This window comes from Janibacter sp. HTCC2649 (assembly GCF_000152705.1).
In the GTDB taxonomy this organism is placed as follows: domain Bacteria; phylum Actinomycetota; class Actinomycetes; order Actinomycetales; family Dermatophilaceae; genus Knoellia.
On sequence record NZ_CH672413.1, the window covers coordinates 3,370,959 to 3,423,418 of the forward strand.

The 52,460-nt window shown below is 68.8% G+C and carries 54 protein-coding genes and 1 riboswitch (1 of these 55 only partly in view); of the genes, 30 read left to right on the forward strand and 24 right to left on the reverse strand.

Annotated elements, in window-relative coordinates:
* Window positions 1-576: the final stretch of a nitrate/nitrite transporter gene (locus JNB_RS16160; RefSeq protein ID WP_009777588.1), read on the forward strand. Its footprint begins 768 nt before the window's first position; 576 of the gene's 1,344 nt are visible here — the last part of the coding sequence; its start codon lies off the left edge, out of view; its stop codon occupies window positions 574-576.
* A gap of 42 nt (window positions 577-618) precedes the next feature.
* On the opposite strand, the gene JNB_RS16165 is transcribed toward JNB_RS16160, so the two are convergent.
* From JNB_RS16165 to JNB_RS16180, 4 genes are all read right to left on the reverse strand, one after another.
* Complete coding sequence (locus tag JNB_RS16165; protein WP_148232478.1) at window positions 619-1,176, reverse strand: hypothetical protein; 558 nt, start codon at window positions 1,174-1,176, stop codon at window positions 619-621.
* A 284-nt stretch (window positions 1,177-1,460) separates the two neighbouring features.
* On the reverse strand, window positions 1,461-2,621 hold the full coding sequence (locus JNB_RS16170; RefSeq protein ID WP_009777590.1) for an acyl-CoA dehydrogenase family protein: 1,161 nt from the start codon (window positions 2,619-2,621) through the stop codon (window positions 1,461-1,463).
* Window positions 2,622-2,667: 46 nt separating this feature from the next.
* Entirely contained in the window at window positions 2,668-3,498 is an 831-nt protein-coding gene (locus tag JNB_RS16175; protein WP_009777591.1) for an SGNH/GDSL hydrolase family protein, read from the reverse strand.
* Window positions 3,495-4,172: a uracil-DNA glycosylase gene (locus JNB_RS16180; protein ID WP_009777592.1), complete on the reverse strand. Its 678-nt coding sequence runs from the start codon at window positions 4,170-4,172 to the stop codon at window positions 3,495-3,497. Before JNB_RS16180 ends, JNB_RS16175 begins: the two co-directional genes overlap by 4 nt.
* 141 nt (window positions 4,173-4,313) lie before the next feature.
* On the opposite strand from JNB_RS16180, the gene JNB_RS16185 reads away from it, so the two are divergent.
* Window positions 4,314-4,643, forward strand: coding sequence for a helix-turn-helix transcriptional regulator (locus JNB_RS16185; protein ID WP_040885075.1), 330 nt, complete (start codon window positions 4,314-4,316; stop codon window positions 4,641-4,643).
* A 7-nt stretch (window positions 4,644-4,650) separates the two neighbouring features.
* Window positions 4,651-5,172 (forward strand): SRPBCC domain-containing protein, encoded by a 522-nt coding sequence (locus JNB_RS16190; protein WP_009777594.1) that lies wholly within the window; start codon window positions 4,651-4,653, stop codon window positions 5,170-5,172.
* 18 nt (window positions 5,173-5,190) lie between these two features.
* On the opposite strand, the gene JNB_RS16195 is transcribed toward JNB_RS16190, so the two are convergent.
* Entirely contained in the window at window positions 5,191-5,592 is a 402-nt protein-coding gene (locus tag JNB_RS16195) for a metalloregulator ArsR/SmtB family transcription factor (RefSeq protein WP_009777595.1), read from the reverse strand.
* An 83-nt stretch (window positions 5,593-5,675) separates the two neighbouring features.
* Between JNB_RS16195 and JNB_RS16200 the strand changes: the two genes are divergently transcribed.
* The 7 genes from JNB_RS16200 (at window position 5,676) to JNB_RS16230 (ending at window position 10,144) form a co-directional block, all read left to right on the forward strand.
* A complete protein-coding gene (locus tag JNB_RS16200) occupies window positions 5,676-6,173 on the forward strand; it encodes an ArsI/CadI family heavy metal resistance metalloenzyme (RefSeq protein ID WP_009777596.1) in 498 nt (165 codons plus the stop codon).
* Window positions 6,170-7,240: an ACR3 family arsenite efflux transporter gene (gene arsB / locus JNB_RS16205; protein ID WP_009777597.1), complete on the forward strand. Its 1,071-nt coding sequence runs from the start codon at window positions 6,170-6,172 to the stop codon at window positions 7,238-7,240. The genes JNB_RS16200 and arsB overlap by 4 nt, the downstream gene beginning before the upstream one ends.
* Complete coding sequence (locus JNB_RS16210; protein WP_009777598.1) at window positions 7,233-7,649, forward strand: arsenate reductase ArsC; 417 nt, start codon at window positions 7,233-7,235, stop codon at window positions 7,647-7,649. Before arsB ends, JNB_RS16210 begins: the two co-directional genes overlap by 8 nt.
* Before the next feature lie 131 nt (window positions 7,650-7,780).
* Window positions 7,781-8,572 carry a DUF3152 domain-containing protein gene (locus JNB_RS16215; protein WP_009777599.1) on the forward strand — a complete coding sequence of 264 codons (792 nt, stop codon included), beginning with the start codon at window positions 7,781-7,783 and terminating at the stop codon, window positions 8,570-8,572.
* Between the two features lie 22 nt (window positions 8,573-8,594).
* A complete protein-coding gene (locus JNB_RS16220; RefSeq protein WP_009777600.1) occupies window positions 8,595-9,272 on the forward strand; it encodes an HAD family hydrolase in 678 nt (225 codons plus the stop codon).
* Between the two features lie 103 nt (window positions 9,273-9,375).
* A complete protein-coding gene (locus JNB_RS16225) occupies window positions 9,376-9,675 on the forward strand; it encodes a DUF3263 domain-containing protein (protein WP_009777601.1) in 300 nt (99 codons plus the stop codon).
* Between the two features lie 4 nt (window positions 9,676-9,679).
* Window positions 9,680-10,144 (forward strand): hypothetical protein, encoded by a 465-nt coding sequence (locus JNB_RS16230; RefSeq protein WP_009777602.1) that lies wholly within the window; start codon window positions 9,680-9,682, stop codon window positions 10,142-10,144.
* Window positions 10,145-10,162: 18 nt separating this feature from the next.
* Here the strand turns inward: JNB_RS16230 and JNB_RS22020 are convergent, their stop codons facing one another.
* The 3 genes from JNB_RS22020 to JNB_RS16250 are packed head-to-tail and all read right to left on the reverse strand — an operon-like array spanning window position 10,163 to window position 12,367.
* Complete coding sequence (locus JNB_RS22020) at window positions 10,163-10,810, reverse strand: DUF3349 domain-containing protein (RefSeq protein ID WP_009777603.1); 648 nt, start codon at window positions 10,808-10,810, stop codon at window positions 10,163-10,165.
* A 4-nt stretch (window positions 10,811-10,814) separates the two neighbouring features.
* Window positions 10,815-11,120: a hypothetical protein gene (locus JNB_RS16245; protein ID WP_009777604.1), complete on the reverse strand. Its 306-nt coding sequence runs from the start codon at window positions 11,118-11,120 to the stop codon at window positions 10,815-10,817.
* Window positions 11,121-11,149: 29 nt separating this feature from the next.
* Entirely contained in the window at window positions 11,150-12,367 is a 1,218-nt protein-coding gene (locus JNB_RS16250; protein WP_009777605.1) for an inorganic phosphate transporter, read from the reverse strand.
* A gap of 417 nt (window positions 12,368-12,784) precedes the next feature.
* Between JNB_RS16250 and groL the strand changes: the two genes are divergently transcribed.
* From groL to JNB_RS16265, 3 genes are all read left to right on the forward strand, one after another.
* Window positions 12,785-14,413, forward strand: coding sequence for a chaperonin GroEL (groL, locus tag JNB_RS16255; protein WP_009777606.1), 1,629 nt, complete (start codon window positions 12,785-12,787; stop codon window positions 14,411-14,413).
* A 143-nt stretch (window positions 14,414-14,556) separates the two neighbouring features.
* Window positions 14,557-15,345 carry an ABC transporter ATP-binding protein gene (locus tag JNB_RS16260; protein WP_050766640.1) on the forward strand — a complete coding sequence of 263 codons (789 nt, stop codon included), beginning with the start codon at window positions 14,557-14,559 and terminating at the stop codon, window positions 15,343-15,345.
* Between the two features lie 4 nt (window positions 15,346-15,349).
* On the forward strand, window positions 15,350-17,893 hold the full coding sequence (locus JNB_RS16265; RefSeq protein WP_009777608.1) for an ABC transporter permease: 2,544 nt from the start codon (window positions 15,350-15,352) through the stop codon (window positions 17,891-17,893).
* A gap of 133 nt (window positions 17,894-18,026) precedes the next feature.
* On the opposite strand, the gene JNB_RS16270 is transcribed toward JNB_RS16265, so the two are convergent.
* Window positions 18,027-18,317: a WXG100 family type VII secretion target gene (locus tag JNB_RS16270; protein ID WP_009777609.1), complete on the reverse strand. Its 291-nt coding sequence runs from the start codon at window positions 18,315-18,317 to the stop codon at window positions 18,027-18,029.
* Window positions 18,318-18,447: 130 nt separating this feature from the next.
* Here JNB_RS16270 and JNB_RS21040 point away from each other — a divergent pair, with 130 nt between their 5' ends.
* Both JNB_RS21040 and JNB_RS16280 read left to right on the forward strand, forming a co-directional pair.
* Window positions 18,448-19,194 (forward strand): DUF4031 domain-containing protein, encoded by a 747-nt coding sequence (locus JNB_RS21040; protein ID WP_009777610.1) that lies wholly within the window; start codon window positions 18,448-18,450, stop codon window positions 19,192-19,194.
* A gap of 137 nt (window positions 19,195-19,331) precedes the next feature.
* The gene (locus JNB_RS16280; protein WP_009777611.1) at window positions 19,332-19,952 is read left to right on the forward strand and encodes a DedA family protein; all 621 of its coding nucleotides are present in this window, start codon (window positions 19,332-19,334) and stop codon (window positions 19,950-19,952) included.
* Here JNB_RS16280 and JNB_RS16285 read toward each other — a convergent pair.
* The 9 genes from JNB_RS16285 to JNB_RS16330 form a co-directional block, all read right to left on the reverse strand.
* Entirely contained in the window at window positions 19,940-20,587 is a 648-nt protein-coding gene (locus tag JNB_RS16285) for a hypothetical protein (RefSeq protein ID WP_009777612.1), read from the reverse strand. The two genes, JNB_RS16280 and JNB_RS16285, sit on opposite strands and share 13 nt — an antisense overlap.
* 12 nt (window positions 20,588-20,599) lie before the next feature.
* Window positions 20,600-22,444, reverse strand: coding sequence for a DUF2339 domain-containing protein (locus JNB_RS16290; protein ID WP_050766642.1), 1,845 nt, complete (start codon window positions 22,442-22,444; stop codon window positions 20,600-20,602).
* A 125-nt stretch (window positions 22,445-22,569) separates the two neighbouring features.
* Window positions 22,570-23,976, reverse strand: coding sequence for a S1C family serine protease (locus JNB_RS16295; protein WP_009777614.1), 1,407 nt, complete (start codon window positions 23,974-23,976; stop codon window positions 22,570-22,572).
* Between the two features lie 49 nt (window positions 23,977-24,025).
* Window positions 24,026-25,486, reverse strand: a complete 1,461-nt coding sequence (locus tag JNB_RS16300; protein WP_009777615.1) for a cell wall metabolism sensor histidine kinase WalK — start codon at window positions 25,484-25,486, stop codon at window positions 24,026-24,028.
* Entirely contained in the window at window positions 25,486-26,199 is a 714-nt protein-coding gene (locus tag JNB_RS16305) for a response regulator transcription factor (protein ID WP_009777616.1), read from the reverse strand. The genes JNB_RS16300 and JNB_RS16305 overlap by 1 nt, the downstream gene beginning before the upstream one ends.
* 63 nt (window positions 26,200-26,262) lie before the next feature.
* Window positions 26,263-26,634: a DNA polymerase ligase N-terminal domain-containing protein gene (locus tag JNB_RS16310; protein ID WP_040883915.1), complete on the reverse strand. Its 372-nt coding sequence runs from the start codon at window positions 26,632-26,634 to the stop codon at window positions 26,263-26,265.
* A 24-nt stretch (window positions 26,635-26,658) separates the two neighbouring features.
* Complete coding sequence (locus JNB_RS16315) at window positions 26,659-27,285, reverse strand: hypothetical protein (protein WP_009777618.1); 627 nt, start codon at window positions 27,283-27,285, stop codon at window positions 26,659-26,661.
* 474 nt (window positions 27,286-27,759) lie between these two features.
* Complete coding sequence (locus tag JNB_RS16325; RefSeq protein ID WP_009777620.1) at window positions 27,760-29,397, reverse strand: DNA repair helicase XPB; 1,638 nt, start codon at window positions 29,395-29,397, stop codon at window positions 27,760-27,762.
* A gap of 6 nt (window positions 29,398-29,403) precedes the next feature.
* The gene (locus JNB_RS16330; RefSeq protein ID WP_009777621.1) at window positions 29,404-30,141 is read right to left on the reverse strand and encodes a hypothetical protein; all 738 of its coding nucleotides are present in this window, start codon (window positions 30,139-30,141) and stop codon (window positions 29,404-29,406) included.
* An 89-nt stretch (window positions 30,142-30,230) separates the two neighbouring features.
* Between JNB_RS16330 and JNB_RS16335 the strand changes: the two genes are divergently transcribed.
* Together JNB_RS16335 and JNB_RS16340 are read left to right on the forward strand one after the other, a co-directional pair.
* On the forward strand, window positions 30,231-31,166 hold the full coding sequence (locus tag JNB_RS16335; RefSeq protein ID WP_009777622.1) for a hydroxymethylglutaryl-CoA lyase: 936 nt from the start codon (window positions 30,231-30,233) through the stop codon (window positions 31,164-31,166).
* A gap of 77 nt (window positions 31,167-31,243) precedes the next feature.
* On the forward strand, window positions 31,244-32,419 hold the full coding sequence (locus tag JNB_RS16340; protein ID WP_085942696.1) for an IS30 family transposase: 1,176 nt from the start codon (window positions 31,244-31,246) through the stop codon (window positions 32,417-32,419).
* A gap of 74 nt (window positions 32,420-32,493) precedes the next feature.
* Here the strand turns inward: JNB_RS16340 and JNB_RS16345 are convergent, their stop codons facing one another.
* Window positions 32,494-34,779 (reverse strand): helicase-associated domain-containing protein, encoded by a 2,286-nt coding sequence (locus tag JNB_RS16345; RefSeq protein ID WP_009777623.1) that lies wholly within the window; start codon window positions 34,777-34,779, stop codon window positions 32,494-32,496.
* Between the two features lie 55 nt (window positions 34,780-34,834).
* Between JNB_RS16345 and JNB_RS16350 the strand changes: the two genes are divergently transcribed.
* Window positions 34,835-35,755, forward strand: a complete 921-nt coding sequence (locus JNB_RS16350; protein WP_009777624.1) for an aldose 1-epimerase family protein — start codon at window positions 34,835-34,837, stop codon at window positions 35,753-35,755.
* Here JNB_RS16350 and JNB_RS16355 read toward each other — a convergent pair.
* On the reverse strand, window positions 35,742-37,010 hold the full coding sequence (locus JNB_RS16355) for an MFS transporter (RefSeq protein ID WP_009777625.1): 1,269 nt from the start codon (window positions 37,008-37,010) through the stop codon (window positions 35,742-35,744). The genes JNB_RS16350 and JNB_RS16355 overlap by 14 nt on opposite strands.
* 184 nt (window positions 37,011-37,194) lie before the next feature.
* Here JNB_RS16355 and JNB_RS16360 point away from each other — a divergent pair, with 184 nt between their 5' ends.
* The 3 genes from JNB_RS16360 to JNB_RS16370 are packed head-to-tail and all read left to right on the forward strand — an operon-like array spanning window position 37,195 to window position 38,618.
* Complete coding sequence (locus JNB_RS16360; RefSeq protein WP_009777626.1) at window positions 37,195-37,599, forward strand: cold-shock protein; 405 nt, start codon at window positions 37,195-37,197, stop codon at window positions 37,597-37,599.
* The gene (locus tag JNB_RS16365; protein WP_009777627.1) at window positions 37,599-38,336 is read left to right on the forward strand and encodes a DUF3027 domain-containing protein; all 738 of its coding nucleotides are present in this window, start codon (window positions 37,599-37,601) and stop codon (window positions 38,334-38,336) included. The genes JNB_RS16360 and JNB_RS16365 overlap by 1 nt, the downstream gene beginning before the upstream one ends.
* A gap of 6 nt (window positions 38,337-38,342) precedes the next feature.
* A complete protein-coding gene (locus JNB_RS16370; RefSeq protein ID WP_009777628.1) occupies window positions 38,343-38,618 on the forward strand; it encodes a DUF2530 domain-containing protein in 276 nt (91 codons plus the stop codon).
* Window positions 38,619-38,708: 90 nt separating this feature from the next.
* On the opposite strand, the gene JNB_RS16375 is transcribed toward JNB_RS16370, so the two are convergent.
* Window positions 38,709-40,190, reverse strand: a complete 1,482-nt coding sequence (locus tag JNB_RS16375; protein WP_009777629.1) for an NCS2 family permease — start codon at window positions 40,188-40,190, stop codon at window positions 38,709-38,711.
* An 84-nt stretch (window positions 40,191-40,274) separates the two neighbouring features.
* Here JNB_RS16375 and JNB_RS16380 point away from each other — a divergent pair, with 84 nt between their 5' ends.
* Window positions 40,275-40,727: a MarR family winged helix-turn-helix transcriptional regulator gene (locus JNB_RS16380; protein ID WP_040883918.1), complete on the forward strand. Its 453-nt coding sequence runs from the start codon at window positions 40,275-40,277 to the stop codon at window positions 40,725-40,727.
* Complete coding sequence (locus JNB_RS16385) at window positions 40,724-42,022, forward strand: MFS transporter (RefSeq protein ID WP_009777631.1); 1,299 nt, start codon at window positions 40,724-40,726, stop codon at window positions 42,020-42,022. Before JNB_RS16380 ends, JNB_RS16385 begins: the two co-directional genes overlap by 4 nt.
* Window positions 42,023-42,248: 226 nt before the next feature.
* Here the strand turns inward: JNB_RS16385 and JNB_RS20650 are convergent, their stop codons facing one another.
* The 3 genes from JNB_RS20650 to JNB_RS16400 all read right to left on the reverse strand — a co-directional run bounded on the left by JNB_RS20650 (window position 42,249) and on the right by JNB_RS16400 (window position 46,202).
* Window positions 42,249-43,565 (reverse strand): KOW motif-containing protein, encoded by a 1,317-nt coding sequence (locus tag JNB_RS20650; protein ID WP_009777633.1) that lies wholly within the window; start codon window positions 43,563-43,565, stop codon window positions 42,249-42,251.
* Window positions 43,566-43,789: 224 nt separating this feature from the next.
* Window positions 43,790-44,914, reverse strand: a complete 1,125-nt coding sequence (serC, locus tag JNB_RS16395) for a phosphoserine transaminase (RefSeq protein WP_009777634.1) — start codon at window positions 44,912-44,914, stop codon at window positions 43,790-43,792.
* Window positions 44,915-45,053: 139 nt separating this feature from the next.
* Window positions 45,054-46,202 (reverse strand): citrate synthase 2, encoded by a 1,149-nt coding sequence (locus JNB_RS16400; RefSeq protein WP_009777635.1) that lies wholly within the window; start codon window positions 46,200-46,202, stop codon window positions 45,054-45,056.
* 134 nt (window positions 46,203-46,336) lie between these two features.
* Here JNB_RS16400 and JNB_RS16405 point away from each other — a divergent pair, with 134 nt between their 5' ends.
* The 7 genes from JNB_RS16405 to JNB_RS16435 all read left to right on the forward strand — a co-directional run.
* Complete coding sequence (locus JNB_RS16405) at window positions 46,337-47,572, forward strand: MFS transporter (protein WP_009777636.1); 1,236 nt, start codon at window positions 46,337-46,339, stop codon at window positions 47,570-47,572.
* Between the two features lie 15 nt (window positions 47,573-47,587).
* Complete coding sequence (locus JNB_RS16410) at window positions 47,588-48,295, forward strand: metal-dependent transcriptional regulator (RefSeq protein WP_009777637.1); 708 nt, start codon at window positions 47,588-47,590, stop codon at window positions 48,293-48,295.
* A gap of 119 nt (window positions 48,296-48,414) precedes the next feature.
* The gene (locus tag JNB_RS22025) at window positions 48,415-49,239 is read left to right on the forward strand and encodes a hypothetical protein (RefSeq protein WP_148232479.1); all 825 of its coding nucleotides are present in this window, start codon (window positions 48,415-48,417) and stop codon (window positions 49,237-49,239) included.
* A 226-nt stretch (window positions 49,240-49,465) separates the two neighbouring features.
* Window positions 49,466-49,629, forward strand: a riboswitch (cyclic di-AMP (ydaO/yuaA leader).
* 3 nt (window positions 49,630-49,632) lie between these two features.
* Window positions 49,633-50,430: a C40 family peptidase gene (locus tag JNB_RS16420; protein ID WP_009777639.1), complete on the forward strand. Its 798-nt coding sequence runs from the start codon at window positions 49,633-49,635 to the stop codon at window positions 50,428-50,430.
* A gap of 123 nt (window positions 50,431-50,553) precedes the next feature.
* A complete protein-coding gene (locus JNB_RS16425) occupies window positions 50,554-51,030 on the forward strand; it encodes a DUF6153 family protein (RefSeq protein WP_009777640.1) in 477 nt (158 codons plus the stop codon).
* A 76-nt stretch (window positions 51,031-51,106) separates the two neighbouring features.
* The gene (locus tag JNB_RS16430) at window positions 51,107-51,706 is read left to right on the forward strand and encodes a DUF305 domain-containing protein (RefSeq protein WP_009777641.1); all 600 of its coding nucleotides are present in this window, start codon (window positions 51,107-51,109) and stop codon (window positions 51,704-51,706) included.
* 42 nt (window positions 51,707-51,748) lie between these two features.
* Window positions 51,749-52,460: DsbA family protein (locus JNB_RS16435; RefSeq protein ID WP_158306149.1), on the forward strand; the 712-nt coding region annotated here is incomplete at its 3' end.

Sequence of the window (52,460 nt, forward strand, 5' to 3'; positions counted from 1 at the left end):
CTCAGCCCGGCCGTCGCCGGCGGGCTCCTCATCACGCTCACCCTCTCGTCGATGGTCGCGGGGCCGATCATCGGCCACCTCACCGGGCGCCTGCCCTACCGCCGCTCGCAGATCGTCCTGTGCATCGTGGCCGCCATCGTCACCGTGTGGGCCGTCGTCCTCCTCTGGCCCGGTCGCGCCCCGTTGCCGCTGCTCGTCCTGCTCGTGTGCGTCATGGCGTTCGGCGGGCCGGGCTCGATGGTCGGCTTCGACCTCGCCCGCAGCTTCCACCCCTCCGACCGGTTGGGTCGGGCGACGGGCGTCATCAACATCGGTGGCTTCTTTGCCTCGCTCGTGACGATGGCCCTCATCGGGCTGATCCTCGACCACCGCGCGCCGGGCGGTCCGGGAACCTACACGCTCGACGACTTCAAGGTCGCGATGTCGGTGCAGTTCCTGCTCTGGGGCCTGGGCTCAGTGCAGATCTGGCGCTACCGCCACAAGGGTTTGTCGTTCGTCGACGAACACCCGGGCGCCCTGGATGCGCTGCGAGCCGGCGACACGTTGCTGCCCGGCATCTCGCGCGATCCCGACTGATCCGCGCAATCCCCAGGTGCCGCGGTGGCGACCACTGGCGTGTCACGGGGCTCCGACCCACCACGTGACGGCCACGGCGAGGCAGAACAGCAGCAGCGACAGGCCCCAGGCACATTGTCCGCGGCGCAGGTCGCGCCTCGCCCCGACGACCCTGCGCAGGTAGCGGTGGGCATTCGCCTGGTCACCAAGCAGCTCCGTGAGCCAGGTCGGGCCGTTCGCGGCGTTGACGAGGAGGAAGAGGCCCACGAGGGCGCTGGCCAACGACGCCGCCAGCAGGAACATCAGCAGGCTGCGGGTGTCGCCGGTGTACTTCATGAAGCCCTCGCCCGGCTTGATCGCGAGGCTCGCGAGGATCAGGGTGAACGTCGCTCCGATCCCGTTGCGCCACCCATCGGCGCGCTTGCGGACCGCCTCGAGCATGGCCTTCGCCTCCTCCGAGGTGGGGCGGGTCTGCTGGGGCGTCAGCCCGCCTCCCGCGGGGGCTGCTCCAGCCACTGGCGCGTCGCGGTCGACACCGTCCCGCGCGAGCGCCGCGTTGATCTCGTCCTTCAGTTTGGCGACGGATTGATCAGCTCTGTCGCCCTTCGCGCTCCCTGTCACGGTCACCACTCCCCATGGAGTCAGTGGCGGCTCCCTCCGAGCCGCCGAAACATTTCAGGTTATCCACCGGCGCACGTCTCGCAGCGATTTCGACGTGCACTGGCCACGTGCTTGTTGCGTGTCGGTCACCGGCTGGGCCGGGTCAGCCACCTATGAAGAGGTGACCGGGCCGTGTATGAGACGGCCCGGTCTGACATTTCCGGGGGATTCGCGAGTCGAGATAGACCAACACGCTGCTCCCACGCGGCGCGAGACCGCTTGTTGGTCTATCTCGACTCGGTCGGTCAGCGCAGGATGTGGCGGCTGATGACGAGCCGCTGGATCTGGTTGGTGCCCTCGAAGATCTGGGTCACCTTTGCCTCGCGGAACATGCGCTCCACCGGGAAGTCCTGCGTGTATCCCGCGCCGCCGAGCACCTGCACCGCATCCGTCGTCACCTTCATCGCCGCGTCGGTGGCGAGCAGCTTGGCCACTGCCGCCTCCTTCGAGAACGGGCGTCCGGCGTCCTTGAGGCGCGCGGCATACAGGTAGGCCGCCCGTGCCCCCGAGACCGCAGCCTCCATGTCGGCGATCATGAACGCGAGTCCCTGGTTGGCCGCGATCGCGCGCCCGAACTGCTGCCGTTCCTTGGCGTAGGCCGCGGCCGCGTCGAGCGCCGACTGCGCCAATCCCGTTGCGCCGGAAGCGATTCCGAGCCGACCGGCGTCCAGTGCGGACAGTGCGATGGCCATGCCCTGGCCCTCGTCGCCGATGCGGTTGGCCTCCTCGACGGGCACACCGTCGTAGATGACCTCGCGCACCGTGTCGCAGTGCAGGCCCATCTTCTTCTCCGGCGCACCGAAGGTCATCGCGTCCGACCCGGCCGGGACGATGAAGCACGAGAGGCCGCGCCCGCCGTCATCGGAGGTGCGCGCAAACGTCGTGTAGTAGTCGGCGTGACCGGCGTGCGAGATCCAGGCCTTGCGGCCCTTGATGGCGTATGCCGCGTTGTCACCGTCGCGCGTCGCTCGCGTGGTCATTGAGCCGACATCAGAACCGGCGAGCGGCTCGGAGAGGGCGTAGGCGCCGAGCTGGTCACCCGAGAGCATCCCGGGCAGGAGGGCAGTCTGCTGCTCCGGTGTCCCGAACGTCGTCACCGGATAGGCGGTGAGCGAGTGCACGGAGACCCCGACCGCGACGCTCATCCATGCCGAGGCGATCTCCTCGACCACCTGGAGGTAGACCTCGTAGGGCTGCCCGCCGCCACCGTGCTCCTCGGGGTGGGGGAGGGACAGCAGTCCGGCCCGACCCAGGGTGCGGAAGATCTCGGTGGGGAACTGCTCGTCCGTCGCCGCCGCGCGTTCGGCCTCGTCAACGCGCGGTCGCAGCTCCTTGTCGCAGATCTCGCGGGTGAGCTCGATGAGATCGTGACCCTCATCGGTGGGCAGAAGGCGATTGACCGGCATACGCGCGACTGTAACGCGAGCGGCAGGGAGCCGAAGGCGCGCAGGGTCAGGTGCCGGGCCCCTCGTCGAACGGCCGCATCGGCGCGAGGTTCGGCCGCTTCGGCTCGACCGTGTCGCCGCTGGACTCGCCCTTCATGCGGCGCTGGACCCAGGGCGCCAGGTGCTCGCGGGCCCAGGCAGCGTGTGCGCGGAGCTCTTGGCGCTTGGTCGTGGCCTCGCCGGGAGGCAGCGGGCTGCGCCAGTCCTCTTCGTCGGTCGCGTGTCCGAGGGCGGTCAGTGCGGCGAGCGCCACGCGACGGTGGCCCTCGGTGGTGAGGTGGATGCGATCGTCGGCCCAGAGGCGCCAGTCGCGCAGCGCCGGCAGCCCCCACAGGTTGAGGACGTAGCAGCCGTGACGCTGGGCGATGGTGAAGATGTTGGCCGTGTGGATCGCGTGGCGACCGCGCAACGGCTTGAGGAGTCCGGCCTCCTGCGGGTCCACCGGGGTGGCCAGCAGGACGTCAGCACCACTCTGCCGCACCCGAATCACGGCATCCTCGAGCGTCTCCATGAGCGCGTTGGTGTCCGCGCCCGGTCGGAGGAGGTCGTTGCCACCGCCGACGAGGGAGACGAGGTCGGGTGACATCTCCAGGGCGCGGTCGAGCTGGGGTCCGACGACGTCTGCGAGCAGGCGACCGCGCACCGCCAGGTTGGCGTAGCGGAAGGACAGGTGCTCCATCTGGGCGAGGTCGCTCAGCGACTCGGCCAGACGGTCCGCCCAGCCGATGTAGGCGTTGTCGTACTCGGGGTCGGGGTCCGACATGCCCTCGGTGAACGAGTCGCCGATCGCGACGTAGCTGCTCCAGACGCGCGGGGCGTTCGGCGGCGAGGGGGTCACGGCAGTCTCCAGTCGAGTGGCTCGGCGCCCTGGCGGACGAGCAGGTCGTTGACCTGGCTGAACGGTCGCGAACCGAAGAACCCGGACCGCGCCGACAGGGGAGAGGGGTGGGCGCTCTCCACACACGGTATGTCCTCGAGCCGAGGCCGTAGCGACCGGGCATCGCGGCCCCAGAGGATGCCCACGAGCGGCCCGCCTCGGTGGACGAGGGCGTCGATGGCGCAGTCGGTGACCTGCTCCCAGCCCTTGCCGCGATGGCTGGCGGAGGCCCCGGGCCGGACGGTGAGGACGCGGTTGAGGAGGAGGACGCCGCGCTCGGCCCACGGCGTGAGGTCGCCGGTGGTCGGAGCGGGTACGCCGAGGTCGGACTGCATCTCCGTGTAGATGTTGACGAGGCTGCGCGGGATGGGCCGCACGTCGGGGGCGACCGCAAAGCTCAGGCCGATGGGGTGTCCGGGCGTCGGGTAGGGGTCCTGGCCGACGATGAGCACGCGCACGTCGTCGAGGGGCTGCTCGAAGGCCCGCAGGATGTGGGCGCCGCCCGGCAGGTAGCCGCGCCCCGCCGCCACCTCGCCCCGGAGGAACTCCCCGAGCTCGGTCAGGGTCGACTCCACCGGCGCCAGGGCCTGCGCCCACGAGGGGTGGACGAGCTCGGTCAGCGGTCGAGTGGTCACCTCCCCAACCTAAGGCCTCGACTTCGTGCCCCATACGGACACGTCCAGCCGGCCGAAGGCCGCCCTGTCGTGTCCGTACGGGGCACGAAGTCGCAAAGTGAGGGTTGACAACCTACAACCATGTAGTTGTAGGTTGTGCTCATGAGCGAAGCCGAGGAGAAGCGGGCCGACGCCCTCTTCCATGCCCTCGCCGACAGCACGCGCCGCGACATCCTGCGCCGCGTCCTGGCGGGGGAGCACTCGGTCTCGGCGCTGGCCCGCGCGTATGACATGAGCTTTGCGGCGGTCCAGAAGCACGTCGCGGTCCTCGAGCGAGCCGGCCTGATCAGCAAGCGCCGCAGCGGCCGGGAGTCGCTCGCCAGCGGAGAGGTCGAGGCCATTCGGTCCGTTGCCTCCCTGCTCGGCGAGTTCGAGGCCGTGTGGCGAGGCCGCATCGGTCGGATCGACGACCTCCTCGCCCGACCTGAATGAGTCCCGAATGAGTCACCACCCGAAGGAGAGCACCGTGCCCGTCACGAGCATCGACAAGAACGTTGACGACCACTCGATCGTCGTCACCTCTGACTTCCCCGCTCCGGTCGAGCGCATCTGGCAGCTGTGGTCCGACCCGCGCCAGCTCGAGCAGTGGTGGGGCCCGCCGACCTACCCGGCCACGGTCTCCGACTTCGACTTCGTGCCCGGTGGTCGTGTCGGCTACTTCATGACCAGCCCCGAGGGTGAGAAGTACGGCGGGCTCTGGACCCTCGACTCCATCGAGGCGCCCCACCGGCTCACCTTCCAGGATGCCTTCGCCGACGACAGCGGCAACCCCGCAGAAGGTATGCCGGTCGGCACCTGTGTCGTCGAGCTCACTGAGCGTGACGGCGGGACCCGCATGGTCACGACGACGACCTACGGCAGCGCCGAGGACCTCGCGAAGGTTGTCGGGATGGGCATGGAGGAAGGCCTCACCGGAGCCATTGGCCAGATCGACGACATCCTCGCCGCCGAAGCCGCCTGAGCGGAGCGAGGTGGGGCGTCAGCTGAAGATGGAGCGGACGTCGTCGAGGCGGGACGGGATCACGCGGAACCACGCCCACGTGCCCCGCTTCTCGCGCTCGATGAGTCCGGCCTCGGTGAGCACCTTGAGGTGATGGCTGACCGTCGGCTGGGCGAGTCCGACGGCGGGGGTGAGGTCGCAGACGCAGGCCTCGCCACCCGTGCTGTCGCGGATGATGCTCAGCAGGCGCAGCCGGACGGGGTCGGCGACAGCCTTGAGCAGCTGGGCGTTGGTCTCCGCCTGCTCGCGAGTCAGTCCGCCGGGAGTCGTGATCCCACAACACGGCGCCGCCTCCAGAAGGTTCTCGTGCGCTCGTGCGCTCGCCTTCGTGGTCGCGCTCGTCGTCATGTCATCCCTTCCGGTGGTCTGGGTGTTCATCATGCCATCCTATGTATTGACGTCCATCGATGTATGCGATTCACTTCATCCATCGACAGTCATCAATCTATGGGAAGGTAAGTCGGATGACCACTCCAGCCGCCGTCACCACTTCGCGAGTGCAGCTCGCCCTCAACGTCGTCGACCTCGAAGCGTCCATCGCCTTCTACTCGGCGATGTTCGGCGTCGAGCCCGCGAAGCGCCGCCCCGGCTACGCGAACTTCGCCGTTGCTGAGCCGCCCCTCAAGCTCGTCCTCATCGAGACCACCGAGGAGCAGCGCGGCACGGGTGCTGCGGGGGCGCTGAACCACCTGGGCGTCGAGGTCTCCTCCGTCCAGGGCGTCACTGCCGCCCGCGAGCGCTTCGCCGATGCCGGCCTGGCCGCCTTCGACGAGAACGACACGACCTGTTGCTACGCCCTCCAGGACAAGGTCTGGGTCCACGACCCGGCCGGTGCCCCGTGGGAGGTCTACACCGTCAAGGATGAGAACCCCGTGGACGCGCGCCCGGCCACCGCGAGCCTCGAGGTCCTCGACGTCTCCGCCTCAAGCAGTGGAGCCGCCTGCTGCACCACCAACGCATGAGCACGACGGCAACGCGCCCACCCGACGAGGTGGTCACCGCTCGTCTCTCGACCCTCGATCGGTTCCTGCCAGGGTGGATCGGCGTCGCGATGATCGCGGGGCTCCTCCTCGGCCGGATGGTGCCCGGTCTCGGCACGGCCCTGAGCGCGGTCGAGGTCGATGGGGTGAGCCTGCCCATCGCCGTCGGGCTGCTCGTGATGATGTATCCGGTCCTGGCCAAGGTGCGATACGACCGGCTCGGCTCGGTGACCGGTGACCGGCGGATGCTCGGCGCGTCGCTCGTCCTCAACTGGATCATCGGGCCGGCACTCATGTTCGCCCTGGCCTGGCTGCTGCTCCCCGATCTGCCGGAGTACCGGACGGGCCTGATCATCGTCGGGCTGGCTCGGTGCATCGCCATGGTGATCATCTGGAATGACCTCGCGTGCGGGGATCGCGAGGCGGCAGCGGTGCTCGTGGCCCTGAACTCGATCTTCCAGGTCCTGGCCTTCGGTGTTCTCGGGTGGTTCTACCTGTCGTGGCTGCCGGACCGGCTCGGCCTCGAGCAGGCCAGTCTCGAGATCTCCTCCTGGAAGATCGCCGGGAGCGTCATCGTCTTCCTCGGGATGCCGCTGGCTCTCGGGTACCTGTCGCGCAAGGTGGGCGAAAAGCGCTGGGGGAGAACGGCATACGAAGAGTCATTCCTGCCTCGAGTAGGGCCGTGGGCCCTCTACGGACTGCTCTTCACGATCGTCATCCTTTTTGCGCTGCAGGGTGACCAGATCACGTCACGACCTTGGGATGTCGCTCGGATCGCACTCCCGCTCCTGGCCTACTTCGCCCTGATGTGGGGTGGCGGCTTTGCGCTCGGGCGTGGGCTCGGCATGACCTACGAGCGCACGACGACGCTGGCCTTCACAGCGGCGGGCAACAACTTCGAGCTGGCCATCGCTGTTGCCATCGCCACCTTCGGGGTGACCTCGGGCCAAGCGCTCGCGGGAGTCGTCGGACCGCTCATCGAGGTGCCGGTTCTCGTCGCGCTCGTCCATGTCTCGCTCACTCTCAGAAAGCACTTCCGCCATGCCTGACCGTCCGTCGGTCCTCTTCGTCTGCGTCCACAACGCCGGGCGCTCGCAGATGGCTGCTGGCTACCTCGAGGCCCTCTGTGGCGGTCAGGTCGAGGTCCGCTCCGCAGGCAGCGCGCCCACCGACCAGGTGAACCCCTCCGCGATCGCGGCGATGGCTGAGGAGGGCATTGATCTCACCGCCGCCTCACCCAAGGTCCTCACGCCCGAGGCCGTCAAAGCGTCGGACGTCGTCATCACGATGGGCTGTGGTGACGCGTGCCCGATCTTCCCGGGCAAGCGCTACGAGGACTGGGAGCTCGAGGACCCGGCCGGCAAGGGCGTCGAGTCGGTGCGTCCGATCCGCGACGACATCAGGCGTCGCGTTCTTGACCTGCTCGCCAGCCTTGAGATCGAGCCGGCACGAACCTGACCCTTCGCTGAAACCGCGACCCACCGAGGGATCGAAGGTCCCCGGCTCAGGTTGCGGGCGCTGGTGTGATTGACCTCGTGACACGTGCGCACCCAGCCAGGGGGCCGGACTTGCGCGGAGAGCCACCACTGGTGCTCACCGCGCGAGGGCGTCGCGGACTCCTCATCCTCGTCGTTTTCACGGTGTTGCTTTCCGCGCTCACCATCCGCGCGGTCGTGAGTGACGCCAGTCCTGTGGCCAAGGACGCGGCGGTTTCGGCATCGACCGCGGTCAGGAGCCCGACGGCCAAGCCCACTGCCTCACAACCCACGACCAGACCAAAGACGAAGCCCACCCCCTCGCCGTCAGTGAGCTCGACGACCTCGACCGGGATCCTGCGATCCGGACTCGTCGGCTCCGGCACGTTCACGACATCGACGTGGGCCAAGCCCGCGGTCACCAGGACTGCGAAGCTGCACCGGTTCATCGTGAAGGTCGAGGGTGGCGTCCCGGTCGACCCCGACGACGCGGCTCGACAGATCCACGCCATCCTCAACGACCCGCGTGGGTGGTCCGGCGTCAACGGCGCGAGCTTCGCCGCGGTTGCTGACTCGGCCCAGGCCGACCTCGTCATCCACATCGCTTCGCCTCCGACGACCACCAAGATGTGTGCGCCGCTCAAGGTCGGTGGCAAGTGGAGCTGCGCTGCCGGGCGCAAGGTCATCCTGAACTCAGACCGTTGGCAGCTCATGACACCGACCTACCACGACCTCGCCGAGTACCGCGCCTACATGATCAACCACGAGGTCGGTCACTTCCTCGGACGAGGACACGTCGGCTGCCCCAAGGTCGGTGCCGCGGCGCCAGTGATGGTGCAGCAGTCGATCAGTCTCAGGGGCTGCCGGCCCAACGCCTGGCCCACAACCCCGTCGACCGCCTCCTGACCGGACACGCGAGGATGGGCGGGTGACCTCACCGCGCTGGCAGACCATCTTCTTCGACCTCGACGGGACGCTCGCCAACACCATCCCCCTCATCGTCGCGAGCTATCAGCACGCCTTCCGTGAGGTGCGTGGCGAGGAGATCGAGGATGCTCGCGCACGCGCCTGGATCGGGCGCCCCCTGCTCGGCGCCCTGCTCGAGGAGGACCCCGAGCGTGGTCACGACCTCGACCGCACCTATCGCGAGTGGAATCTCGCCAACACCGAGCGGCTCATCGAACGCTACGACGGCGTCCCCGAGATGCTCACGACCCTCACGGCTGCTGGCGCCAGGGTCCACATCGTCACGAGCAAGCGCACGGACACGGCTCGCCTGGCCCTCGCCGGCGTGGGCATCGACCACCTCATCGACGTCGTCGGAGCCCTCGAGCACACGACGAAGCACAAGCCCGATCCCGAGCCCCTGCTCGTCGCCGCCGCCAAGCTCGGGATCGACCCGACCGCGGCCGTCTACGTCGGCGACGCCACGGTCGACATCCTCGCGGCCCGCGCCGCAGGCATGGCCGCGATCGCCGTGACCTGGGGCGCGGGGGAGCGCGCTGCACTCGAGGCGACCGACCCGGACACGGTCGTCGACAGCGTCAGCGAACTCACGGCATACCTGCTGAACGGGACTCATGTGACACCTGAGGCGCCTGAGTAGACGAAGTTCGGGCGTGTCCAGCGGACACGCCGACCCTAATGACAGGCGTGTCATTCGACCGATAGGCTGGCCATCGCAGCCGTCACACCAGAAGGGTCGAACCGTGAACGCCGTCCACGAAGAGCAGTCTGCCGCGCCGAGTGTCGAAGCGCTGACCGACCGTGACCGCCGCATCATCGACTTCGAGCGCCAGTGGTGGAAGTACGCCGGGTCCAAGGAGTCGGCCATCAAGGAGCTCTTCGACATGAGCCCCACGCGCTACTACCAGGTGCTCAACGCCCTGATCGACAGCACCGTCGCGCTCGAGCACGACCCGATGCTCGTCAAGCGCCTCCGCCGCCAGCGCGCCACCCGTCAGCGCGCCCGTTCGGCCCGCCGCCTCGGCCTGCAGCCGCAGGGCTGACGCCGTGAGCGAGCTCGACTGGAGCACGCCCGATGGCCTCGCCGCCATCAAGGACCACCTCTCCGCCAAGATCGAGGGCTGGCGCCCTCCGGTCGCGTATGCCGTGGGGCTGTCCTCCGCGTCCAGCTCGGCTGAGCTGGACTTCGGGCACGTCAATGCCCCCGGCGGACGTCATGGGTTGCCCGCCGTGGTGCTCGCGACCGTGTTGGGGCACGACGGGTCGACGGCAACCCTCGAGCTGACGACGTCGCAGCTCGCCGCCGCCGTGGAGTCGCTGGCGCCCGCCGAGGCCTGCACCGAGCTCGACCACCCCAACCTCGCTGCCTGGAGGGTGGCGCTGGCCGAGGCGCAGTCCAACCCGGCGCGCACTCTGGTCGCCGTGTTCGTCGCTGACCTCGACGACCCAGTGGCGTCGGAGGCCGACGGAACGATGCGCGCCACGTTCGAGGGCCACGCCCCCACCCTGTGAGTGGTTCGTCGAGGTGGTTCAGCCCTGCTGAGCCCTCTCGGGGAAGTCGAGCGGCCAGCCCTTCTTCTCCAGACGGGCGCGCACGCGCTCGAGGTCTTCGTCGCTCGGGAGTTCCTGGGTCACTCGCGTGATCTCGACGCCGATGTCGGCAGGAGTCACCGGGGACACCTCGGCCTTGCGCAGGGACTTGGCGACCGCCTTGATCTCATCGTCGGAGAGTCGGCGACGCAGGAGGGCGAGGAGAGGGAAGTAGTCCTGGGGTGGCACGCCCTGGGGGTAGCCCTCGCGCAGCCAGCTGACGATGCGTTCGAGTGGCCGGGCTCGCTCGCCCGTTGGTTCTGCGCGGGCAGCCTCGGGCTCGTCCGGACGACCCAGTGGCCAGCCACCGGCCGCCAACCGTGCACTGACGCGGGCGACGTCCTCGGGGTGGGCCTCGTCCAGCAGGTGCTCACCAATGAAGGCCCGGATGTCCTCGATGTTCACCGACGACGGGTCGTCCGAGGCCGCGACGAGGTCGGCAGCGATGCTCTCGACCTCCTCGTGGGTGAGGCGGCGCGACAGGACCGCGAGCAGGGGCGGGTAGTCGGTTGCCGGGATCCCTTCTGGGTAGCCAGCGCGCAACCATGCGACGACGCGGGTGAGGAGTCCTTCGGGCTCAGCGGTCATGAACTCACTTCTTCGGGACAAAGGTCGGGTAGATGTGCTCGAACGAGACGGACTGACCGAAGCCGCTCGCGACGACGATCGAGATGCCCAGGCCGATCCCGATGAGGACGACAGCAAAGCAGGCGAAGGCGACAGCCCGGCCCGCCGGGTGCGGCCGAGCCGCGACATCCACCTCGGCGGAGCCACCCGTCCCCCACGCGAGCGAGCGGATCCCGACGGCGAACACGGACGGCAGTCCGGCGCCGAGGACGAGTGCGACGACGAGGACCTTCCATCCACCCTGGAGGGCGAGGACGAGGTTGTCGGTCATGGCGTGTGTTCCTTTCGGCGTGGCGTGCGTCAGCGGGCGGCAGAGACGGACTCGGGCGCGGCGCCGACACCGTCCCAGTCGTCGTTGACGTTGTCGTGGCTGATGGGCTCGCGGCGCGACCGCAGCCAGATGTAGCCGGAGAGCCCAATGAGGATGAGGGTGATGACGACCGCTCCGGGCGCGCCGCCAATGAGGTGACCGACCCACCACATCAGGGCCCCGACGAGGCCGGCGGCAGGGAGGGTGATGAGCCACGCAAGGGCCATGCGGCCAGCGACGCCCCAGCGGACGGTCGCACCCCGCTTGCCGACCCCGGATCCGAGGATGGAGCCGGTTGCGACGTGGGTGGTGGAGAGGGCAAAGCCCATGTGGCTCGAGGCGAGGATCACTGCGGCAGAAGCGGATTCGGCCGCCATGCCCTGGGGCGACTCGATCTCGACGAGCCCCTTGCCCAGGGTCCGGATGATCCGCCAGCCACCCAGCCACGTCCCGGCGGCGATGGCCACGGCGCAGGCCACCTTGACCCAGAGCGGGATGTTCTTGGTGTCGGTCCACTGCCCGCTGGCGATGAGGGCCAAGGTGATGATGCCCATCGTCTTTTGCGCATCGTTCGTGCCGTGCGCGAGCGAGACGAGTGAGGCACTGCCGATCTGGCCCCAGCGGAACCCGGTCTCGCGGTAGCGGTCGGCCACGCCGAGGGTGATCCGATAGATGAGCCAGGTGCCGACCGCGGCCACGACACCCGCGATCACCGGTGACATGAACGCCGGCAGGATGACCTTGCCGATGACCCCGTCGAGTTTGGTTCCGTCACCGTTCCACTTGACGCCGCTCAGTCCCAGCCCAGCGATCGTCGAGCCGATGAGGCCGCCGAAGAGCGCGTGCGACGAAGACGAGGGCAGTCCGAGCAGCCAGGTGAGGAGGTTCCACACGATGGACCCGACGAGGCCCGCCAGCACGATGAGGAGCAGCGCCTCACCACCGTTCGCGAGGTACTCCGGCTGAGGTGCTCCGGACTTGTCCTGGATCTTGATGACGGCGTTCGTCACGGTGAGCGCGACCTCGACGGAGAGAAAGGCGCCGATGAGGTTGAGGATCGCTGACAGCGCCACCGCGGTCCTGGGCTTCAGGGCCCCCGTCGCGATGGACGTGGCCATGGCGTTGGCGGTGTCGTGGAAGCCGTTGGTGAAGTCGAAGCTCAGAGCGACGACGACCACCAGGGCCAGGATCAGGGTTGCGGCGGTCACGAGGTCCAGTGTTGGGCCGGGTGGGACCGCGGCGCGAGGGTCGGACGGACGTGTTCACGGGCTGTTCATCCGAGCCGCGGAGGCAACTTTTCAGCGGTGCGCCACGTAGTGATGGTCAGAGCCGGCGGACGCACTCGTTTGGGGAAGACGGGCGGACGGCATACCGGCGTGTTTGTGCGTCTGGGGGGAACGGGTGGGAAACACGCGGGGTCCAGCGGGTGTGGACCGTTTGCACTCTCCACCCGAGAGTGCCAATAATGGGTTGGCACTCTCCTTAAAGGAGTGCCAAGCAGAACCATCCTTTGGCCAGTCTGGTGAGGGTCGGCACGCGCGCAGACATGAAGTGCGCACGCCTTCTCGTCCGTCGCGGGCGCCACCTGGCCAACACCTTCGATTCGCGTGGGAGGAACCACCCGAATGGCCAAGATCATCGCTTTTGATGAAGAGGCACGCCGCGGACTCGAGCGAGGAATGAACATCCTCGCCGACGCCGTCAGGGTCACCCTGGGCCCCAAGGGCCGCAACGTCGTGCTGGAGAAGAAGTGGGGAGCTCCCACGATCACCAACGACGGTGTGTCCATCGCCAAGGAGATCGAGCTCGACGACCCCTACGAGAAGATCGGCGCCGAGCTGGTCAAGGAGGTCGCCAAGAAGACCGACGACGTCGCCGGTGACGGCACGACGACGGCGACCGTTCTCGCCCAGGCCCTCGTCAAGGAAGGCCTGCGCAACGTTGCGGCTGGCGCCAACCCGATGGCGCTCAAGCGCGGCATTGAAAAAGCAGTCGAGGCCGTCAGTGCCGAGCTGCTCAACAACGCCAAGGACGTCGAGACCAAGGAGCAGATCGCTGCTACCGCCTCGATTTCCGCAGCTGACCCCCTGATCGGCGAGATGATCGCCGAGGCCATGGACAAGGTCGGCAAGGAAGGCGTCATCACCGTCGAGGAGAGCAACACCTTCGGGCTCGAGCTCGAGCTCACCGAGGGCATGCGCTTCGACAAGGGCTACATCAGCCACTACTTCGTGACCGACCCCGAGCGCATGGAGACCGTCCTCGACGACCCCTACGTGCTCGTCGTCAACAGCAAGATCGGTCAGATCAAGGACCTGCTGCCCCTCCTCGAGAAGGTCATGCAGTCCGGCAAGCCGCTGCTCATCATTGCCGAGGACGTCGAGGGCGAAGCGCTCTCCACGCTCGTCGTCAACAAGATCCGTGGCACCTTCAAGTCGGTTGCCGTCAAGGCTCCCGGCTTCGGTGACCGTCGCAAGGCCATGCTCGCCGACATCGCCATCCTCACCGGTGGTCAGGTCATCTCCGAGGAGGTCGGGCTCAAGCTCGACACCGCAGAGCTCGACCTGCTCGGCAAGGCCCGCAAGGTCGTCGTCACCAAGGACGAGACGACCATCGTCGAGGGTGACGGGGACGCCGACCAGATCCAGGGTCGCGTCAACCAGATCCGCGCCGAGATCGAGAAGTCGGACTCCGACTACGACCGCGAGAAGCTCCAGGAGCGCCTCGCCAAGCTCGCCGGTGGCGTCGCTGTCATCAAGGCGGGCGCGGCCACCGAGGTCGAGCTCAAGGAGCGCAAGCACCGCATCGAAGATGCAGTGCGCAACGCCAAGGCTGCCGTCGAAGAGGGCATCGTCGCCGGTGGTGGCGTCGCTCTCCTCCAGGCCGGCAAGGTCGCGTTCGAGAAGCTCGAGCTCGAGGGTGACGAGGCGACGGGCGCCAACATCGTGCGCGTCGCGATCTCGGCTCCGCTCAAGCAGATCGCCATCAACGCAGGTCTTGAGGGTGGCGTCGTCTCCGAGAAGGTCGCCAACCTCGAGTCCGGTTGGGGCCTCAACGCTGCGACGGGTGAGTACGTCGACCTCATCGCCGCGGGCATCATCGACCCGGCCAAGGTGACGCGTTCCGCGCTCCAGAACGCCGCGTCGATCGCCGCACTGTTCCTCACCACTGAGGCAGTCATCGCCGACAAGCCCGAAAAGGCTGGCCCCCCGATGCAGGGTGGCGGCGACGAGATGGGCGGTATGGGTTTCTGACCCGTACGCACTGATCGCAACAAAGGGCGGTCTCCCCAACGGGGAGGCCGCCCTTTCGCGTTCCGCGTTCAGGGTCCTCTCAGGGTCCGTTGGGTGGAGAAACCCACAGCGGGTATGCCGTCCGCCCACCTAGCGTGGTCGGCATGACCACTGACCTTGCGCCCGAACGCCGTGACACCAGCGCCAACGCCCCGACGAAGGTCGCCGCTCGCGTGACCGACCTCGTCAAGACCTATGGCACGGGCGACACCGCCGTCACCGCCCTCAGGGGCGTGAGCCTCGACCTCAACCGCCGCGAGTTCACCGCGATCATGGGGCCGTCCGGTTCGGGCAAGTCCACCCTCATGCACTGCGCCGCCGGGCTGGACTCGGTGACGAGCGGTTCGGTGCAGCTCGGCGACATCGAGCTCACCACGCTCAAGGAGAAGGACCTCACCAAGGTCCGGCGCGACCACATCGGCTTCGTCTTCCAGTCCTTCAACCTCATCCCGACGCTCAGCGCCGAGGAGAACATCCTGCTGCCGCTGTCGATCGCCGGACGCAAGCCGGACCGCGCGTGGTTCGACCAGGTCATCTCGACCGTGGGTCTGGCGGATCGCCTGGGGCACCGTCCCGGCGAGCTGTCGGGTGGCCAGCAGCAGCGCGTGGCCTGTGCCCGCGCCCTGGTGAGTCGGCCCGAGATCATCTTCGCCGACGAGCCGACGGGCAACCTCGACTCGACGTCGGGTGCCGAGGTGCTGGGGTTCCTGCGTCGCTCGGTCGACGAGTTCGGGCAGACGATCGTCATGGTGACGCACGACCCGGGCGCGGCGAGCTGGACCGACCGCGTGGTCTTCCTCGCCGACGGCAAGATCGTCACCGAGCTCCGCGAGCCGACCCCCGAGCTGATCCTCGAGACGATGAAGAACATCGACTCGAACGCGAAGGGCTGAACCGATGCTCCGCGCCAGTTGGAAGAGCCTCATGGCCCGCAAGCTGCGGCTGTTCATGAGTGCCTTCGCCATCATCCTCGGGGTGGCCTTCGTCGCCGGGTCCTTCGTCTTCACCGACACCCTCGGCAAGAGTTTCGACTCGATCATGAACGGGTCCGTCGGCGATGTCGTCGTGCGACCGGTGTCCGGTGAGGTCGACCTCGAGCAGCAGCCCTCGAGCGCCACCCTTCCGGGCTCGCTCGTCAGGGAGTTGGCCGGTGTCGAGGGTGCCGCGCGCGCCGACGGCAACATCACGAACTTCGGCACGTTCGTCGTCGGCAAGAACGGCAAGCTCATCGGTGGCTTCGGTCCGCCCGGACTCGGGTTGAACTACTCGGATGGGCCTGCCGCCAAAGGGTTGCAGCCGCTGACCCTGGACGCGGGTCATTGGCCCCAGGGCGCGGGTGAGGTCGTCCTCGACGACAAGACCGCAGCCAAGGCCGGCTACCTCATCGGCGAGAAGGTCAACATCATCAGCTCCGGCACCCAGCCGAGGATCCAGGCCAGGCTCGTCGGCATTGCGACCATGGACGGAGGGCTGGCCGGTGCGAGCCTGTCCATCTTCGACACTGCCCAGGCCCGTGCCCTCTTCATGGAGGGCAAGGACACATACAGCGACATCTGGGTGACGGCGGCGCCCGGGACCAGCCAGGTGGAGTTGCGGGACGCGGTCGCGGCCAAGCTCCCGAGCGGGGTCGAGGCCGTCACCGGTGACGCGGCCGCGAAGGCTGCGGCGAGCGACATCCAGGAGGCGCTCGGTTTCATCACGACGTTCCTGCTGATCTTTGCCGGTGTGGCCCTCGTCGTGGGCTCGTTCCTCATCGTCAACACGTTCAGCATCCTTGTGGCACAGCGCTCCCGTGAGCTCGCGCTCTTCCGGGCGCTGGGCTCGACGCGGCGCCAGGTCGCGCGGTCGGTGCTCTTCGAGGCCTCCGTCATCGGGCTCATCGGCTCGATCATCGGGCTGGGCTTCGGCATCGTCATCGCCATGGGCATCCGTGTCCTCTTCGGCCGCTTCGGCCTGGATCTGAGCGGACAGTCGCTCATCATCACGCCGCGCACGGTCGTCGTGTCCTTGGTCGTCGGGCTCTTCGTGACCCTCCTCGCGGCCTACCTGCCGGCTCGCAAGGCGGGCAAGGTTCCGCCGGTCGCGGCGATGCGCGACGACGCGGTGCTCGCCGAGAGCGGAATGCGCGGACGGATCATCGTCGGCGGTCTCCTCACAGTTGTCGGCGCAGCCCTCCTCGTCACGGGGCTCTTCGTCAACATCCCCAAGCCGACCTACTGGGTCGGTGGCGGCATCCTGGGTGTCGTCCTCGGGGTTGCCCTCATCAGCCCACTGGTCGGGCGCCCGGTCATCGCGGCCATCGGCTGGATCTGGCGCAAGGTCTTCGGGGCCGTCGGCCTCATGGCCGAGCAGAACGCGCAGCGCAACCCGCGCCGCACGGCTGCCACGGCGTCCGCCCTCATGATCGGTGTGACCCTGGTGTCGATGATGGCGGTCTTCGGAGCCAGCGCGAAGGCGAGCATCGACAAGTCCATCGAGAAGGAGTTCGTCGCGGACTACGTCGTCTCGAGCGTCGTCGGCACGCCGTTCTCGACCGAGGTCACCAAGGAGCTTGCGGCAGTTCCCGGGGTCAAGGAGGTGGCCGCGTTCCGCTGGGACGCGGTCAAGGTCAAGGGCGAGAACCGAGGGGTGATCGGGATCGACCCCAGCCACATCAGCGTGCTCGGTCCCACGCCCATGGTCCAGGGACTGCTGGCCGACCTGACCCCGACGACCGTCTCGATCTCGCAGGAGCGAGCCACTGCCGACAAGCTCAAGGTCGGGTCGACCATCGACCTGACCCGGTCCGGCATCACGAAGTCCTTCACCGTGGGTGCGGTCCACGGGGAGTCAGCGCTGCTCTCCTCGGACTACCTCCTGAGCCTGCCGGCGCTGGAGTCATTGGGTGGCCCGAAGACCGACTCGTTCGTCTTCATCACCCGCGATCCCGGGACGGTGCCGGCCATTGTGGGTCGAGACCTCGACAAGGCCATCGCCGACCTCCCGGTCGTGACCGTCAAGGACCAGGGCGAGTTCGCCGATGAGCAGCGGGCCCAGATCAACCAGATGCTCTATCTGATCTATGCCCTGCTCGGGCTCGCGGTCGTCATCGCGATCCTCGGCATCATCAACACGCTGGCCCTGTCGGTCATCGAACGCACTCGCGAGATCGGCCTGCTGCGGGCCGTGGGCCTCAGCCGACGTCAGCTCAAGCGGATGCTGCGACTCGAGTCGATCGTCATCGCCCTGCTGGGCGCGGCATTGGGCATCGGGCTCGGTGTGGTCTTCGGGATCGCTCTGCAGCGCTCGCTCAGCGACGACGGCATCGACGTCCTGTCGATCCCGTGGCCGCAGCTCGGCCTCTTCGTGGGGATGGCCGGCCTCGTCGGGATCCTTGCCTCGTGGTGGCCGGGCTGGCGGGCGTCCAAGCTCGACATCCTCCGCGCCGTCACCACGGAGTAGTTGACCGACTTCGTGCCCTTCCCGACGAGCGTCGCTGCGCTCGCCATGTCCGGGAAGGGCACGAAGTCGAAAGGGCAACCGGTGGCGGGTGCGACCTCAGGGGTGTCGCACCCGCCGCCGGTGTCTGTGTGGCTCAGCTGAACATGCGCATGTTCTGGGCCTCGGTCTCGGCGTACTGCGCGCCCGCAGCCGCCAGCACCTGCCCGATGGAGTCGAGCGAGGTCTGGACCTGGCGCTGGGTGCCCTGCCACTGGGTCACGACACCGTGGAACTGGGTAGCCGCCCCGCCCTTCCATGCGTCCTGCAGGGCGGTGAGCTTGGCCAGCATCTGTGCGACCTGACCCTCGATCTCGCTCGAGATGCGGGCGATGTCACCCGACGCGGCCTGGATGCGCTCGGTGTCGACCTGGAACTGGGCTGACATGTCTGGGTCCCCTTCGTCGGCGCCGCACCCTGTGGTGCGGCCACTGACCCCCGACGCTAGGGAAATTCGCCAAACCCGCCGGAGAGTTGTCCACAGGCTCGGGTGAGCCGGTGCGGCATACGATCACGGAGTGCTCCTCATCGACCCGCCTGCGTGGCCAGCCCACGGACGGCTGTGGTCGCATCTCGTGAGCACGACGTCGTATGCCGAGCTGCACGACTTCGCCGACCGGGCCGGCATCTCCCGACGCGCGTTCGAGGGCGATCACTACGACATCCCGGAGGAGCGCTACGCCGACGTCGTCACGGCGGGTGCCGTCCCCATCGACGGCCGCGAGTTGCTCAAACGCCTGCGGGACAGTGGACTTCGCATCTCCAAGCGCAAACACGAGCGCGTCGTCATGAGCACTCCAGGCGCACCGTGGCTACCGCCCGGCAGCCGTGCCGACGTCATCGCCTCACGCCAGGACAGCCCGCCCCCGAACACCGTGGTGGTGCGAGCCGTCGTCCGCAGCGCCGGTGCGATGCTGGTCGTCGAGCGCGCCGACGGTCGTGGCCTGGACCTCCCCACCCGGACGGTGGGTGACGGTGAGATCGCGCAGGATGCCCTGTGGGCGCTCGGCAACGACCTCGGTGTCCTTGCTGAGGGAGCGACTCTGCTCGGCTACGTGCGCAACGTCGTGGCGCACCCCGACTCCACCTATCCGTGGCCGACGCCCACGGCGTGCTTTGCCCTCTTCGAGTTCACCGCCCCAGGGCTCGCGGACGTCGCGGGCACCTGGTTGCCCTCGGCGAGCCTGGCGGCGGAGCTGGGCGATCGGCACTGGTGGGCGCTCATCGACCCCGGCGCCCGGGCCGCGGGACACGTCCACCCCTGACGGACCCGGGGTGCACTCAGGGGCGGGCGGGGGAGGCACCCCATGGCCCGCGCGCGGCTGGGCTCCTAGGTTGACACTGACAGGTCGATCGGCGAAGCGCGCAGGTCTCAATACCCCTGTCCCAAGGGGCGATTCGCGTGTTCGAGACCGTCAACACCCTCATCGAGCAGAACGCCACTGCCCTGTGGGTGCTGCCCGTGCTGTTCCTCCTGGCGACGTTCGATGCGCTCATCCCACCAGTGCCGAGCGACTCCGTCGTCATCACTCTCGCTGCCTTCGGGGCGGCAACCGGCTCACCCCACCTCATCGCGCTCGGGCTCGTGGCCGCCCTGGGAGCCTTCCTCGGCGACAACCTCACCTTCCACCTCGCCAGACGCTCACGCCTTCGGGAGCTGCGCCACAGCCCGCGACCCAGGCTGCGGCAGGCGTTCCTCAGAGGTGAGAGCGAGCTCGACCGGCGCGGCGGCATCGCGATCGTCATCGCGAGGTACATCCCCGTGGGCCGGGTCGCGGTCAACGTCACGGCTGGAGCAGGCACCTTCTCGCAGCGACGATTCATGCTGCTGTCGGCGCTGGCGGCGGTGAGCTGGGCGGCCTACTCCGTCGCCATCGGTGCTCTCGCAGGCCACTGGGTGCAGGACAACCCGCTCCTGGGCGCGATCGGCGGCATTGCCCTCGCCGGGAGCCTTGGACTCGTCGTCGACCGGCTGCTGCAACGCGCACCGAGGGTGGCGCGTTCCAAAGGTCAGTCAGCCTGAGCCAGGCGCGTCAGCTCACGCGTGAGGTTGCGTCGAGCTGCGGCCTCCCACTGGTCCCGGGCGTGGCCCGTGCGATAGACCGTCTCGCGCTCGAGGAACGGCGCCAGGATGGCCGACCGTCCCGTGGCGTACGCGTCGTCGGGCACGGCGGCATACTCCCGACGAACCGCTGCGCAGTAGTCGTCGAAGCGGGCCTCGGGAGCGCTGAGGATCCACAGGTCGGCGTCGTGGAAGGCCGCCTGCGGGCCGTGCGTCTCGTGCACGTCGTGAGCCTCCGACGCCAGCACCAGTGACGCAACGGCCTCGACGATCTCCGAGCCGATACCACTGGCGGACAATGTGGTTCGGGCCAGCTCAGCGCTCAGCCGCTCGTTCTCGGCACCAGGGGCAATCTCATAGACCGCGTCGTGGAACCACGCCGCGAATACCACGCCCGCCCACTCCGGGTCGCTCCCAAGGGTGCTCTCTCGCAGCTCCGTGACGGCATGCAGGACCTCGTCAAGGTGGCGCAGATCGTGATAGCCCCGATGGGCCTCGGACCACCTCGCCACGAGGTCCTCACGAACGGAGACGAGGCCGTGCGCGTCACCCCTGACGGCCCGCACGGCCTCGTCCCACGTCTTGTCCCGCATCATGCGGGAAGTCTCTCAGGCGGCCGCCACCGGCGGTCGCGTCCGGTCCAGGGCCTTGGCGTATGCCGTTCCGCTGGCCAGGAGCAGCAGTCCCGTCACGATGAACGCCACGACCCGCCACAACCCGTCCAGGGTGGCGAGGTCGAACAGGAACAGCTTCGCGACGCTGACGGCGGCAAGCCCGAGCCCCAGTCGCAGGGACAGGGCTCGGTGCGCCTCGGCCTGCAGTCCGCGCAGGAGCAGCCAGGCGGAGGTGAGCATCCACATCACCGTGGCGAGGGCGTGTCCGGCGAGGAAGCCCGCGGAGGTCGCGTCGAGCGCCTCGCCCACGAGCAGTCCGATCGAGATCACGGCCACCGCCGACGTGGCCAGCCCGGCGATGAGTGCCGCGATCCGGGTGAGGCGGCGGACGCGGGCAGGGATGCCACGGACGACGTCCACGCCCCAAGCGCCCAGGGCGGCGATGCCGCCAGCGAGAAGGCTGTCGAGCAGGGCAGTGGTCGCGTCGTGGTCCCGGGCCATCCCCAGCTCGACGTATGCCGTCGGGTGGGTCAGGTAGGCAACCGAGGCGACCACAGCGGTCCCGGCCGCGACCCACAGCGTGACGCGAGAGCGCGTCGTGACGGCGGCGGCGGCATACCCGAGTGCAGTCACCAGGATGCCGGTGACGACCCAGCGTTCGGGAGCGCCGCTCATGACGGCAAGCAGGGCCGAGACGCCCGAGATCGCACCGATGGTCGTGGCGAGCGGGGTGGGGACCGGGCCGATGGGGGAGCGCGACGTCACTGCCAGGGCGACAGCGAAGGCCACTGCGATGAGGGCGAATCCGGTCGTGCGCAGCGTGTCGCCGTGGACTCCGAACGCGACCAGCAACGAGATCGTGGCGGCAGCGAGGGTGGCGCTGCCGATGAGGTCTGCCCGGTTGTGGCGACCCGCTGACACGGCGCCGACGAGGGCCAGGGCGGTGAGTGCCGCTGCGGCACCGATCGCGACCTTGGACGGCGCGCCGTCGCCATCGTTGGCGGCGATGCCCAGGAGGATCAGGCTGGTCGCGGGCATGGTGCGGGCGACGGCGAGCATCGGCCAGCCTCGGTCACCTCGGGCCAGGAGGGCCGCAGCCGACAGGATCACCACGAAGAGCGAGACCTCGTCGCCGAACTTCTCGGTGACGACGGGCGCCAGGACGGTGGCACCCAGAACGGTGAGGACCGCGAGGAGCTGGCTGTTCCAGCGGCGGGCGAGGAGCAGCCCCGTCACGGCGACGGCACCGGCCAGGACCAGGCCGGCCACCTGGGGGAGCCAGCCGTAGACCGTCGTGACGGCCACGACATCGAGGTAGCCCGCGGCATACCCGGTCGCGGCGAGGGCGACCGGAGCGGCGCTCGAGCGTCCACGAGAGGTCTCGCGGCCTCGGACGACGTGGCCAGCGGCCACGAGAGCCACGGCGAGCAGGACACCCAGGGCCACCCGGAGCTCGGGGACGAACCAGCCCTGCTGCATCGCGAGGGCCAGCAGCATCGCGATACCGACGAGCGTGACGATGGCGCCAGCCACAGCCAGAACGCGCGTGACGGCGCCTTCACGCTGCCACCAGGAAGGCAGGGCGACGGGGGCCGGAAGGACAGGCGGAGCCGGAGTCGGCCTGGGCGCCTGGATCGGCGCCCCGACGGGTGCGGCCGTGGGCCTCGGGACGGCCACGGAAGCGGGAGCCGGAGCCGGAGCGGCAGGCGCCACGGCAACCTCGCCGATCTCCAGGGAGGCGCGCATTCGCGCGAGGCCGTTGCCCACGGCATACATGCGGTTCATCGCGTCGGCGAACTCGGCTTCGAGGCGCCGCACGTCCTGCAGCTGTTGGTTCATGTTCACAGGGTGGAACGACGAGTACCCCGACTCCATGAGTCGGGGTACTCACCGGATCACTCAGGTGCAGCATGGCCGCTGAGTGGTCGGTCGCAGGTCCGTCCCTGTTCGGACCCGCTGGCGGATCAGCTTGCGGGGGCCGCGGCGAGGTTTGCCGAGATCTCCTGGGTCTTGTTGTCGCGCAGGACCGTGAGCTTCACGGAGTCGCCGACGGCGTACTCGCGGATGTGGGCGACGAGCGCCTCGGCAGAGTCGACCCGCTCACCGTTGACCGCGACGATGACGTCGTCGACCTTGAGGCCGGCCTTTGCGGCGGGAGTGCCCGGCGAGACCGTGCGGAGCTTGGCGCCGGCACGGGTGGCGCTGCCATCGGAGGCGGTGCCGTCGACGGGTGCGACACCGAGGTAGGCGTGCTCGGCCTTGCCGTCCTTGATGAGCTGGGTGGCGATCGAGGCGGCCTCCTTGACGGGGATCGCGAAACCGATGCCGATGTTGCCGCTCTGCGACGAACCGGACGAACCGAGCGAGGCGATCGAGGAGTTGATGCCGACGAGCTGGCCATTGGCGTTGACGAGGGCGCCACCGCTGTTGCCGGGGTTGATCGCGGCCGACGTCTGGATGGCGTTGGTGACGACCGGTTCGCTGCTCGACTGCTGCTGCTGCTGGGGCGCCTGGTTGCCGAACGGGTTCTGCTGTTGCGGCTGCTCCTCCTGCGCGGCTTCGGTGGTCACGGGGCGGTTGAGGGCGCTGACGATGCCGGTGGTCACGGTGCCGGCCAGCCCCAGGGGGTTGCCGACGGCCATGACCGGGTCGCCGACCTCGAGGGCGTCCGAGTCACCGATCGAGATGGGCTGGAGGTCCTTGGGGGCGCCCTCGATCGTCACGACCGCGAGGTCGGTCGACGGGTCAGTGCCCTGGATCTTGCCCTTGAATGCCCGGCCGTCGGAGAGGGTGACCGTGAGCTCCTGCGCGCCGGAGACGACGTGGTTGTTGGTGAGGACGTGGCCGGAGTCGTCGATGATGACGCCCGAGCCCTCACCGCTGTCGGTCTTGATGGCGACGACGCTGGGCGAGACGGCGGCGGCCGTGGCGGTCCAGTCCGGCGACTGGGGGTCGGTCTGCGAGACCGGTGCGGTCGATGCGCCGCGACCCAGGCTGGAGGAGGGGGACGCAGTGGAGGGGTTCTGCGAGTCCTGCGACCCCAGCTGGGTCGCGGCGTACGTGCCGCCCGATGCGAGGGCGGCAGTGAGTGCAGCCACCGCGAAGAGTTCCCCCAGCCGACGCCGCTGAGGCGGGCGCGGTTCAGGGTTCGACGGGGCTGCCCCGGGGGCCGGCGGCGGGGGGAACACCGGCCCGGCGGGCTCGTGGGCGCCGTACCACGTGGTCGGCGCGGGGTGGCCGGGCTGCGACGAAGGGGCCTGAGCAGCTTCCTGCTGCGGAAGCGTCTGGGTCACCGCTCCGCCCTGGTGAGCCGGGGTGTCGGTGGTGTTGCTCGTCGACGGTCCGGTCTGTCCTGGTTCGGTGTTGCTCATCTTTGATCTCCTTCGTCGGGCTGGCACTACCTACTCAAGTGCCTTGACATCAAGAGTCGCTGGACCGGGCCTGTGAGGGGCCTGTGGGTATGCGCACCACGAACGTCGCACCCCCGCCGGGGGTCGGCTGCACGCCGACGCGACCCTGGTGGGCGGCGACGATGGCCGCGACGATCGCGAGTCCGAGACCGTTGCCACCGCCGGCGCTGCGGCCCCGCGAGGGGTCGGCACGGTAGAAGCGCTCGAACACGCGATGCGCTGTGTCAGAAGGGATTCCGTCACCGTGGTCGCGAACTTCGATCACACCGTCGGTGCCGTCCTTGCCGACCGCGAGTTCGATCGGGGTGCCTTGCGGCGTATGCCGGACGGCATTCGCGACGAGGTTGGTCACCACCTGCCGGAGTCTCGATTCGGACCCCCAGACGACGGTCGCATCAACGGGTCCGCCGAGGCCGGTGAGGGTGATGCGTCGACCACCGGCGCGCACCCGCGCGTCCGCGGTGGCGTCGGCGGCGAGCACGGTGAGGTCGACTTCGCCCATCGCCGTCGTGGGTTCCTCGTCGAGCCGGGCCAGGGTCAGGAGGTCCTCGACGAGTCCGCTCATACGAGTGGACTCGGACTCGATGCGTTCCATGGCGGCGCGGGTGTCGTCGGCGCTCGAGATGGCGCCCTGGCGGTGCAGCTCGGCGTAGCCACGAACCGTCGCCAGGGGGGTGCGGAGCTCGTGGCTCGCGTCGGCGACGAACTGTCGCATCCGGTCCTCGGATGCCCTCCGCACGGCGAAGGACGTCTCGATCTGGGCGAGCATCGCGTTGAGGCTGCGCGACAGGGATGTCACCTCGTCCTCGGCGGCCCGCACGGGGATGCGCTTGGTGAGGTCGCCGCCAGCGATTGCTGCGGCGGTGTCCTCGATCTGGGCGAGGGGACGGAAAGCCCGGCGGACGGCATACCAACCGAGCAGTGCCGACGCCGCGAGGACGAAAGCGCTGAGGAGCCCGGTCGTGACGAGAAGTCGCGTCACGGTGTGCTTGACCGACTCCAGGGGCACGCCGACGGCAAAGGTCCCCCTGTCGTCGCCGACGGTGCCCGCGAGGAAGCGCCACGACATCTCGCCGTCCACGGACTTCACCGTGAAGGGGCGGCCCGTGGTCACTCGGACGTCGTCCAGCTCGAGCCGAGGCACGTTCGGGTGCTGGCTCTCACCGGTCGGGTTGACCGTTGTCTCTGGTCCGTTGACCGGGAAGAGGACGAACGCATAGTTGGTGGGCGTCGCCTCCACGTCCTGCTTGCGGAGCTCATCGATGGCTTGGCTCGCCACAGGCTTCGCGACGCTGCGCAGCTCGTCGTCGACGCGACCCATGAGGTCGCGCTGCATCAGATAGGCGGTCGCGAGGTTCGAGAAGAGCAAGGCGGCCGTGAGGACCAGGAGCACGATCGACACGAGGCGCACGCGCAGCGGCATCGCCTCGAGGCGCTTGATCACGGCCTGCGAGCCGACAGCGGTGGTCATCAGCCCTGCGGGGGCAGGCGCAGCACGTAGCCGACACCGCGCTTGGTGTGGATCAGCGGCGGCAGGCCCTCGGTGTCGATCTTGCGACGGAGGTAGGAGATGTAGGACTCGACGATCCCGCTCTCGCCGCGGAAGTCGTACTCCCACACGTGATCGAGGATCTGCGCCTTGGAGAGCACGCGGTTGGGGTTGAGCATGAGGTAGCGCAGGAGCTTGAACTCGGTCGGGCTCGTCTCGATGACGCGGCCGGCACGACGGACTTCGTGGCTGTCCTCGTCGAGCTCGAGGTCCTCGAAGCGCAGGGCGGAGTTGCCGTCGATGTCGCCGCGGGTGCGTCGCAGGACGGCGCGGATGCGGGCGACGACCTCCTCGAGGCTGAACGGCTTGGTGACGTAGTCATCGCCGCCGACGGTGAGACCGGTGATCTTGTCGTCGACCGAGTCACGAGCCGTGACGAAGACGATCGGCAGGCGGCGGCCGGACTCACGCAGCTTGCGGGTCACGGCGAAGCCGTCCATGTCGGGGAGCATCACGTCGAGGACGCAGAGGTCGGGGTGGTGCTGGTCGGCGAGCTTGACGGCCTCGCCGCCGGTCGCGGCGGTGACGACCTCGAAGCCGGCGAAACGCAACGACGTCGCGAGGAGCTCACGGATGTTGGGCTCGTCCTCGACGACGAGGAGCGTGGCTTCTGGGACCTTGGCGGTGGTTGTCACATGGCCAGTGTCCGCCCCGAGTCTGGGAGTTGTCTGGATGTATGCCGTGTGCTTGCCCTGGCACTAGGTGGACGGTTGCTCCTTCGTCAGGTGGAGCAACCAGTCCCGGCCGGTGTCGATCAGGGCGTAGCGTCGCGCGCCGGACTGCCCGTGCAGCACGAAGACGAACCGTCGGGGAGTGCGGTCGACGAGCTCCCACCAGCCACTGTCGGCGATGTCCTTGTCCTCGTCCGTGTAGGTGGCGTGTTCGAGGTCGTGATCAGGAACGGCGACGGCGAGCCGATCGTGTGTGTTGTCGTCGGGGAGGCCACGAGGGACCGCCCACGACCGAAGGGCCCCGCCCTCCTCGAGCCGCAGGTCGAAGTGGGGGCGCGGTTTGCGGTGCTCGTGGAGCACGAACACCGGGCGTTTGCGAGAGTCCGCTGCATCGGGCACGGACCAATTGTGTCGCGCTTCGGCTCAGCGGGACTGGAGGGCGTCCAGCGCGACGGCCATGGCAGCGCCGACGCGCCAGTCGATCGCCTGGCCACCATCGATGACCGGCAGCTCCACGTTGTAGACGTCGCGAAGTGCCGGCTTCTTCACCGAGCTGAGGACGACCTGGCCGTCGGGCAACGTGAAGTCGAAGTGGAAGAGGAACGGCACGGGGATGTCGCCGATGATCGGGATGAGTCCCCAGATGCGACGCAGGATCGCGATCATCTGGTTGCGCTCCTGGCCCAGTGACACGCGTCCATCGGCCGTCGTCAGGTGCCACGTCGAACGCAGCAGCGACTTTCCGAAGTCCTTGCGGAACTGCCCGATCGACGCGCCGGCAGCATCCGTGACGTCGTACGTCGCGCCGAGGTCCATACGGGTGCGCGCCTTGAACCCGAACACCGGCTGCGTCTTGCCCGCATCGGAGAAGAACGTCACCTGCTCCTTGAACGCCATCCGCTTCTGCTCGGCGAACGCCCACAGGCCCAGCTCGGCGCCATCCGGCCCCACCCCGTGGATCTCGTAGCGGTTGACCATCAGGGTCAGCTTCTGCTGCATCCGGAAGCGGGTCGGCTGTGCGGTCGGGTTGCTCTGCGGCTGCTGCGTCATGACGCAACTGTCACACACGCTACGCGGCGGAGTATGCCGGGTCCTCACCTTCCAGGGTCCGACTCGGGGTCCGCTCCGGGTCACCCCCATCGCCGTCGGACCGAACGACTTCGTGCCCCGGACGGACCATCGTCGCTGCGCTCCGCATGTCCGTCCGGGGCACGAAGTCGGGAGCTCGGGTCATCCGACGCCGACGGGCTGACCGCAGGAACCAACCCACGAGCGCAACAAGGATGCTCGCCGCGCACGCCATGACGAACGGGGGCGACGAGCGCCGTGTTCGAGGTTCCCTCTTCGCCTGACCGCGTGGCCTGAGATGAGGGCGCCTGCCAGTCTGGGGTGCTGTTTGCCGGCAGCTGGTGCGCGGTTGGCGCGAGCCGCGCTCGACGTGACCAGCCGCGCACCCATGGGTGCGCGGGCGGTCAGCCTGTGCGCGGCGGGCGCCAGGGGCGCAGAAAACGCGACCGAGAAACCTCAGGTGAGGTCGTCGGCGTCGACGATGCGATAGGCGTACCCCTGCTCGGCGAGGAAGCGCTGGCGGTGGGCCGCGAAGTCGGCGTCGACGGTGTCGCGCGCGACGACCGTGTAGAAGTGAGCGGTCCGCCCGTCACCCTTGGGACGCAGGACGCGGCCCAGTCGCTGGGCCTCCTCCTGGCGTGACCCGAACGTCCCCGACACCTGGATGGCAACACTCGCCTCGGGCAGGTCGATCGAGAAGTTCGCGACCTTCGAGACGACGAGCAGGCTGATGTCGCCATCACGGAACGCGCTGTACAACCGTTGCCGCTCGGTCACCGACGTCTCGCCGGTGATGACTTCGGCCCCGAGTCGCGTGGACAGCTCGTCGAGCTGGTCGAGGTACTGGCCGATGACGAGAGTGGGCTCGCCGCGATGCTTCTCGACGAGCTTCTCCACGACGGGGAGCTTGGCGTCCGAGCACGAGGCGAGGCGATACCGGTCCTCGGCTTCAGCGACGGCATACGCCATGCGTTGTCCGTCAGGGAGCGTGACCCGCACTTCCACGCAGTCCGCCGGGGCGATGTAGCCCTGCGCCTCGATGTCCTTCCACGGTGCATCAAAACGCTTGGGGCCAATGAGCGAGAAGACGTCGGACTCGAGCCCGTCCTCGCGCACCAACGTTGCGGTGAGCCCCAGTCGGCGTCGGGCCTGGAGGTCGGCCGTCATGCGAAAGATCGGCGCGGGGAGCAGGTGGACCTCGTCATAGACGACCAGGCCCCAGTCCTTCGCGTCGAGCAGATCGAGGTGCGTGTAGACGCCCTTGCGACGCGTCGTCAGCACCTGGTAGGTCGCGATCGTCACCGGGCGGATCTCCTTGCGGGCACCGGAGTACTCGCCGATCTCGTCCTCGGTGAGGCTGGTGCGGCGGAGCAGCTCGTCCTTCCACTGCCGCGCCGAGACCGTGTTGGTCACGAGGATGAGGGTCGTCGCCGACGCCTTGGCCATGGCACCCGCGCCGACGAGGGTCTTGCCCGCGCCGCAGGGGAGGACGACGACGCCCGAGCCGCCGTCCCAGAAGCCGTCGACTGCCTGCTGCTGGTAGGGGCGCATGACCCAGCCATCGCTCTGGTCGAGGGTGATCGTGTGCGCCTCGCCGTCGACGTAGCCGGCTTCGTCCTCGGCCGGCCATCCGACCTTGAGGAGCTCCTGTTTGAGGTGACCACGCTCGCTCGGGTGCACGACGACCGTGTCCTCGTCGATGCGTTCGCCGATGAGGGGCTTGATGCGCTTGTGGCGCAACACTTCCGTGAGCACCGCGCGGTCCGTCGTGCGCAGGACGAGCCGGCCGTCCTCCTTGGTGAGGGTGAGGCGCCCGTAGCGCGCCATCGTGTCCGCGACATCGACGAGGAGGGCGTGCGGCACGGGGTAGCGGCTGTGCGTCACCAGCGCATCGACGACCTGCTCTGCGTCGTGCCCGGCCGCGCGTGCGTTCCACAGGCCCAGGGGAGTGATGCGATAGGTGTGGATGTGCTCCGGCGCACGCTCCAGCTCGGCGAACGGTGCAATGGCGCGCCTTGCCTCGGCCGACCTCGGGTGGTCGACCTCGAGCAGGAGGGTCTTGTCGCTCTGAACAATCAGTGCGCCGTCAGTCACGCGACCTCAGTAGGTGTAGTCGGAATCGGGGCTGTAGCCGCCATCGTCGAAGACGCCGGATACCCCCAACGAGATGAAGACGATGATGGCGATGATGCTGAGGGCGAGGAGAACGCCAAAGGCGATCCAGCCCCACTTGGTCAGGCGGCGTGAGCCCTCGGGGTCGGTCGCGTTCTTGGTGAGCGCGATGATGCCGATGACGGCCGAGACGACCATCGGCAGGCAGCACGTCAGGGTGGCGATGCCGGACAGGATCGTGAGGACGAGCGCGCTCGTGTTCTGCGCCGGCGGGGCTCCGTAGGCGGGCGGCGGAGCCTGCCACTGACCGGGGGCGGAGTATGCCGGGTAGCCACCTTGCGCTCCCACACCAACGGTCGCTGCGTAGGGGTCGTAGGCCGGCTGAGGCACGGCGTAGGGGTCGCCTGCGGGAGGCGGGGTCGCGGCATACGGGTTGGTCGGCTGGGCGCTCGAACCGGCGTAGGGATTGCTCTGGCCGCGCGGAGCCTGGTAGGGCGCGTCATAGCTGGGCGAGCCGAACGAGGGAGCGGGCGGGACCGACGGCGGGAACTCAGCAGCCTGGGGGATCTGCTCGGTCGGCGAGCCCTGGGGGATCTGCTCGGTCGGCGAGGCCTGCGGAATCTGCTCCGTGGGCGGGTTCTCGCTCTGCGAGGGCGCAGTCCAGTCCGGGCTGGCGGTCGGATCCGTGAACTCCCCCGGACGCGGGTCCTTGTCGTTCTCACTCATGGGCACAAGGTATCCCGCCTGCGTGGGGCTCCGTGCCGATGGCCGACAGATTGGAGTGGTCAAGGCGTGTCAGGATCAGGGGCATGAGTATGCGCACGCCGCAGGTCGAGGCCGATCCCACCCTCCCGCCCGAGATCACGATCTATGAGGTCGGGGCGCGTGATGGTCTGCAGAACGAGAAGGCGATCGTGCCCGCCGAGGTCAAGGCCGAGTTCATCCGGCGCCTCGCCGCTGCTGGGCTGGCGACCGTGGAGACGACGTCGTTCGTCAACCCGCAGTGGGTGCCGCAGCTCGCCGACGCCAGCGAGGTGCTCGACCTCCTCGGTGACGAGGGGCGTGGTCCGAAGCGCCCGGTGCTCGTCCCCAACGAACGTGGCCTCGACCGCGCCCTCGAGGCAGGGGTCGGTGCCATCGCCATCTTCGGAAGCGCGACCGAGACGTTCGCCCGCAAGAACCTCAACCGCACGGTCGATGAGTCGATCGAGATGTTCCGTCCCGTCGTCGAGCGTGCACGCGACTGCGGGCTGTGGGTGCGGGCCTATGTCTCGATGTGCTTCGGCGATCCGTGGGAGGGGCCGGTGCCCGTCGACCAGGTCGTCGGCGTTGCCGAGCGCCTCATGGAGCTGGGCTGTGACCAGCTCTCGCTCGGTGACACCATCGGGGTCGCAACCTCCGGGCACGTCTCGCGGCTACTGGATGCCTTGGGGGACAGAGGTATTGGCGTCGACCGCGTCGGCGTGCACTTCCACGACACCTATGGTCAGGCCCTCAGCAACACGCTCGTCGCGCTGCGCCACGGCGTGACCGTAGTTGACTCGAGTGCCGGTGGTCTGGGCGGTTGCCCCTACGCCAAGAGCGCCACGGGAAACCTCGCCACCGAGGACCTCGTCTGGGCCATGGAGGGTGCCGGAGTCCGGACTGGTGTCGACCTCGAGTCGCTGCTCGCCACGAGTGCCTGGATGGCCAACCATCTCGGTCGTCCCTCGCCCTCGGGCGTTGTCCGCGCGCTCACCGCCCCGTCCTGAGCCCGACTTGTTGCGCAATCCGTCGTCCTTGGGCTCAAGTGATCGGTGCAACGTCCTGATTTTCTGGAGGTTGTCTGATGATGGGTCGTCCGCCGCTGCCTTGGGCAGTGCGTTCAGTGTTTTGGGATGGCATTTCGAGGGGTTGGTCGATCAAGGCTTCGGCTCGTGCTGCGGGGTGTAGCCCGGCGGCTGGGCGGAAGTGGATGAAGCAGGCTGGTGGTGTGAAGCCGCGTTTGGTCAAACACCGTCCTGGGATGTTGTCGTTCATTGATCGGGTTCGGATCGCGGAACTTGAGGAAGCTCGGTACAGCGCTGCCGCGATCGGTCGGGTGTTGGGGCGCCCGACGTCGACGATCACGCGTGAGCTGGCGCGTGGGTGTGATCGTCGCGGTGGGTATGACCCGGTGCGGGCTCAGGACGCGGTCGATGCGGCGATGAGGCGCCCGAAGGCGCGTAGGTTCGAGCTGAACCAGCGCTTGCACGTGGAGGTTCAGAAGCGTTTGGACCTTAGGAACAGTCCGGAGCAGATCTCGGGAAGGCTGCGTGTGGATTTTCCTGACGAACCGGAGATGTGGGTGTCACCAGAGACGATCTATCAGGCCTTGTACGTCCAGGGCCGTGGCGCGCTCAAGCGTGAGGTGGCGGCCACGCTGCGCACGGGGCGTGTGCACCGCAAGCCTCGCACCGCTGCGACCCGTAAGCCTGGCGCGGTCAAAGACATGATCAACATCAGCGAGCGCCCCGCCGAAGCCCGGGACCGGGCTGTGCCTGGCCATTGGGAAGGGGACCTGATCATGGGCGCGAACAACGCCTCCGCGGTCGGGACCCTGGTCGAACGGTCCACCGGGTTCGTGATGCTGCTGCACCTGCCCGATGACCACACCGCCGCGACGGTCGCTGCCGCGATGCAGGCCGCGGTCCCGAAGATCCCCGAAGTCCTGCGCCGCTCCCTGACCTGGGACCAGGGATCCGAGATGGCGTTGCACACCCAGATCACTCAAGCGACCGGGTTACCGATCTACTTCTGCGACCCGCACTCGCCGTGGCAGCGCGGCAGCAACGAGAACACCAACGGGCTCCTACGGCAGTACCTACCCAAGGGCAGCGACCTGTCTATCCACGGACCGGGGATCCTCGACAACATTGCCGCCGAACTCAACGCCCGCCCCCGTAAACGCTTCGACTGGGCCACCCCTGCCGAAGTACTCAACGCGTTCCTCACCAAACAAGGGCGCGTTGCGCCCACCGCTTGACGTTGCACCGACCGCTTGAATCCACCGTCCCCCGCTGCGCTCCTCCCGACGGATTGCGCAACAAGTCGGGTCTCTCAGTCGGTGACGACGCCGGTGATGCGGTGGATCGAGAGGGTGCGGGCGATGCCCTCGCTCACTCCCGAGACTCGACCGCCGTCGATGCGCTCGGGATAGAAGAGCAGGCGCTGGGTCCGGCCGATGCCGTCGGAGTAGCCCAACCACACGGCTCGACCGTCGGCGATGGCTTCGCGGAGCACGGCCATCGAGGTCGTGGGGTCATTGGCGGGGATGGCCGGTCCGGCGCGCCCGTCCATCGTCACGCTCGCGCGGTTGCTCGCCTCGGCCTCGGCCGCGCGCAGGCCCGCCACGAGGGAGTCGAGCTGTGCCAGGTCCATGGCCTGGACCAGCGCGGGGTCGACGGCTCGCTGGCGCACCGCACGACGCACGGGCCGCGTCGGGACGGTGACGGTGCCGGATGGGGACTCGGACACCGGCGCGAAACCCTCTTCGCGCAGCATCTCGAGCACGACCTCGGGTCCCACCGGTGAGGTGAGAACGGTCGGCGCGATGCGTCGCAGCTGCAGGGCCGCGAGGTTGCGGTTGGCGAGCATGACGTCGAGTCCGCCCTCGTCCTCGCTGCGGATGACGGCACTCACGCCGCGCACCCGGATCGTGCCGTGGCGGCGAGCGACGTCGCGCACGAGGTACTCCAGCGGTTGCGGCACAGGCGTGCTGCTGGCATCGCGCAGCCCGGCGAGGATGTCCTCGCCCGTCCAGCCCGTGTCGAGGCAGCGCCGGATCGAGTGCTCGCTGAAGCGGTGAACCGTGGCGCCACCGCGCGACTCCACGTCCGCGACGAGCCGCAGGAAGGCCGCCAGGGATCCCGTGACGGGCCCGGGGGCAATGGCGGTGAGGTCGGCCTGGAGCAGGACGGCATCCACCGGAGCCGGCAGGTGCGGGTGGATCGACTCGGCGATCGGCTTGAGGTCACCGTCGCTCGTCAGCAGGGCTCGCCCGCCGACGCTCAGGGCACCGTGGCCGGTCACACCGAGCCAGGAGGCCTCGCGCAGAACGGCCTCGACGACCTCGTCGAGGGTGCGGGGGACTCGGCGCGGTCGGCGCCAGCGCACGGCCCCTGCGAGGTCCGCGGCCTTCGGCGCGATGCCTTCGTCGGCTGCGGCGAGGAGGTCGAGGACGCCGCGGCGCAGGGTGCGGATGGGCGGCCACTGGCCGTCAGCACCCAGCGCGTTGATGACCGCTGAGGTGTCGGTGCGGCTGCCGACCCGGTGCGGTGCCCGCGTCGTCGTGAGCCACGCGAGGGCCAGTCGCGCCCAGCGTTCGCCGCCGGGCTCGGTCTGCCAGATGTCGTACTCCGCGGTCGGCACCCAGTGCGGGTCGACCTCGCCGTCGTCGGCGACGAGGTCGGCGATGAGGGCGAGTTCCACGAGGTATGCCGTGTGCTCCGGTGTGGTGTCGAGCTGGGCTGCCGCTGCCTTGAGGTCGCGCACGGCCAGCCCGCCGGTGCGCAGGACCCGTGGAGGCGTCTGGGACCAGGAGTCGAGCAGCTCGTCGAGCAGGGCAAGGACCTCGCTGGCGGAGGCGCCGGCAGCCGCGTCCACCTGCTCGACCTGGCGCTCGTCGCCGGTCACCGCGGGTGCCTCGAGCTGGGGGTTGCGGTGCACGCGGCCGTCTCGCAGCACCATCGCGACCTCACGAGGAAGCGCGATCTGGTCCGAAGCCACGGCGCGCACGAGTCCGTGGGCGAGCAGCCAGCGGGGACCGTCGTCGGCAGGACCGCGGCGTCCGGGGGCATCAGCTGCGGGGACGATCCCGACGGACGGACCCCAGGTCAGGCGGTCGAGGATGGCTCGGGCGCGTGGCGGGGCGGAGGCAATCTCGGCCCGAAGGGTCTCGGCGTCAGGCGCTGCCGGGCCGGGCAGGTCGTCCGCGGCCAGCCCGAGGCCCGCGACACCTTCGCCGAGGACGTCAACGGCGGTGCGGGTGACGATGAGGCCGTGGGGCGCGCGCCAGACGAGGGCGAGGCGCCAGAGGTCGTCCACGAGAGCGGTGACTCGCTCGAGGTCGGCGCCGTCGAGCAGGCGAGCGAGGGCCTCGGGGGTGACGGCCTCGGCGCCGATGGCCGCTGCTTCGAGGGCCTGCAGGTGAGCGGCGTCGAGCCCGTCGATCGCGCGGGCGGTGCTGGCGCGGGTCGAGCTGCGGGAGGCCAGAGCCGTGAGGTCGCTGGGTGCAGGCCGGGCAAGGTCGGGACGGGCCGCGAGCAGGGCGGCGAGCTCCTCGTCGGATCGTCCCCTGATGTCATCAGCAAGGGAACGGATCGGGGGAGGGGACGCGGGCAGCACTGCCCTACCGTACGTCCCGCACAGCCTTCCTCAGGTTCCGCGTAGATTCGCGGACATGAGCTCACACGAGACCGCACCCACCGGCGAGCAGTGGCACCTGGCGACCGGATCCGACGAGTTCACGGTCGTCGAGGTCGGCGGCGGGCTCCGCACCTGGTCTCGCGACGGCGTCGAGATCCTCGCGGGCTTCGACACCGACGGCCCGTGCACGAGCGCTCGCGGCCAGCAGCTCATCCCGTGGCCCAACCGCATCCGTGACGGCCGCTACTCCTACTCCGGCACCGACCACCAGCTGGCGCTCACCGAGGTCGACCTCGGCAACGCCAGCCACGGCCTCGTCCGCTGGTCGCCGTGGCGTCTCGTCGAGCGCACCGACTCCTCGATCACCGTGGGCCACCGACTCTTCCCGCAACCGGGATGGGACTGGCACCTCGAGTCCACGACGACGTATGCCGTCGCGCAGGACGGTCTGACCGTCACCACTCGCGTGACGAACGTCGGTGACGAAACGGCGCCGTTCGGCTACGGCGCCCACCCCTACATCTCCATTGGTGACACAGCCGTGGGCGAGGTCGAGGTCTCGGTGCAGGCGGAGGCCTACATCGAGGTCGACGACCGACTCCTCCCGATCCGCACCAGCCCGGTGGAGGGCACCGACGCGGACTTCCGTGAGCGCAAGGCGATCGGAACGCTCAGTCTCAACACGGCATACACGGACCTTGAGGTTGTTGACGGACGCTGGACCGTCACGATCGCGACGCCGGGCCGCCCGGTCGTCGACGTGTGGGCAGAGGCCGAGTCGCTGCCGTGGGCGCAGGTCTTCTCGGGCAAGGCGGAGGCCGACCAGGCCGGCGAGCACGGCATCGCCGTCGAGCCGATGAGCTGCCCGGTGGACGCCTTCAACTCCGGTGACTCGCTGGTCGAGCTCGCGGCCGGTCAGACGTGGACCGGAGTCTGGGGCATCAGCCCGAGGTGACGCCGTTCTCGAGCGGCGTGAGCTGACGCTCGAGGGCAAAGATCGCCACGCCCATGACGACGAGGCCGGCGAGCATCGCGGTGATGAACACGCCCGAGAGGTCGTGCTCGAGCAACAGGCCCGAGACGATCGGCCCGAGGATGGCGCCGCCCTGGAAGGCTCCGGCGTTGACCGCGTTGGCGCGCCCTCGCATGTGGTCGTCGGCCATGTCGTTGGTGATGGCCGGGATGGCGATCTGCATGAAGATCTCGCCGAAGCCGAAGACCGCCATGAAGGCCACGACGGCGACCATGGCGCCGAGCGAGGCGGGGCTGATGCCCGCCGCCGACAGGACGATCCACGAGGCGATCCACACGGCGACCATGACGAGCAGCACGCGGGTGCGGCGGCGGCCCGTGACGAACTTGAGCACCGTGAACTGCATGGCGACGATGACGACGGTGTTGACCGCGAACGCCATCCCGATGGTGCCCGTCGAGACCTCGCCCACCTGCCGTGAGAATGCCGGGAAGCCCGACTCGATCTGCCCGTAGCCGATGAACGTGCACAGGAATGTCACGAACGTCAGCCAGAGCACCGGTGGGCGGCGAAGGATGCTCAGGTAGCCGACCGTCGGGGTGCCCTCGGGTCGTTCGGCCCGGCCGTGGACGTGGCGCAAGGGGCCGAGGAGCAGCCCGATCGGCACGAGCATGCTCAGCGCGTCGGCGAGGAAGATCAGGGTGAACGTCATCGGCTCGTGGACGTCGACAAAGATCCCGCCGATGACGCCACCGAGGCCGATGCCGAGGTTGACGAGGGCGAAGTTCACCCCGAAGTACTGCTGGCGAAGCGGCCCGGTCACCACCGAGGCGATGAGCGCGTTGAACGCCGGCCAGGAGACACCGAAGTTGAAGCCGAGCAGCACGAAGCCCACGACGAACAGCGGCACGTTGGTCGCGAACGCCAGGACGGTGCAGCCGACGAGCTGGGCCGTGGTGCCGGCGATGAGCATGCGCCGGGCGCCGAGCCGGTCGGTGAGCGAGCCGCCCGGACCGGTGACGATCAGGGCCACGACGGCGATGAGGGCGAGCAGGGTGCCGGCGGTGCCGAGGCTGATGCCGCGGACCTCGTGGATGTAGATCACGGTGAACGGGAGCGTCAGGCCGCGCCCGAGGGTCTGGATCGCGACGGTCGAGAGCAGCCAGCGGCCCGGGGTCGGCAGGTCCGTCCAGAACTGTCGAAGGCTCACTTTGGGGCGCTCGGTCGCGGTGCTCACCGGAGAACTCTCGCAGGCACCCCCGACACCACCCAACCGACTTTTTGCCCATCCTGCGCCGGGAGGCGGGCGGACAACGAAAGGTGTGCGCACGGCATACCTGGTCCGAGATAGCCTGTGCTGGTTAGCCCGGAGGTGCGATGCCCGCACTCCGGACCACCCGCAGCAAACACAGAGGTGCTCCGTGCCGACTGGCAAGGTGAAGTTCTACGACTCCGAGAAGGGCTTCGGATTCGTGTCCACCGACGATCCCGCCGAGGGCGGCGACGTCTTCGTGCCCTCGAGCGCGCTCCCCGAGGGCGTGACAGCGCTGAAGAACGGTGCGCGCATCGAGTTCGGCATCGTCGAAGGTCGACGCGGCGCGCAGGCGCTGTCCGTCCGCCTCCTCGAGCCGGCCGCGAGCGTCACCGTCAACCGCAAGGTGCGTGACCGCAAGCCCGCCGAGGACATGGTCGTCATCGTCGAGGACGTCATCACCCTCCTCGACTCCGTCCAGGCGTCCCTGCGTCGAGGCCACTACCCCGACAAGGGCCACGGCTCGAAGGTCGCCCAGGTGCTACGCGCCGTCGCTGACGACCTCGAGATCTGATGCCGGCCGTCAAGCCTGACGCCACCCTTCGCGCTGCCGTCGACCTCGCCCGCGAGGCCGCCGAGTCCATCGCCGAGTCCGGCACCGTCGGTGACCACCTCGGCATGGACATGGTCGAGGACCGCCTCGCGACGCACTACTTCACGTGCACCGCTGGTGCCTACCCCGGCTGGCGCTGGGCGATCACCGTCGCGCGCGTGCCGCGCTCCAAGTCCGTCACCGTGTGCGAGACGAATCTCGTTCCGGGTGACGGTGCGCTGTTGTCACCGGAATGGCTTCCGTATGCCGACCGGCTGGCTCCCGGAGACGTCGGACCTGGCGATGTCACGCCCAAGATCGACGACGACCCGCTGCTCGTGGCCGGATTCGAGGCGACTGGCGATGAGGACGTGGACCAGATGGCTCAGTGGGAGCTCGGCCTCGGCCGGCCCCGCGTGCTGTCGGCCGAAGGTCGCGAAGCTGCGGCCCAGCGTTGGTACGAGGGCGACAACGGCCCCAACTCCGCCGTGGCCCAGAAGGCTCCGGCGCCCTGTTCGTCCTGCGGCTTCTTCGTGCCGATGGCAGGTGCCCTGCGGGATTTTTTCGGCGTGTGCGCCAGCGCCTGGTCGCCTTCCGACGGTCGCGTCGTAAGCCTTGACCACGGGTGCGGTGCACACTCCGAGGTGGACATGCAGGGCCCCGAGCCCGAGGTGATCGCGCCGATCGTGCTCGATGACAACGCGCTCGAGCGGGTTTGACTCGTCATGAGTGAGAACGCGGGCGAGAGCGTGAGCGGACCTGACGCGACGAGCGCGGCGGACGCCGAAGTGCTCGAGGCGCTGCAGGTGCCGACCCAGCGGATCATCGTCATCGGGTTGGGCCTGTGGGTGCTCGCGCTGCTGGCGACACTCGTCGTGCCAGCGCTGCACGAGGGCGACCGGTCCTGGTGGCCGTGGGCCTGCGTGGCCGGGTTCGTCCTGGGCGGGATCGGGTTGCTGTATGTCCGCCGCGGCCGCGGCAACGCCCACGACGCCGGCTGACCCAACCGACTTCGTGCCCGAAACGGACACGCTTTGTCGGCCGTAGGCCTCCGCAGCGTGTCCGTTTCGGGCACGAAGTCGCTGGTGTGACTAGACGCCGAGGACGTCCTTGATGGGGTCGATCGCGAAGTAGAGGACGAAGAGCCCGGCGACGAGCCACATGAGCGGGTGGACGGCCGAGGACTTGCCGCGCACGACCTTGATGAGGACGTAGGCGACGAAGCCGGCGCCGATGCCCGCGGTGATCGAGTACGTGAACGGCATGAGCACGATGGTGAGGAACGCCGGGATGGCGATCTCGACGTCGTCCCAGTCGATCTCCTTGACCTGCTGCATCATCAGGAACCCGACGAGGACGAGGGCGGGCACGGCCGCCTCGGACGGGATGACCTGGACGAGCGGAGCGAAGACCATCGACGCCAGGAACAGCACGCCGGTGACGACCGAGGCCAGACCGGTGCGGGCGCCCTCGCCCACACCCGAGGCGGACTCGATGTAGCTCGTGTTCGACGAGACACCCGCGGCGCCACCAGCGGCTGCGGCGAGGGAGTCGACGATGAGGATGCGGTCGGTGTTGGGCGGCAGGCCGTCCTCGTCGAGCAGGTCGGCCTCGTGACCGATCGCGGTCATCGTGCCCATGGTGTCGAAGAAGTCGGCGAGCATGAGCGTGAAGATGAGCAGGGCGGCCGAGACGACCCCGACCGACTGGAACGAGCCGAGCAGGGAGAACTGGCCCACGGTCGCGAGGTCGGGGGAGTCGATGATCTTCTCAGGCAGCTTCGGGACGATGAGGCCCCAGCCGGTCGGGTTGACCTTGTCGCCGTTGACCATCGGGCCGATCTTGGCGATGGCCTCGATGACGATCGCGAGGACGGTCGTGGTGACGATGGCGATGAGGATGGCGCCGCGGACCTTGCGCACCCACAGCACGATGATCGTGATGAGTCCGACGACGAAGACGAGGGTGGGCCAGCCACCGAGGAAGCCGTCGACGCCGAGCTGCACCGGGACGGTGCCGGATGCGGTGCGGCGCACGAAGCCGGCGTCGACGAAGCCGATGAGGGCGATGAAGAGGCCGATCCCGACGGAGATCGCGACCTTGAGCTGCTTGGGCACGGCGTGGAAAACCGCTGTGCGGAAGCCGGTGAGCACGAGCAGCAGGATGATGGCGCCCTCGAGCACGACGAGGCCCATCGCGTCGGCCCACGTCATCTGGGACGCGATGGCGAAGGCGACGAAGGCGTTCAGCCCCAGCCCGGTCGCCAGGGCGAGCGGGAAGTTGGACACGACCCCCATGAGGATCGTGAGGAGTCCGGCGACGAGGGCGGTGCCGGCCGCGATGGCCGGGAGGTTGGGCGCGCTGCCACCACCGAGGAACTGGCCATCGACGTCCTTGGCGAAGCCGAGGATCAGCGGGTTGAGTACGACGATGTAGGCCATCGTGAAGAACGTGACGATTCCGCCGCGCACCTCCCGGCTGATCGTCGAGCCGCGCTCGGAGATCTTGAAGTAGCGGTCGATGGTGGAGGACCCCGTGGTCTGGGGGTCGGCTGTGGTGGTCGCATTCGGCATGCCGGAAACCCTATGCGAGCCGTGGGGCGCTCGCAGAATGAGATCGGAAATACTTAGCAAAGGTAATGAGTTAGGCTAAGTATCATGAGTGAAAACACATCCACGTATGCCGCCCTGCGGCCTGCCGCGGTGTCTTCCCTCGCCGGCGAACTGCGGTTGGCCTGCATGCGGATCTCGCGGCGAGTGCGCTACGAGAGCACGCATACCGTTGCGCCACACCACTTTTCGGTCATGTGTCGCCTCGAGGAGGCTCCCCGCACGCCCGGCGAGCTCGCCGAGATCGAGCGGGTCAGCGCGCCCAGCATGACCCGAACCGTGGCTGGTCTGGCCGAGCTCGGCTTCGTCGAGCGCACCCAGGACCCCACCGACAAGCGTCAAGTCATCGTCACGCTGACACCCGAGGCCCGCCAGGTCCTCAAGGACATCCGCCGCAAGCGCGACGCCTGGATGTCGGTCCGCGTGTCCCATCTCGACCCCGAGGAGCAGGCGATCCTCCTGCGCGCGACCGCGATCCTCACCCGGGTGGCCGCCGAATGAGCCCGACCTTCACCTCGTTCTCCGAACGCAACTACCGCATCTTCTACGCCGGCTCCCTCGTGTCCAACGTCGGCACATGGATGGGCCGCGTCGCCCAGGACTGGCTCGTCCTCACCGAGCTGACCAACAACTCCAGCCAGGCGCTGGGCATCGTCACCGGGCTGCAGTTCCTGCCGTTCCTCCTGCTCGCACCGTGGGCCGGGGCCATTGCCGACCGCTACCCCAAGCAGCGGATCCTGCTCATCACCCAGACCCTGCTGCTCGTGACGAGCCTCGCCCTTGCGGCCCTCGTGCTCACGGATGTCGCGACCCTGTGGCAGGTCTATGCGATCGCCCTCGTGCAGGGCGTCATCACCGCAGTCGACAACCCGGCCCGTCAGACCTTCGTGTCCGAGATGGTGCCCCAGGACAAGCTCGCCAACGCGGTCGCGCTCAACAGCGCCTCGTTCAACCTCGGCCGGCTCATCGGTCCGGGCGTCGCGGGCCTGATGATCGCCGCCGTCGGCACCGGCTGGACCCTGCTGGTCAACGTCGGCACGTTCGCCTTCGTCATCGTGGCTCTCGCGCTGCTGCGCACGGCTGAGCTCATGCCTGCTCCCCTCACCCGCGGCAGGGGCGCCATCCGTGAGGGCATCCGCTACGTCAAGAACCGGCCGGACATCCAGGTCGTCATGTTGCTCGTCTTCGTCCTCGGGACGTTCGGCATGAACTTCCAGGTGACGACCGCGCTGATGGCCACCCTCGAGTTCCACAAGGGGCCCACGGAGTACGGCATCCTCGGGTCGATCATGGCGATCGGATCGCTCACCGCAGCACTGCTCAGCGCGCGCCGGGCCAACCCACGACTGCGGACACTGCTCTTCTCCCTCGCCGGGTTCACGTTGTCGACCACGGCTGCGGCTCTGGCGCCCACCTACACGCTCTTCGCGCTCGCGCTCATCCCCACCGGTCTCTCGGCGCTCACCGCCCTCACCACGGCCAACGCGATGGTGCAGCTGCGGACCGACCCCCTCGTCCGCGGTCGTGTCATGGCGCTCTACATGGCGATCTTCATGGGCGGCACGCCCATCGGCGCCCCCATCATCGGTTGGATCGGTGAGGTCTGGGGACCGCGCTGGACCATCGCCATCGGACCGATCGCCGTCGGCATCACCCTGATCGTGGTCCTGTGGTGGTTGGCGCGGCAGGAGAATGTCCGCGTGAGCTATGAGTCGCAGCGTTCCCCGCGCATCACCATCGAGACGACCCCGGTCCGGGACATCGTCACCGAGCCGGCCCCTGAGGCCGCCCGATGACCCCGAGCTTCCGCCGGCGGATGACGCTCGGCGTCCTCGCGATCGTCCTCATCGTCGCGATCGCGTATGCCGTCCTGAACTGACCTCAGGTCACCACGACGAACGGCATTGTGCGATGCACGCTCAGTTGCTCCTTCGTCGCAAACGCGCGCATCGCACAATGCCGTTCGTCGTCACCTCTGGCCTCAGGGCGGTCGTACTTGTCAGGACTCCGGAGTGCCGTTTGCTACGGAAGGAGCAGGACGCTGCTGTAGGGCAGGACGACCGGGAGCTTGATGCCGAGCACGACGACCTCAACGGTCACGGTGTTCTTGACCGTGTCGACCTTGAGGACCTTGGCGGACAGGCCGAGGTACTGGCCCGCCGTGATCTTCACCGTGTCACCGGGGGAGAACGGGTCGGGGTCGACCGCCACCGTCGTGGACGGGAGCGGCGTTGCCGTGATCTTGGGGAGGGGAACGGGCAGGGCCGGAACGGACTTCGGGACCGTCGGCGGCTTGGGCGCAGACGTGGTGGAAGCGGGCTTGGGGGCGGGCTTGGCCGGGGAGCCGGGCTGGGTGCTCGGCGCGGGCCTGGGTGCCGTGGATGCAGCCGGAGTCGGGGTTGCGGTCCCACTCGGGGTGGCGCTGGCGCCAGGTCCGGGGGCGGCACCGGCCGGCGGCAGATAGGGCGCCTGGTCGCCGAAGCCCGGGGGAAGGGCGGTCGCCGGAAGGACGCTGTGACCGGAGCGGTAGGACGCCGCGATGCTCGTCACCTTGGCGACGTAGTCCATCGAGTAGTTGTAGCGAAGGACGGCGCGCGTGAGGTCGGCGGGCTGGGTGAGGTCGCCCGAGCCGGAGCAGAGATAGATCCCGGCAGCGGTCGCGGCGTCGGCCATGTTCTGGGGGTCCTTCCTGCCGTCACCGTTGCCGTCGGCGCCGACGGACTTCCAGGTGCCGGGGATGAACTGCATCGGACCCACCGCACGGTCGAAGAGGACGTCGCGGTCGAAGCGTCCACCGTCGGTGTCGGTGATGCGAGCAACGCCGGAGCCGGTGAGCGGGATGCCGAAGATGCCGGGCACTGCGGTGCCGTTGGCGTCGAGGAGGTTGCGTCCCCAGCGTCCGTGGTCGCTCTCGACCTTGCCGATGCCGGCGAGCAGCGCCCAGTCGATCTTGCAGCCGGGGTCGGCGGAGGCGAGGAGGCGCTGCGCGGCCTGGTATGCCGCGAGGGCCTGTGCCGGGATGCCGCTCGCGATGCTCGACAGACCCCAGGTCTGCGGCTCGGCGGAGGTGGTCAGCTCGGGCGGAATCGACGCGTTGGGGTTGGGCAGGTCCAACGGGGGGAGGGCGGGAAGGGACGGGAGTGACGAGACTCCACCGGCCTGTTCGACCGCGACGGGCGGGACGACGATGCGCGGGCGGGCCTGGGCGTTGGGCTCGGTGGCAGCCACGGCCGCGACACCGGTGGAGGTCACGGCCAGAGCCGCAAGAGCCCCGACGACCCGTCGTCCAGTGGTGGTGCGCAGTGCGGCAAGTGCTGCCCGCTGGTTGCCGACGCCCATGTCAGCTCTCCTTCCGATCGCGCCAAGGTTGGCACGCGCTTAGGTTACCCGGAGGAACCCACGAGCGGGAAACTGTCCGTGAGGCACCCCACACCGCAACTTAGTGCCCATCGCGCGCACGGTGGGCGCGAAGTGGCGCAGTGGCTTCGGACAGACGACGGCGCCCGGCTCCCATGAGGGAACCGGGCGCCGTCAGGTCCGTCAGGTCCGACAGGGTGCAGCGATCAGAGTGCGGCAACCACGTGCTCGATGGACGCGATGAGCTTGCTGACGTCCTCGGGGTCGACGGCCGGGAAGGTCGCAACACGCAGCTGGTTGCGGCCGAGCTTGCGGTAGGGCTCGACGTCCACGACGCCGTGCGCACGCAACGTGGCCGCGATGACGGAGGCGTCGACAGTGTCGTCGAAGTCGATCGTCGTGACGACCTGGCTGCGAGCGGCGGGGTCAGCGACAAACAGCGAGGCGTAGTCGACCGACTCGGCCCAGGCCTGGAGTCGACCCGACGAGTCAGCCGTGCGAGCGGTGGCCCAGTCGAGGCCACCCTGGGCGTTGATCCACTTCACCTGGTTGTCGAGCAGCGCGAGCGTGCCGATGGCCGGGGTGTTGTAGGTCTGGTCCTTGCGGCTGTTGTCGATGGCCGTCGGGAGGCTGAAGAAGTCGGGGACCCAGCGTCCGGACGCCGTGATCTCGTCGACGCGGGCCAGGGCGGCGGGGGAGAACAGGGCGAGCCAGAGCCCACCGTCGGCGGCGAAGCACTTCTGCGGAGCGAAGTAGTAGACGTCGGTCTGCGCGACATCGACGGGCAGGCCGCCGGCGCCGGACGTGGCGTCGATGAGCACGAGGGCGTCGTCGGCTGCGCCCTCGACGCGGCGGACGTCGGTCATGACACCGGTGCTCGTCTCGTTGTGTGCCCAGGCGTAGACGTCGATGCCGTCCTCGGCGACAGCAACGGGGCGAGTGCCGGGGTCGCCCTTGATGATCGAGGACTCGCCCAGGAAGGGCGCGTTGTTGGTCACGGCACCGAACTTGCTCGAGAACTCACCGAACGCGAGGTGCTGGGCGCGCTCGCGGACGAGCCCGAAGGCGGCGATGTCCCAGAACGCGGTCGCGCCACCGTTGCCGAGGATGACCTCGTAGCCCTCGGGGACCGAGAACAGGTCGGCGAGGCCGCTGCGCACCGACTTCACGAGGTTCTTGACGGGGGCCTGGCGGTGGGACGTGCCGAGAATGGTGGAGCCCAGCGAGGCGAGGAACTCGACCTGCTCGGGGCGGACCTTGGAGGGTCCGGAACCGAAGCGGCCGTCGGCGGGCAGAAGGTCGGATGGGATGGTGATCGCGGCGTCAGTCACCGCTCCATTCTCCTGCACTCCCGCAGTGCCCCTGGTGTGAGTTCACCCACCGGACGACGTGAGACGGCCCCGGAAAGCGAGCGGCACGGCATACCCAAAGAATGTCGGTATGCCGTGCCGTCACGTGAGCTGAGCCGGTTCAGCTTGCGCGGTAGCCCTTCACGGACTCGATGCCTCGGGTGGCCTCGCCGATGTAGCGCGAGCTCGGCCGGATGAGGCGGCCGGTCTGCTTCTGCTCAAGGATGTGCGCGGACCAGCCGGCCGTGCGCGCAGCGACGAACAGTGGCGTCATCATGTCGCCGGGGACCTGGGCGAAGTCGAGGAGCACCGCGGCCCAGTAGTCGACGTTGGTCTCCATGACCCGCTCGGGGTGACGCTCGGCTAGGGCAGCGATGGCAGCCTTCTCGAGCTCGGCGGCCACCTCGTAGCGCGGGGCGCCGAGGCGCTTGCAGGTGTCGCGCAGGACGGCAGCGCGCGGGTCGTAGGCGCGGTAGACGCGGTGACCGAAGCCCATGAGCCGCTCGCCACGATCGAGCACACCCTTGACGTATGCCGTCGCGTCACCGGTGCGTTCGACGCCCTCGATCATGTGCTGGGCGCGCGAGGGTGCGCCACCGTGGAGCGGGCCGGACAGGGCGCCGATGGCACCCGAGAGGCAGGCCGCGACGTCGGCGCCGGTCGAGGCGATGACGCGTGCGGTGAAGGTCGAGGCGTTCATGCCGTGCTCGGCCGCGGAGATGAAGTAGGCGTCGATGGCCTCGACGTGCTTGGGGTCGGGCTCGCCGCGCCAGCGGATCATGAAGCGCTCGACGATGGTGCGACCCTCGTCGACCCGCTTCTGCGGAACCATCGGCGAGGTCTGCCCGTGGGCGGACTGGCCGATGAACGACAGTGCCATGACCGAGGCGCGAGCCAGGTTGTCGCGAGCCTCTGCTGCGTCGATGTCGAGGAGCGGCTTGAACCCCCAGACCGGTGCGAGCTGGGCCAGCGAGGACTGGACGTCGACCCGGATGTCGCCGGTGTGGACGGGGAGCGGGAACGGCTCGGCCGGAGGCAGGCCCGGGTCGAACTCGTTGTCGACGAGCAGCCCCCAGACCTGGCCGAAGCTCACGCGACCGACGAGGTCCTTGATGTCGACGCCGCGATATCGCAGCGCGCCACCTTCCTTGTCGGGTTCGGCGATGGTCGACTCGAACGCGATGACGCCTTCGAGGCCGGGCCGGAAGTCGGGGTCCGCGGTGGCGGGCTGGGCAGCGGTCGGCTGGTCGGTCTGGGACTGCGGTGTCACAAGTTCCCTCGTCTCGGGTTCTTCCGGTGTCGGGCAGCAACATTGTGCATCCCGGCAGACGGTGTGGTGGGTCATGCGGTCGGATCGATGGGCGATCCACAGTTGCTTCCAACCTACGTGTCAGGGTTGGGCTCGTGTCATCCGCCGACGACTTCTCGCTCCGGAGCATCGCGTTGCCGGCGTTCGGGCCCACCGCGGTCTGGTCGGTCGGGGTCGGCGCCTCGGTCCCGGTCGTGGCGCTCAGTGCCCGCAACCTGGGCGCGAGCATCGCCCTGGCGGCGGCCTTCGTCCTCATCGAGGGCATCTCGGCCTTCGTGTCGTCCCTGCCCGCGGGTTCGCTCGTGGCGCGCATCGGTGAACGCCGTGCCCTCGCTGGCGCGGCCGTCGTCGATGCCCTAGGCGCCGCGCTCGCGGTCGTCGCGCCGAACCTGTGGACGCTAGGCATCGCCATCGGGCTCATGGGGATGACGGGTTCGGTGTTCCTCCTGGCTCGGCAGTCCTGGCTGACCGCTCGAGCGCCGGTGCGCATCCGCGCCCGTGCGATGTCGACGATGGGTGGCGTCCAACGCGTGGGCCTGTTCGTCGGACCGTTCATCGCGGCTCCGCTCATCCATGTGTGGGGAACCCAGGCGGCGTATGCCGTCGCGGTCGCCGCCGGTCTGTCGGCTGCGGTTTGGGCGTGGTTCGGTCTGCGGGACGCCGACGATGCCGGCGACGGAGTGACTGCGGCCGGTCACGGAGGTCGTGGGGCGGGGGAGCGGGTCAGTCTGCTCGAGGTGATCCGCAACCACCGGCGGGTGCTGATGACGATCGGTCTCGGGGTGCTGCTCATCGGTGCCGCGCGCCAGGGACGGTTCGTCATCGTGCCCCTGTGGGCCGAGTCGGTCGGCATCACCGACAGCCAGACGGCACTGATCTTCGGGATCGCCGGGGGAGCGGAGGTGCTCCTCTTCTATCCGGCCGGCTCAGTGATGGACCGGTTCGGGCGGGTGTGGGTCGCGGTTCCCTTCCTCGTCGTGCTCGGGGTGGGGATGGTGCTGCTGCCGCTCTCGCACAGCTTCGCCGCGGTCGCCGCCGTCTCGACGCTCATGGGGATCGGCAACGGCCTGGGCTCGGGCATCGTCCAGACGCTGGGTGCCGACGCGGCTCCCGTGGTCGGCCGGGCGCAGTTCCTCTCGGTGTGGCGGTTCGTCTCGCTCATCGGCCAGAACGGCGCGCCACTCCTCGTCAGTGGCGTCACGGTCATCGCCAGCCTCGGGGTCGCTTGCGTCGTTCTCGGACTGCTCGTGCTGGGAGGTGCGCCGTGGCTGGCACGGTGGCTACCGGCATACGATCCGCGCCGCGCAGCGGTCCGGCCTGTCCGCCCGTGATGAGAGACTGACGTCGTGACCGATCTCATCGACACCACGGAGATGTATCTCCGCACCGTCTTCGAACTTGAAGAAGAAGGCATCACCCCGTTGCGGGCACGGATCGCCGAGCGACTCGGCCACTCCGGGCCCACCGTCTCGCAGACGGTGGCGCGCATGGAGCGCGACGGGCTTCTCGCCGTTGCCGGTGACCGTCACATCGAGCTGTCCACCGAGGGGCGACGCCTCGCGACGCGGGTCATGCGCAAGCACCGCATCGCCGAGCGACTCCTCGTCGACGTCATCGGCCTCGAGTGGGAGTACGTCCACGAAGAGGCCTGTCGGTGGGAGCACGTCATGTCCGACCGGGTCGAGATCAAGATCCTCGCGATGCTCGCCGACCACGCCGAGTCGCCCTACGGCAACCCGATCCCGGGGCTCGACGAGTTCGGTGAGGCGCTGGGCGAGGACTTCCGCCTGGGCCTGTCGACGCTGAGCGAGGTCGCCGAGGTGGAGCCCATCACGGTGACGGTGCGACGCATCGGGGAGCCGGCCCAGGTCGACCACGAGGCCCTGGGGCTCATCACGGCCGCCGGGCTCCTGCCGGGTCAGCTCGCGGTGGTTCGCCGTGAAGGCGGCCGCGTCATTGCCGCGCTCGCCGGCGCCGACGAGTCCACGGGGGTCTCGCTGCCCGACGACATCGCGTCACACGTGTTCGTGGCGCGGGCCGCGTCCCCCGTCTGACCGCTGGTTTGCGCCATACTCGACCCCGCGGACACCGCTGGGCCGTTACCGGAATGTGACTTTGCGTGATCGCACCGTTACCGTGGGTTACTCCCTGATCCACCGAGAGGTTCTCTTTCGTGATTTCCCCTGAAACGCGTTCCGGTCGCCGCCGCGCTCACAAGCGCAGCCGACTCCCTGACTTTTCCGCTCTCTCGTCGCTCTCCCGACCCACCGTGGTCAAGAGCCTCGTGGGCCTCGGCCTCGCGTCCAGCGTCGCCGCCGCCGTGGCGATCCCCGTCCAGGCAGCACCCAGCCAGGTCCAGCTCTCCGGTCAGACCTCCGCCCTGGTCGCCCGCGACCGCAGCGACGCCGCAACGGGCACGTCGCGCAGCACCAGCCGCGCCTCCGTGGCCCAGGCCGGCATCGCTGTGACCGCCCCGGCCGCTGCCGAGAGCGTCAAGGTCTCCGCGGGACCCGCAGGCGTCACCGCCGTGGCCAAGCCCGCACCCAAGGTCGAGCCGGTGGTCGACAAGACCCCCGACAAGGCCAGCGACACGTCGTCGGACAAGAAGACCTCCACGTCCACCTCCACGGCGAAGTCCGTGCCCTCGGGCGTCGGGTCGGGTGCCTACGTCGGCTGGTGCAGCGCCAAGGGCCTGGGTCCCAACGCCTCCACGGTCTGCTCGGCGGTTCGCTCCAACTTCGGCATCACCAACATCGGCGGCTTCCGCGCCGGAGCCGGTGACCACGGCACCGGCAAGGCGGTCGACGTCATGGTGGCCGGTTCGACTGGTGACGCCGTCGCCCAGTGGGCCATCAACCACATGGGTCAGCTCAACATCACCTACGTGATCTGGAAGCAGCGCATCTGGCTGGCCGGCGCCTCGAGCTGGCGGTCGATGGAGGACCGCGGTTCGGTCACGGCCAACCACTACGACCACGTGCACATCTCGGTGGAGTGACCCGAGTCCACACGCATGGGCTGAGGGCGGGGAACCCGGACGGTTCCCCGCCCTCAGTCATGTCCCGGGTGGGGCCGCTGAGGGCCCTTGTCGAGCTGCGAGAGGGACGCCACGAAGCATGTGAGCGACTCGTCGTGACCCAAACGTGACTTTCCCCGAAGGGTTGGGTACCGTTGCACCGACTCGTCCTCCCCTGGGGTGAGTTGTCGCGACGGATTGCCGAGTCCTGTCACCGTCGCCGACTGCAACGCAATCCGCTTGACAGGAGCGGGGGACCCAATTCTGGGGCAACGGAACATGGTTGCTCCTTGGGGTTAAGTCAGTTCCGACTGGCCGGGCAGAACCTCCGCCCGAACCCGACAGCTCACCCCGCAGGCATCGAGAGGTTCACACGTGGCTCACTCCACCAACGGGCGGCACCGCACGCCCGGACGACACAACCCTGTCTCCGAACTGTCTGTCCTTGCCTCGCGCGCCGGTGTCACCGGTGCCAAGGCCTCCGCGGTGCTCGCTGCATCCGGTGGTCTCGTGGCAGCCTTCGCTCTCCCGGCGTCCGCCACCCAGGACACCGCCCAGAAGGCCACGACGAGCGCTCCTGCAGCTCCCGTCGCCGCCCCCGCAGCCCCGGCCATCAGCGCCCCGGCCGCCTCCACTCCCGTCAAGGCCCAGGCCATTGGCGTCACCGGCGTCACGGTGATCGCCAAGCCGAAGCCCAAGCCGAAGCCCAAGCCCGTTGTCGTCGAGAAGTCGACCGACACACAGGCCTCGAGCACGGAGCGTTCCGCGTCCACCACGCGCGTCCAGACCGCCGCGAGCCGGTCCGCGACCCGCACGCCGACCAACAACAACGTCGCGCAGTCCGCGAGCGGGATCGTCAACATCGCGCGCACGCTGCTCGGCATCGGGTACGTCTACGGCGGCGAGACCCCTGCTGGCTTCGACTGCTCCGGCTTCACCCAGTACGTCTATGGCAAGGCTGGCGTCTCCATCCCCCGCACCGCGTCCGCTCAGCAGCGCGCCGCGACCCGTGTGTCGAGCCCTCGCCCCGGCGACCTCGTCTTCTACGGCAGCCCGGCCTGGCACGTTGGCATCTTCACCGGTGGCGACATGATGATCGACTCGCCGAAGCCCGGCGCGTCGACCAGCGAGCGCCACATGTTTGGGACCCCCACCGGCTTCGGCCGCTTCTGAGAGGGCCCGGTCACCTCTGAGAGGTGACCACCCGGCATACGCCTGATCGAACGCCCCCAGACCCTCACGGGTCTGGGGGCGTTCGTGCTGTGGTCCGCGATCGCTTGCGTAGCATGGTGGGTGATGAGCAATGGCGAGAGGCCGCAAACCACGGTGCGCTACGCGCTCTGGCTGGTGGGGTTGTTTGCCTTGCTGGCGGGGATCGTCGGGATGCACGGGCTGAACAGCCATGGTGCGATGGCTGCGGAAGAGCACCCGCCCGCGCACTCTGTGGTGGCTGGGCATGGTGGGGCCGCTCGCGGCACGATCGATGACGCCATGGTGGTCGTCGTCGATGAGATGGCCAGTCCTGTTGCGTCGCTTGTCGTCGTGGCGGTTGCTGCCGGTCCGTCCGGCACGGACGGCGGCATGGGTGGCATGTCCAGCATGTGTGTCGCGATTCTGGTCCTCGCTCTCGCCATCCTTCTGCGGCTCCTGGGCGCCGCACCTGGGCTGCTGACGCTGGCTCGCACGGTGCAGGCTCCGGTCGGGAGCTCGGCGCCTCACGCTCGTGACCCGGACCCGCCTTCTCTGATTCACCTGTCGATTCAGCGCTGCTGAGGGTCATTGGCCCGCCACACCTGGCGGGCCGCGACCTTCGCATGCCCTCACATCAACAGACCAGATCGGAAAGACCATGATGAAGCGACTTTTCAGCGCGCTCGCGCTTGCCTTGGTGGCAACCCTCACACTTGCAGGATGTGGCACCGACGATGCCTCGACCAGTGCTGGGGGATCGGGTCTCACAAGCAGTCACAACGAAGCAGACCTCACGTTCGCGCAGTCCATGATTCCGCACCATGAACAGGCCGTGCTGATGGCCAAGATGGCCACCGCGAACGCGTCCACCACGCAGCTGAAGGAGCTCGCAAGCACCATCGAGGCCGCGCAGGGCCCAGAGATCGAGACGATGGGCGGCTGGCTCAAGGAGTGGGGCGAAGACGTCCCTTCCGGGAATGGCGGGATGGACCACGACATGGGATCGATGGGCGACATGCCGGGAATGATGAGTGACGACGACATGTCGAAGCTCGACGATTCCCATGGTGTGGCCTTCGACCGCATGTTCTTGACCATGATGGTCAAGCACCACACCGGTGCCATCGAGATGGCCAGGACCGAGCAGTCTGACGGCCAGAATGCGGAAGCTGTGGCCTTGGCCAAGAAGATCGAAGCCGACCAGACGGCCGAGATCGCGACGATGCAGGGCCTGCTGAGCGCGTTGCCTTCCTCCTAGGACGCCACTGTCACTCCGATGCCCGGTCGGTCGCCTCGTCACGTGCGACCGACCGGGCCCGTCACTTCGCTCGAGACCCTCATGGGTCTGGGGGCGTTCGTCGTCGTGTGGTTCAGTGGAGCGATGACCGATCTCGTCCTTGACCTGTGGGGCGACGTCACGGATCCGTGGTCCTACGTCGCGAAGCGTCGGGTTGAAGCGGCGATCGCGGCGTCCGAGCGGCCGACCGATGTCGTCCTCGTGCACCACGCGCTCCCGTGTGCGTCGGTGAGCGTTGACGAGTGGCAGCGGGTCGCTGTCGCGGCCCGACCGGATGGCATCGACATCGCCGTGACGCGACCTCCGGACGCCGACACGACCGACGCGCACCGACTCGTCGCGCTCGGTCTGGCGCTCGGCGGACCGGCGCTTCAGGGAGCAGTGCTCGAGCGCCTGTATGCCGCGGTGTTCGCCGAGGGCCTTGACATCGCCTCCCAGCCCGTCCTGCAACGCCTCGCGGCCGAAGCCGGACTGGACGAGCATCGAGTGGGGGACCTGCTCGCGTCGACGGAGCGATCAGCGGAGGTGGCGGCGGACATCGCGGCCGCCGCGGACGCCGGCATCACCGGGACGCCACACCTCGTCGTCCACCACCGCGCTCGGTTGGGTGGCCCGGCCACGGTCGATGACTACCTGCTCCTGATGGCCGGGTCTTTGGGGCACGAGTCGGGGGGTTCTGTGACGAGTCGGGCGTCCACGATCCCCCGACTCGTCA

Excerpts from the sequence above, each read along its gene's own strand:
- JNB_RS16170 (WP_009777590.1), bottom strand. The coding sequence starts at position 2,621 with ATGCCGGTCAATCGCCTTCTGCCCACCGATGAGGGTCACGATCTCATC.
- JNB_RS16185 (WP_040885075.1), top strand. The coding sequence starts at position 4,314 with ATGAGCGAAGCCGAGGAGAAGCGGGCCGACGCCCTCTTCCATGCCCTC.
- JNB_RS16190 (WP_009777594.1), top strand. The coding sequence starts at position 4,651 with ATGAGTCACCACCCGAAGGAGAGCACCGTGCCCGTCACGAGCATCGAC.
- JNB_RS16195 (WP_009777595.1), bottom strand. The coding sequence starts at position 5,592 with ATGATGAACACCCAGACCACCGGAAGGGATGACATGACGACGAGCGCG.
- JNB_RS16200 (WP_009777596.1), top strand. The coding sequence starts at position 5,676 with ATGACCACTCCAGCCGCCGTCACCACTTCGCGAGTGCAGCTCGCCCTC.
- arsB (WP_009777597.1), top strand. The coding sequence starts at position 6,170 with ATGAGCACGACGGCAACGCGCCCACCCGACGAGGTGGTCACCGCTCGT.
- JNB_RS16210 (WP_009777598.1), top strand. The coding sequence starts at position 7,233 with ATGCCTGACCGTCCGTCGGTCCTCTTCGTCTGCGTCCACAACGCCGGG.
- JNB_RS22020 (WP_009777603.1), bottom strand. The coding sequence starts at position 10,810 with ATGACCGCTGAGCCCGAAGGACTCCTCACCCGCGTCGTCGCATGGTTG.
- JNB_RS16245 (WP_009777604.1), bottom strand. The coding sequence starts at position 11,120 with ATGACCGACAACCTCGTCCTCGCCCTCCAGGGTGGATGGAAGGTCCTC.
- groL (WP_009777606.1), top strand. The coding sequence starts at position 12,785 with ATGGCCAAGATCATCGCTTTTGATGAAGAGGCACGCCGCGGACTCGAG.
- JNB_RS16260 (WP_050766640.1), top strand. The coding sequence starts at position 14,557 with ATGACCACTGACCTTGCGCCCGAACGCCGTGACACCAGCGCCAACGCC.
- JNB_RS16265 (WP_009777608.1), top strand. The coding sequence starts at position 15,350 with ATGCTCCGCGCCAGTTGGAAGAGCCTCATGGCCCGCAAGCTGCGGCTG.
- JNB_RS16270 (WP_009777609.1), bottom strand. The coding sequence starts at position 18,317 with ATGTCAGCCCAGTTCCAGGTCGACACCGAGCGCATCCAGGCCGCGTCG.
- JNB_RS16285 (WP_009777612.1), bottom strand. The coding sequence starts at position 20,587 with ATGATGCGGGACAAGACGTGGGACGAGGCCGTGCGGGCCGTCAGGGGT.
- JNB_RS16290 (WP_050766642.1), bottom strand. The coding sequence starts at position 22,444 with ATGAACCAACAGCTGCAGGACGTGCGGCGCCTCGAAGCCGAGTTCGCC.
- JNB_RS16295 (WP_009777614.1), bottom strand. The coding sequence starts at position 23,976 with ATGAGCAACACCGAACCAGGACAGACCGGACCGTCGACGAGCAACACC.
- JNB_RS16300 (WP_009777615.1), bottom strand. The coding sequence starts at position 25,486 with ATGACCACCGCTGTCGGCTCGCAGGCCGTGATCAAGCGCCTCGAGGCG.
- JNB_RS16315 (WP_009777618.1), bottom strand. The coding sequence starts at position 27,285 with ATGACGCAGCAGCCGCAGAGCAACCCGACCGCACAGCCGACCCGCTTC.
- JNB_RS16330 (WP_009777621.1), bottom strand. The coding sequence starts at position 30,141 with ATGAGTGAGAACGACAAGGACCCGCGTCCGGGGGAGTTCACGGATCCG.
- JNB_RS16335 (WP_009777622.1), top strand. The coding sequence starts at position 30,231 with ATGCGCACGCCGCAGGTCGAGGCCGATCCCACCCTCCCGCCCGAGATC.
- JNB_RS16340 (WP_085942696.1), top strand. The coding sequence starts at position 31,244 with ATGATGGGTCGTCCGCCGCTGCCTTGGGCAGTGCGTTCAGTGTTTTGG.
- JNB_RS16350 (WP_009777624.1), top strand. The coding sequence starts at position 34,835 with ATGAGCTCACACGAGACCGCACCCACCGGCGAGCAGTGGCACCTGGCG.
- JNB_RS16365 (WP_009777627.1), top strand. The coding sequence starts at position 37,599 with ATGCCGGCCGTCAAGCCTGACGCCACCCTTCGCGCTGCCGTCGACCTC.
- JNB_RS16370 (WP_009777628.1), top strand. The coding sequence starts at position 38,343 with ATGAGTGAGAACGCGGGCGAGAGCGTGAGCGGACCTGACGCGACGAGC.
- JNB_RS16375 (WP_009777629.1), bottom strand. The coding sequence starts at position 40,190 with ATGCCGAATGCGACCACCACAGCCGACCCCCAGACCACGGGGTCCTCC.
- JNB_RS16380 (WP_040883918.1), top strand. The coding sequence starts at position 40,275 with ATGAGTGAAAACACATCCACGTATGCCGCCCTGCGGCCTGCCGCGGTG.
- JNB_RS16385 (WP_009777631.1), top strand. The coding sequence starts at position 40,724 with ATGAGCCCGACCTTCACCTCGTTCTCCGAACGCAACTACCGCATCTTC.
- JNB_RS20650 (WP_009777633.1), bottom strand. The coding sequence starts at position 43,565 with ATGGGCGTCGGCAACCAGCGGGCAGCACTTGCCGCACTGCGCACCACC.
- JNB_RS16425 (WP_009777640.1), top strand. The coding sequence starts at position 50,554 with ATGAGCAATGGCGAGAGGCCGCAAACCACGGTGCGCTACGCGCTCTGG.
- JNB_RS16430 (WP_009777641.1), top strand. The coding sequence starts at position 51,107 with ATGATGAAGCGACTTTTCAGCGCGCTCGCGCTTGCCTTGGTGGCAACC.